Source organism: Brachyspira suanatina (assembly GCF_001049755.1).
GTDB classification, from domain to species: domain Bacteria; phylum Spirochaetota; class Brachyspiria; order Brachyspirales; family Brachyspiraceae; genus Brachyspira; species Brachyspira suanatina.
In genome coordinates this window covers 1-57,671 of the sequence record NZ_CVLB01000002.1, presented here as the reverse complement: position 1 = coordinate 57,671, position 57,671 = coordinate 1, and the positions used below count along the sequence as shown (strand labels likewise).

Sequence of the window (57,671 nt, the reverse complement as noted above, 5' to 3'; positions counted from 1 at the left end):
ACCATATAGGATTTAATATTTCATTATTGTTTATATACTGATTATTTTCTTCTTCACTGTTATCTTTATTATCAGCGTTTTCTTCCTCATCTTTTTCATTGGGATCTCTTTTATTATTGAACATAGCTAAATCGCCCCATTCAACCCATTTACCATTATCCCAAGCTCCGGGAGATTGTAAAGCTCCATCTTTGGTTTTATACCATTCAAGATGTTCATTAGTCAAATTACAGTCCTTTGATGAATGATTAATAACCAAATCTATCATTACTTTTATATTTTTATTATTACAATATGCAATGAAATCCTTAATCTCTTTTTCAGCAATTTCTTGTTCACAGCTAGTGAAAAAAGCAGGGTTATATTGATAATAATATTTTGTAGCGTACAGACTTCCGCTGAATCCGGGATATGTTATAGGATTAATATACACCCATTCAAAACCCATATTTTTAATCCTATCAATATGGCTATACCAATTTTTTATATGCCCTAGAAGCGGCGGAAATAAATTATATACAGATGTTTTCATCTCTTTATTATATATAATAAATAAAAAAAAACAACTTTTTACTATATTTTTGTTAATGAAATATAATAATATATTTTTATTAAATGTATAATATACCAAATGTAATATATTAATAACTACATTATAAAAATTATTTACTTATTAGAGTTTATGATTAAGTTTATATATATTATTGATTTTAATTTTTTCTATTATATAATGTAAAAACAATATAATTAATTTTCAGGTATATATTATGAGAGTATTAGTTTATGATTCATCTTTACAAATAAGGGATAGTTTTATCAGTATTCTTATTACGGCAGGATATGAAGTTGTGGCTGTAAAAGATAAAAATAATATTTTAAGTATGTTCGGTAAACTTCCTTTTTCTATTGCGATTATAGAGGTTGAGGAAAATGATACAGAAATGGAGAGTATACTTGAAAAAATTTATTTAGATGATAGGTATCATGGAGTTCATGTTATAGTTCATGTTGCTGATCCTACAAGAGAGTTTTTCACTAAGATGATGAGAATTGGGGTTTCAGGATTTTTGTTAAAGCCATTCAATGAAAAAGATTTTTTGAATAGATTTAATGTTTTAATAGATAAGGCTGGAGTTAAGCCTAGAAAACTAAAACATATAGTAATAAACAATTTAGATAATTTTAAATTGGTATTTAGACATGATGGTGTAAGACAGATTCTTCATGGTATGATAATAGAAATGTCGCCTGTAGGCTTAAAATTTATTATGCCTCCTGAAGAAGCTAGTCTAGAAGTAGGGCATGTTATAAAAAATGCTTCTATGTCAATTAGTTCTTATAAAATAAGTTTTTCTATTAATATACTTGAAAAAATAGGAAATGAGTATATAGGAGAGTTTGTCGATTTATCAGTATTTAATTCTAAATTAATATGTAAATTTATATATGATAAATATATAGAAAAATTAAAATAATCTTAATTCATAATAAATTATAGGAGTTTTTGATAATGGTAAAGGCTTTAACAATAGCCGGATTTGATGGTTCCGGAGGTGCCGGCATACAGGCAGATTTGAAAACTTTTTCTGCTTTGGGATGTTATGGAATGTGCGTACTTACTGCATTACCTGTGCAGAATACTCAAGGTGTAAGAAGCTGTTATGAAATAGAATTAAAAGCTATAAAAGAGCAATTGGAATGCATATTTGATGATATTATACCTGATGCTATAAAGATAGGAATGCTTTTTAATAGTGATATAATAAAATTAGTTGCCAATTTTTTGAGTAATAATTCTAAGAATATACCTATAATAGTTGATCCTGTAATGGTGGCAAAGAGCGGAGACAGACTTCTTCTTGAAGAGGCAGTGGACAGCTTAAAAAAATATATACTTCCTATTTCTACTATTGTAACTCCGAATATACCTGAAGCTGAGGATTTAACTTCAAAAAAAATAAAAACCGATGATGATATGATAGATGCCGCTAATGATATACTCAATATGGGGGCAAAAAATGTTATGCTTAAAGGCGGACATTTAGAAGGTGAATTGTCAAGGGATTTATTTATTAATAAAGAAAGCAAAGAGTTTTTAGATGCTTTAAGAATAGATACTAAAAATACACATGGTACAGGATGCACACTTTCAGCAGCAATATGCAGTTATATAGCACATGGCAAAACTCCTCTTGAGGCTTCAAAATTAGGAAAACAGTATTTATTCAATGCATTACAGGCTGCCAAAGTTGACAGTGTAGGTAAAGGTCATGGCCCTGTTCATCATTTTTATGAGGCATGGAAGCATTTAAATCTATAATTAATTATTATAGATATATTATTGTGCATTTTAAATAAAAATTGCGAGCATCTGTTAAATTTATTTAACAGAGGTATTTTGCGATTAATTTTTATTTATGATAATTAAAATTATTTAAATATATAATTTATTTAATTAAATACTTAGACAATTATATTTTATCAATTTTATATTTTGTAAATATATTATCAACTTTTTTGTCGCACACGCTCTGCGTACTTCGTCAAAGTTTTTATCCTTTCGGATACGCTACGCGAAAAACGCAATTGCTAGAACTTTATATTTTAAGAATATCTATCAAATATGGTGTAATACCCTAATTTTAGGTTAAAAATGCAGTTGTTCGTGAAGCGTATCCAAGTTTACCGAGGATATATGTTCTCGCCTGCCGTAGGCACACTTCGTGAGGCGGGCTTTGCCTTATACCAATACCGAAAGGTACCTACTCGGTAAAAGAAGTGGGGTATTACGAAGTACGCAGAGCGGTGGGCAAAGCCCCATATATTAAAAAGAAACTATAGTTTTATTTTTGACAAAATATATTTGTTTAGGTATATAGCAGAATACCTTTTAATAAAAATTGTTAAAAATAAAAAGCGAAGCTGCAAAAAACAGCTCCGCTTATAAATATAAAAAATAAAATTACTTATTTAATATATCTAATACCTCAGCAGGGAAATACCATTTAGACTCATTATAAACTACAACTCCCTCTAAAGTTTTTTTCTCTCCATCTACAATAATTATATTTCTGTTTTTCATCATTTGAGCAGTTTTATCTTTCATATGTATAGTAAGAATTTGACCGTCAGATGTTAGCTCAGCACCTGCTTTTTTTATTTCATCTTCACTCATAAATAATTTTTTGGAAGCTTCATCTAAATTTATTCCCATAGCTTTAGCAATATTTTTAGCTATATCAGTATTATCTATAAGACCTGTAATTCTTTTATTATTAGGTAAATAAGTATATAAAGGAACATCTTCTCCGGTATGTCCATGAGAAGTGAATCCTAAATATGCTCTTTTTGCTAATATTGGCCCTATAGCATAATGTAAATCATCGCCTGTTTTTCCTGTAAGAGAATTTACTTCTGCCGCTGTCATATCATTAATAGAATAATATTTAGACATAGTTTCTCTTATATCTTCGCCAGCTTCTATTTTTCTAGCTATATATTCAGAAGAACGTGAAGCTTTTTTTATAGGATCTATAAGGCTTTCTAATCGTATTTGTTGATAATTTAAAGATGTGTCATAATTTCCCATAGAAAAACCACTGTTTCCATGGTCTGTTACAGCTATAACCATAGTATTATTATCTTTTTTAGCAAAATCCAATGCAACTTTTACAGCAGCATCATAAGCTAAAGTATCGGATACTAATCCTACTGGATCATTGGCATGAGCAGCCCAATCTACTTTTGAAGCTTCTACCATTAAAAAGAAACCATTTTTATTTTTAGAAAGTATCTCTATAGCCTTTGAAGTCATTTGAGCCAATGAAGGCTGAGATGTTTCATTTCTGTCTATATCATATGCCAAATCTGCATCTGCAAAAAGTCCTATAACCCTATCGCCTGTGAAAGAATTTAATTCATCAGAAGTTCTGATTATAGAATAACCTAAATTAGTAATTTCAGATATCAAATCCTTTCCATCTTTTCTGCCTTCTTTAGTAAAAAACTTATATCCGCCTCCAAGTATAACATCTATGTCCTGAAATATTTGCTGTTCGCTTAAATCATCATAGTCTTTTCTAGTGATATCATGAGCCGAAAACGCTGCCGGAGTTGCATGCATAATTTCTGCGGTAGCAACAATTCCTGTAGCTTTATCAAGAAGCTGTGCTGCCTCTAATACATTTGCTATAGGACTTCTGGCTTCTGTAGGTATTGAAGAATTAGGAAGTATAGCCTCATCTGGAAGAATACCTATAAACTGCTTATAAGATGATTTATACCCAGTAGCTATAGCTGTACCGGCAGGTGCAGAATCAGCTATAGGAGAATCAGCATTATGGGTTCTCACTGCTCCGCTTAACATTTCATCTATGGCTAATGATTCTCCTCCATTAATCCATCTTGAATATGTAATTACATCAGTGCTTTGTCCATCAGCAATTAGAATTATAACATTTTTTGCTTTTATAGAATTTTCTGAATTAGCGTAATCTAGCTGACCGCATCCTATAAAAAATACGGCTAAAAGAAGGACAGGTAATAATCGAACCATAGATTTTTCTCCAATCTTTATAATTTGGTAAAAATCTGATATCAAATTTTTCCAAACTACATAGTATAATAAAATAAAAATCAACGATAAAAAAATTTTTATTAAAAATTAAAAAAATTATATATTATCATTTTAGACTATATAATTTTTTAATTCAATACCGCAATAATTTTAAATTATATTTTTTAGATATAAAGATTATAATGAATTTATAAAATAAAAAAGCTCATTTATAACATATATCTATAAATTATATATTACTAGTTAAATAATAAATATAACTTTATTAAAAATTAATTTTTTATAAAAAAAGAGGCTTATAATAAAGCCTCTTATAAAATATATTTAATTTTTTATTTAACTTCTTTTAAAGTACCTTTCAAAGTTAAAGTATCATTTTCAAAAGTACCCTGCAAATCACCCTGCCAATAAGGTATGCCGTCTTTAGCTTTATCAGTAACCATTTGAATATCAGCAAAATTCATATCATTAGAAATTTGAGAAGTACTTACTTTGTTATTATCTGAACCGTAACCTATTTTAAATATTCCATTAGTATCAGATTTTAATTCATAAACCCAAGGATAAACAGTAGGTCCCCCTGCATGAGCATATCTTATAGTTATTACTCCTGTTTCATCTTTAGTAACTCCTGTTCCTGTAATTATAGGGCCGTTAGTTCCATTCAATACTTTTTGAGATTTTCCTGTTCCAGTCATACCATCAAAATTATAAGTTTTAGCAGGTGATACTCCGTAAAGTACAAAGAATCCGAATCCTCTTTCTATTTTATTATTTGCATATTGCTTATTCTCGTATCTATATGAATCCCAAGATTTAGTAGCTCCTGCAGGTGTTGAAGCTCCTGTAGCAGCATCCACTTTAGCATCAATATTGCCGTAAGTTCCTGAAACTTTTAAATATGAGTTTTGCATTAAATTATTATCATCATTAGCTTTTTCTCCAAATACGGCCTGAAAGTCTATATCCATAGTGCCTGCCTCAGCTTTTCCAGTTTGATTTGATGTTGTATCTGTCTTTGAACATGAAAATATTAAAACAGATATAAATAATACTATAGGTATAATTTTTCTCATTTTTTCTCCTTTTTTGTATTGATTATATAATATAAAGTTATAAGAAATTTTACAATTATATAATTAGAAGTTTTGTAAAATTATTATATAAATAGCATAGTATATAATATAGTCGTATTTTATTTGTAAGACATTTTTTACATATTATGTTGTTTTTTGAAAAAGTTGATAATAAAAAAGCACTCTCATATTAAAATGAAAGTGCTTATTAAATATTATTAATTTATTATTTTACCAAACTAGAGAAATCAAGCATATTTTTGAAAATTTTATCAACTGAAGAAAGTAAAGCTATACGGTTATTTTTAATTTTCTCATCATCTACATTTACCATAATATCTTTGAAAAATTTATCTAATGGTTCATAAAGACTAGCTAATAAAGCAAATGTTTTTTCATATTCTCTATTTTCCATAAGCTTATTAACTTCATTTAATTTTTCTTTATATGTATTGTATAGAGATTTTTCTGCCTCTTCTTTTAATAATGATTCATCTAAATTTACATCTTTAGCAGATTTAATCATATTTTTAATTCTTTTGAATACTAATAAAAGATTAGAGAATAACTCTTCATTTTTCTTTCTGAATGCATCAATAGCTTCTATTTTTAAGTAAGCATCATACATATCATCTATACCAGTAGAAAGCACGCCCGCAACAGAGTCTTTAGCAAAGTCAATATCATTTTCAAAACGAGATTTAAAGAACTCAAATATATCTTTTACTAAATCTTCGCTTTTATTATTTTTAGCATCTTTAGGCATAGAGTTGATAGCATCTTCTATTAATTTTTTAAGATTAACATGCTTTTTAGACCTTGTAAGTATATTAATAATACCTAAAGCCTGTCTTCTTAAAGCATTAGGATCTTGAGAACCTGTTGGTATATCTCCTACATAGAAACCTGCTGCTATATTATCCATTTTATCAAGTATAGCTATAGCCTTACCTGTATCATTAGAAGGTATTTCATCAGCAGCGAATAAAGGTCTGTACTGCTCATTAATAGCTAAAGCAACATCATCATTAAGATTCATAGATTTAGCAAAATATCCTCCCATTATACCTTGAAGCTCTGGGAAATTATAAACCATATTACTTACTAAATCTGATTTCATATATTTAATAGCTTTAAGTATATTTTCTTTATCTTTTTCATAGCCTAAAAGTTTTATTAAAAGTTCTGAGTTTTTCTCAAGTCTTTTTACTTTATCAGCAACGCTTCCAAGCTCTTTTCTAAACATAAGCATTTCGAGTCTTTCATTCATCTCGTCCATGCCTTTTTTGATATCTTCTTGGTATAAGAATCTTCCGTCTGAAAGTCTTGCTGTTAATACTCTTATATTTCCTGCTATTATTTGAGGAGTTTTAGGCTGATTTGCTGTTATTACAAATAAATTAGTTAAAGTACCGTCTTTTTTACATAATGGGAAGTACTTTTGATGTTCAATCATTTCACTAGTTAAAACTTCTTTAGGAACTTCTAAGAATTTAGAATCAAATTCAGCAGTAAGTAAGTAAGGCTCTTCTACCAAATCCACAACTATTTCAGATACTTTTTTCTTTGAAACAGCCTCATATCCATGTTCTTTTTCAATATTTTCTAATTGATTTATAATGTTTTCTAATCTTTTTTCTCTTGAAACTATAACATTTTTTTCTAATAAGATTTTTTCATAGTCTTTAGGATTATTAATTTCTTTAAATTCAGGTGAAAGAAGTCTATGTCCTGTTACTTTATTATTAGTTTCTATTCCAGCAACTGAAGTTTTTATGATTTCATTTCCGAATAATGCTAGTACATTTCTTATAGGGCGTACAAAAGCAAAATCTTTATTTCCCCATCTCATTTTCTTTTTGAAATCTATACTTGAAACAATACTTTCTAATTTTTCTTCAAATAGTTTTTTTGTTTCTATACCTTTTTTCTCTTTTTTTACAAATATGTATTTTTTTCCATTTACTTCTTTTATATATGGCTTATCAAATGATTCATTTTCATCTATATTTTTTATTGAATTAGCATCAATATTATGAGATTTCAAGAATCCTTCTCCAGCTTTTGTAGGAGCTCCATCTTTAAAAGCGCTTTCAAATAAAGGGCCTCTAAACTCTATGACTTCATCTTTTGATTTTTCTTCTATATTTTCTGCTAAAATAGCTAATCTTCTAGGGGTAGTGTATGAATTAACAGAACTGAAATTAATACCATTGTTTTTTAATGTGTTTTCTATTATTTTTTTAAAACTTACACTGGCAGGATATGCAAAATCTGCAGGTATTTCTTCTACTAATATTTCAATAAGCAAATCTTTCACTTTAATATTCCTTAAAATAATAATTATTAATGTCCTATATTGTACATTTATAGTATAAAAAAAACAATATTTTTTGTATATTAATTTGCAATTTTGTTAACTATTTGTTTATTTGTAAGGTTATATTAATAAAGAATCAGAATATTTAAAGAAAATAATCATTATTTTACGATAATATATAACAAGATATTGATTTTATATCATTAATATACTATATTTATAAATTGGAAGACTTTAATATGCAAACAGTAACAACTAAACAAAATATATTAATAATAGATGACGAAGAAGATATACTGACTACCTGTCAGAATATTTTAGAAGATGAAGGCTACGGAGTAGATATAGCAAAAAATTATAAAGAGGCTGAAGATATACTTTGTAGTAAGAAAGTAAATTTGGTATTTTTAGATGTATGGCTTCCTGATGTAGACGGACTAGACATACTTTCTAATATAAAAGAAAAATATCCTAATACCATTGTAATAATGATGAGTGGGCATGCTGGTGTTGAAACAGCTGTAAGAGCTACTAAGATGGGAGCTTATGACTTTTTAGAAAAGCCTATAAGTATAGCAAAACTTCTTTCAAGCTGCGAAGAGGTATTCAAAGAAACTACAAATAAAACAGAATCTGTTGATAATGAAGAAAATGAATCCAATCATCATCATAATAATGTAGGATATAAGGTTAAGCAAAGAACTATAGCTAAAAGTATTGTTGTAAGCGGTTTTGCTTTAATGGAAGGAAGAAAAACAGCTTTAACATTAGTTCCTGCAGAAATTAATACAGGCATAGTTTTTATTGATATTAATACCAATACTCATATAAAATTGTCTCATAATAATATACTTTCTAAAGATAAATCAGGGGCTGTTAATTCTACAGCATTAGTATCAGGAAACAGATATATAAAAACTACAGAGCATTTTTTAGCAGCACTTCATATGATGGGTATTACTAATTTAATAGTAAAATGCGACGGAGAAGTACCTAATGTTGATGGTTCAGCTTTAGTATTCTGCGATGCTTTGAAAGAGGCTGGTTTTGTAGAGCAGGATGATTATATAGAGCCTATAGTTATAGATCAGACTTTAACTTATGGAACTGTTAATGATAATGAAACTTATATAATACTTTCACCTTATGACGGGCTTGAAGTTAGTCTTCGTATAGATTTTGCAGGCAGTATAGGTGTACAGGAATATACATATAAATTTGAGAATTTTGATCAATTTACTGAAGAAGTAGGAAGAGCCAGATCATTTAATACTATAGATAATATTGATTATGCTCAAAAAATGGGAATGGCTGGAAGCGGTATGATAGGAAGCCATATACTTCTTTGTGATGGAAAAGTAATAAATACTAAACTTCATTATGATAATGAGTTTGTAAGACATAAAATTTTGGATATAATTGGAGATTTATATATATTAGGCAGACCTATAAGAGGCAAAATTGTCGCTAATAAGTCTTCTCATTCTTTCAATCATTCCGTAGTACATGATCTTGCAAATAGATATTTATGAATTTGATTTAATGATTAAAAATGATATAATTAATAACTAATTTAAGAGTATGAGAAATATGTCAGAAAGCAGGTTAAAAACTAATACGGAAGAACAGAATAATATATCATTATATTTTGCAGATGCTAAAAAGGAAAAGCTTTTAACTAGGGAAGAAGAGATAGAACTCACTAAAAGATTAAAGGAAGGAGATGCAGAAGCCAGATCCAAACTAATTAGAAGCAATTTAAGATTTGTTATCACAATAGCAAAACAATATAAAAACAGCGGACTTTTATTAGAAGATTTAATAAGTGAGGGAAATTTAGGGCTTATAATAGCAGCTGACAGATTTGATCCGGATAAAGGCTATCACTTTATATCTTATGCTGTATATTGGATAAGACAAAGTATTTTAAGGGCCATAAATGAAAAATCAAGACTAATAAGGCTTCCTTTAAATAAAGCTATGGATTTAGTAGATTTGGAAAGAGCTGTGCATCAATATTATTATAAAAGCGGATATACTCCGGATGTTAATGAATTAGCTACCATATTAAATAAAGATCCTAATGATATACTTCATATTATGTCTATGAGTACAGAACATATTTCTCTTGAAGGTGAATATAATTATGATGGCATGAAAGATAGGCTTATAGATACAATAGAGGATAAAACTTCCAAAAATGTTGAAGAAACTGCTATAAATAAAGAGCTTATGGAAGAATTAAAAACAGCTATTGAAAGTTTATCAGATATAGAAAAACAGATTATCAATGCAAGATATGGAATAGATCAGGAGAGAAAAACTCTTAAAGAAGTAGGGGAGATGTTTTCTTTTACTAAAGAGCGTATAAGACAGATAGAGAAAAAAGCATTAAGAAAAATGCATTCTCAGAAATACAGTTCATTAAAAGATTTCTTGAAATAGAAGTTTTTTATAAAGATCCGATAAATTAATCTATTATAATTTTCTTTAAAAATTAAAAATCTCTTTTTAATGATTGCTGCGGAGGTTATCTTGGAAAATATAGAAATGTTAAATATACTTAATGTATTTTTAAAAGAAAAAAATAATATAATTAATCATTTAAAAGAAGAAAGAAAAAAAAGAATACCTAAATTTAATATTATAGAAGTATGTTCTGGCAATGAAGTTGATAACAGTAAATTGTTGGCTGAGATGCTTAAAATTGATTTTATTATTGATAATAAAGAAATTAATTTAGCAAAAGATTTTTCTAATTATATTATTAAAGAGAAATTAAAACATAATGATATTAGTATAAATAATGATATTAATGTTGATACTGAAGTAATGACAAAATACGGAAGAAGAATTGACTTACTAATATATAATGATGATTTTGAAATTATCATAGAAAATAAAATTAATGCAAATGAATTAGAAAATCAATTAGAAGATTATTATAATGACAGACTTGAAAACAATTATGTAAATGAAAATAAATTATTTATTGTATTTTTAAGTAAATATGGTCAAAAGTCACATTCATTGAGTGATGAATTAAAATCTAAATTAGAAGAAAACAATAGGATTTGTTATTTATCTCATAATGATATATCTGATTTTATAGATAACATTTTTGTTGAATATCCATTTTTGAAAGATGATAAATATATATCAGTTTATTCTGCTTTAATTCAAATGAGAGATAATGAAAGAAATATAAGCAATAATAAAATACAGGAGAATAATATGGAAAAAAATACTGTAATAGAAAAATTTTTTAGTGAAAATGGAATTTATGAATCATTAAATAAAATAGATGATATTGAAGAGTGCTCAAAATTATTTTCAGATTCTGCTTATTTAATTAAATCAAGAAAAATACAATTAAGCCCTATAAAAGAGCAGATAGAAATTATCAATAATACTATTAAATATTTAAAAGATAATGGCTTGCAAAATGAAAACTGCAGATATTTAGATGAGGAAATATTTAAAGGAAATATTATAAATAACAAAGATGCAAATTCAACTCCTATTATTATCAATATAAATAATAATCTTACAATTAAATTATTTATAAGTAAAAAAACATGCTATCTTACTATATTTTCAAATAGCAGCAATATTATAAATAAATTGAATGAAATAACAATGAAAGAGGAAATAATAAAAATATTTGGTAAATATGAACTTAGAGAAGGAAAAAATGATCCTGAACCAGATGATTATTTATATGTTTATTATTTTCTAATAGGACAAAATGATGATTATAAAGAAATAGGCAGTATTATAATAAATCTTTATAATTATTTGAAAGATCAAAGTTTTTAATATTATTTTTTATGTCAGGGCTTTATATACATATCCCTTTTTGCACATATAAATGCAGTTACTGCAATTTTTATTCTATTGTTAATATGAATAATAGAGAAATATATAAAAAATATGCAGAAAGCTTAATATCAGAATTAAAATTAAGAATACAAAATTATGAATCATATATAGAAACAATATATTTTGGAGGCGGGACTCCTTCTGTATTGGGTGCTGATTTATTAAAATATTTATTGGATAATATATTAAATATTGTTCATAATAAAGATTTAAATACAAATTTAATAAAAGAAATAACCATTGAATCAAATATAAATGATATAAATAATGAATATATTAAATTCTTAGAGAATATACCAAATATAAGACTTTCTTTAGGCATACAGACATTCAATGAAAAAAGTTTATCAGTTATAAATAGGCATACCGATAAAAAAGATATTATAAATACTCTTAAACTAATAAATAAATCCTCTTTAGAAAATATATCTCTTGATTTTATATGCGGACTTCATTTAAATAGTGAAAATCAAATAAGAGATGATATATTGTTTTCTTATGATTTGCTTCCTAAACTTAAGCATTTTTCTCTTTATTATTTGGAATTGACTGAATCACTTCAAAGAAAATGGAAAGATCTGCTTCCTAATGAAGAAGAATCTGTAATATATTATAAAAAAGCCTCTGATACATTGGAAGGGATTGGATTTAAAAGGTATGAAGTTTCAAATTATTCTCTTTACAATTACAATTCCATACATAACAGTAATTATTGGCTTTTGAAAGATTATATTGGAATAGGAGTATCTGCTGTAGGATGCTATAATGATAATAGATACAGTAATGTTAAAATCATTAAAGATTATTTTAATTTTATTGATAATAATAATCTTCCTATAAAAGAAAATGAATACTTAGATATAGATACTAGAAAAAAAGAATTTATATTCCTTTCACTAAGAACAGTAAAAGGAATAAATATTGATAGATACAATAACTACTTTAATGAAAATTTTTATGACGAGTATTATCATATTATAAATAATAATAGTAAATATTTTAATATATCTAATAATTATTTATCTATAAAAAAGTCCTATTTTGATTATGTTGATGAGATTAGTATATTATTACTTTGATTTATTTAATGATTCTTGAAAGTTTTTATCGTTTATAAGATATTTATCGACTATTATTGCTAAAGCACTGTCTTCTTTTTTTAATTCCTTTGCTCCTCTTGTTATTGAACAAAGACTTGCATTTAAATGTTTGGCTATTTCATATTGAGGCATTTTCTTTCTTAATAAGGTGACTATCCTTAATCTTTGCTGTATCATGTCTTGTTCATCTTTTGTGAAGAGTTCTGTGAGAAGCTTCTTAATGAATTCTTCATTGTTTTCAGTTGCTAGAATATGTGCTAATAGTTCCATTTTATATCTCCTTAAAATTATTACTATTTAGAATACTACTATATTAAGTATAGGATAAATATTAATTTTTTCAAGTAAATTTATTATTATTATATATAATAATGCATTTTATTTATTACAAGTATATATAAATTACTGTTTATTAATTAACAATTAAGGCAGATTTATGAAAAAGTCTAATAAGAATAATAAAAAAAATAATAACAAAAATACTAAAAATACTAAAAAGATTTCTACTAGAGAAAATACTAAAAATAATTTGTTTATTATTTTATTTGCCATATTTGTTTTATTTGCTGTATTTATATATAATTATTATAATAAAAGAATTAATTCAGTATCAAATATAAATGAAGTTGATTCTCAAGGGCTTACAATAGTGATGAAGGCATTACTTAATGAGAATAATCAATTAAATATTAATGATATAAAAAGGCTTATAAGAGATAATAGAAAAAATATAGATTATAGAATTAGAGATGCTGAAAGTAAAACTCTTTTAATGTATGCTGTATTTAATGGAGATACTGAAATAATAAAAGATATAGCTAAATACGGCAATCAATTAGATGAAATAGATAATAATGGAAGAACGGCATTGCATTGGGCAGTTTATTATAATAAATATGATGCTGTTGTTACTTTAATAGAACTTGGGGCAAAAGATTATATAAAAGATGATTATTCCCTTACTCCTATAGATATAGCACAATATGAGGGCTATGAGGATATATATCAATATTTATCAAATTTATAATAATTAAAATATATTGTAAAAAATATTTTTTAATGTTAGAATTAGTTATCAATATTATGGTTTTTAGAAATTAGTAAAATAAAAATAAATAAAAAATAAAGAGGAAGCAATGAGATTTAGATGTTTAAAAAAAGATATAGTAAAATCTATTGGTGTTACTGAAAATGTTGTTGAAGGTAAAGTAATTTATAATATAGAAAGCAATGTGCTTTTTCATCTAGCAGGCAATATGCTTACATTAACTGCTACTGACGGTTCTGTTTGGGCTAGAAGCAGAATAATACTTGATGACTGCGAAGGGGAAGGAGCGGTTGCTGTATATGCCAAAAAAATAAGCTCTATATTAAAAGAGATGCCGGACGGACTTATTACTATAAATGTTGAAGAAAATGAAAAAATAAACATAGAATCTGAAAATGGAAAAACTAAACACTTAATCATAGGTATGAAAACAGATGATTTCCCTGCTTATCCTGAAAGCGACGGAGATATTAGTTATATAATGCTTCCTACAAAAGAATTAGTTACTATGATTAATAAGACTATATCATCAATAGCTAAAGAACCTTTTAAACCTGCTTTAAGAGGTATATGCTTTGAGAAAACTGATTCTAAATTTCTTGCTGTTGCTACTGACGGAAGAAGAATGGCTGTAATTGAAAGAGAATTTGAAGGTGTAGAAAATGGTTCTTTCTCAATAATCATAGAGCCTAAGGTTTTAAATGAGATACTTGTAACTGCAAATTATGATGAAGTAGAACAAGTTAAAATGGGAGTAGACGGACAGCAAGTTTATTTCCAAGTTGGTAAATATGATTTCGTATCAAGCCTTATAGAAGGAAAATATCCTAATTTCAGGCAGGTTATACCAAAAGAGTTTGCTTATAGTTTCAGAGTAAATAAGAATGATCTTCTTGATGCTATAAGACGTATTGTTCCTATGATTAATGATGTTCGTTCAAAGAGAATGATATTAACAGTTTCAGAAGAATCTCTTAAAGTAAAAGGTATAAACCAAGAGATGGGAGAATCTTTAGAAGAGATTGACATAAAATATTCAGGCGAAGAACATTCAGTTGCTTATAATTATACTTATATTCAAGATGTTATAAAACAAATTGATTCTGAAATAGTTACTTTTATGGTTAATAAAGACTCTAGCCCTACTATGGTAAAAGAGATAGAAAGAGAAGATTATTATTATATCATCATGCCTATGAGTATAGGTGAGGAGTAATTCATTTTAAGAGGAAATTCTTATGGAAATTTTGGATTTATCTGTATTGGATAAAGAATCTAAAAAACAGATAATAGATTTTTATGATTTATTACTTAATAAACAAAAAAACTCTTCAAAAAATGATTTAAATAAATTTAGCGGAAGTTTAAAAATTTTAGAGAAAGATCCATTAGAATTTCAAAAAGAAATAAGAAATGAATGGAAATAATATATTACTAGATACAAATGCGATCATATATTTTTAACAAGTAGGTACTGGTATAAAATAACTTATATATTCAATAGACTTGTATATGATTTTCTAAGAATTGTGTTTTATGAAGTCTTCTTGCGAAGCATCCATTTAGCAAGATGTAGCCGAAATATTAGTGCTATTATATTTAATACATACTGTAAAAAATATTAAGCTATAGTATTTGCGTTTTCGCGAAGCGTGCCTGTGGCAGCTACTTTGACGAAGTCCGCAGAGCGTGTGCATCAAAAAAGTAGATAATATTTTATAAACTACACATATTGAGAAAATTAAATAATTTCAGTATATCCAAAAAATAATATTAAAATAAGAAAATATAATAAAAGATTTTCTTAACAGTATTAATATTATAAATTTAGATAACTATATTAAAAATGAAACTATTTTAATAAAAAAAGAAATTTCTATAAAACTTCCAGATACAATTATATTAGCTACTGCAAAAATAAATAATTTAATTTTATTAACACAAGATGAAGGAATATTAAAATATAATGGGTATAAAAATATAGATATAAGAAAATGTTTCTAGCTATATTTAGTTTTATAAAATTATATATTTGTAAAAAAATAGTAAAACAATTGTAAAAAATACTTGCTTAAAATTCTTATATAATATATCATCATTTTTCTAATAATTGGTGATTTTTTAAGTTTGTTATAAGAGGTTTATTAAAAATTATGAAAATTTTAGGCAATTATATTTACACTATAATAAAAGGTTTTATCATAGGAGCTTCAATGCTTGTACCGGGCTTCAGCGGCGGAACTATGGCTATGATACTTGGTATATATGATAAATTAATTGCTTCTTTAAGCGGTATTTTAACATTCTCAAAAAATGAAAACTATTTTATAAAAAACAAACTTAACTTTTTATTTTTGATATTTTTTTGTGTAGGCTCTGTTTTTGGTATGGTAATAATTTCAAAGCCATTATCAAATTTGATAGAAAAATATTATACAGTTTCTTCTTTCTTTTTTATGGGAGCGGCACTTGGCGGATTTAATACAGTTTATAATAAAACTAAATCTTATAAATTCGATTTTTTAAGTATTATATATATTCTTTTGGGAGCAGCAATAGTATATTTAATATCCATAATACCTGAAGGATTTTTCAGCAGTACAGGAGACAGAAGCGAAATGTTTATGTATTTTATACTTATAGTGGCAGGATTGATTGTCGCAATTGCTATGATACTTCCTGGTATAAGTGTGTCATACATGTTTTTACTTTTAGGTATTTATCAGGAAACCATTGATGCCGTACATGATTTATATATTCCATATTTAGCACCTTTAGCTATAGGATCTATTTTAGGAGTTGTTCTTACTACAAAAATTTTGGAATATTGGATGGAGCATTATGTGAAATCATCTTATTTGATAATATCAGGTTTTGTATTAGGATCTATTATACAGGTTTTTCCGGGACTTCCAAAAGGCATAGAATGGGCTTTATGTCCTATAATGTTTTTAGCAGCTTATTTCCTTATAAGGCTTTTACAGAGATTCGATCCTGACAATAGATAATATAGATGAGTATATACCTAAACAATTACATTTTGTCAAATATTAGCCATATGGGCTTTCCGCACGGTACTGCAAATTATTATGGTTAGTCAACTATACGTGCGGCTGATTACTTATTAATATACAAAAGTTAATAATTTATATTACATATAAAACAAAGTTAGTATTATTTAGTACTAATTTTACACTTGCACTTTCGCGAAGCGTGCCGACGAAGTCCACCTGCGGTGTTGGCAGCAACTTTGACGAAGTCCACCTCGCTGTGCGTGCCTTCGGCAGGTGTGCGGCGGGAAAAAGTTGAATAAAAAAATGATAAACTTAAAAATTTTCAGTATATACTAAAACAAATATATTTTGTCAATTTTTATATTTTGTAAATGTAAATTATAATTTTTGATAATATCAAATATTATCTAATATTAGTTAAATATTTTTATCTGTAAGATAAATTATTGATTTTTGTGCAATAATAAGTAATTAGCCGCACATATAGTAGGCGTTTAATAATATGAAATAGTACCGTGTGGGAAGGTGCCGCAGCTCGCGGTTGACAAAGTTAAAAATTTTCAGTATATATTAGCATATAATATTAATCATAAATTACTTTGATATTATAAACATTAAAATAGTATGGATATCTGCTGAAAAGTTCTATATCAAAAGTTTTTGTATTGTTATTTATTTCTTTAAAATTTTTTATTTTTTTACTGCCATTTAAATAAAAATCCATTTTTAAAAATGAATTTATATTTCTTTCATTTATATTATCAATAATTTGTTTTGGTATTTTTATTATGAATGTTTTATTTTCTTTTATAGATTTATAATTATTGTATCCGTCTGTAATTTCTAAATTAAATAGGGTAGGGTATATATTTATATTATATGTGTTTAATATTTTTCCTAACTTAATTATATTTATTTCTAAAATTTTTATATTATATTTTTGATTTTGTTTTAAATCACTAATTTTTAATTCTATATTTGCATCTCTGTCGAATGTTTGAACGAATAATTTATTAGTATCGAAATTATCATCTTCTAAAAATAAATTATAATTGTATTCATCTTTATGAAATCCTATTATATGAGATTTTTCTCTTTGTATATCATAACCATTATATTTTAAATAGCTTAGTTTATAAATATCGTCTTGCGTAATGGAATAGGCATTTAAACAAAAAATGAATATTATAAAAATGAAATGTTTAATCATTCTTTATTTATTATTGATCTACTGTGAATATAACAGCTCTGTTGGCATCAGCAGCAGTTTTCCAAAAATCTATGCTTCTATAAAAATAATCCCAAGTATATTCAAAGTCCTCATCGCTTAAAGGATATTCATAATCTTTTTCATCAATTTTAAAATATTTTTCTTTGAACTTTTCTTTTGTTATAGATTCTATTTTGGAAGCTATATCTTTAACTAAATCTGATTTTTTCAAAGTGATAATATAATCTTCCTCATCATCGCCATTTCCGTATAAAATGTCTCCTCCCATTATTATAGAGCCAAAAGGATAATTATCATCACCGAATACTAAAAGCCCATCATTAGAAAGACATCTATGCATAGCGTCCCAAGATTTATCAAGCTCATAAATATATTTTATATGCTTTTCAAAATAAATTTCTTCTAAATCTTCAGAAATAAAATCAGGTCTTTCAAACCTTGAAGTTTTTAATAATTTATTTAAATCTCTATCACTTAAAGCAAAGAATACACCCAAACAACCCATACAACACCTCCATAGTAAGCAATTATATTAAATAATACATATTATTTTTATGAATAATATAGATTCACAAGTTTTTTACTTCCTCTAAACTTAAACCTGTAATTTTACTTATATCTTCATTACTCATATTCATATTTTTTAAATTTAATGCTATGTCTTTTGCTTTGTTTATTTCGCCTTGTTCTATACCTTCTTCTTTTCCTAATCTTCTTTCTTCATCAAGCATTATTTGATTACCATATAAATAAGCCTCTTTCTTCTCATATTCTATCATCATCAATTTACTTTTTACAAAATTATTATATTTCTTTTGTACTTCTTCCATTATAGGTTTTTCTTTTACTATTTCAGACATAATAACCTCCCTACGAGCTGTAGCACCGCCCCGCACCGTATTTCAAAATATTATAGATAGTCTTCTATAGGTGCGGCTGAATACATTTCATTACACCATAAATTTATTTTATTACTAATTATACTATAAGTATTATCCAAATTGAAATTTAATAGATTAATACTTATTACAGGAGTAAGTTCATCATATCTTTCACCATGCTTTAATAACTTACTATAATTAGCTGCCCAATAATAAAGTATTCTTTCTGGAAATCTTGAATTGCCCTGAAGCTGAATTTCTATAATAACGACTGATCCGTTTTGAGTAATACATTTCACGTCTACTATGGTTTCTTTTAAATTTCTATTATTTTTCAAATTGAGGCGACTGCCCGCCTTCGGCGAAGGCGTTAAAATTTCAACATAACGGAAAGTCTTCATATTAGCATTAAGTATTATAGAATTGATAAAATCCAAAAGTATAGATTCACTGCTTCCTTTATCTGTGAAAAGATACCTTATAAAATAATCGTTCAAAGGATTAAAATTTTTTATAGTATTGAATTTTTTACTCATATACATATTATACTAATAAAGAATGTATTTGTCAAAATTTATAGTTATATGCAATTGTTTTATTTGAGTATAAAATATTTATAAAAAGTAATTAGCTGAAAATATTATTATAGCTAGAACAATACTATATATTAAAGACATTTTTATTTTTATAGACTTAAGAAAATATATCACTAAAAATAAAGCGAAAACTAATGTAGCAATGAAATAATATCTTTTTATACCTTCATTAATTACAATTAAGCTTATAGAAGCTACAAGATTGCTAATCATAATTATTCTTGCTAATATAAGCTGCATTGTTATAGCAAGTATGTCATCATTATCCGGTTCTTGATTCATATTCATCTGCCTCGTATAATGATTTCATTATTACATATAAAGGTATAAAAATCAATATTGTATTATTTAAAAAACTCAGAGAAAGGATTTTTGAAGTTGAATTTAAATCTTCCTTTTTCAGATGTTTTTTTATGAGGTATATTAACTTGAGTAGCCTCATCTAAACTCATCATAAGTATTCCAATAACAGCAGAATATGCAGGGTTATTTGCTATATCTTTTATGCCTTCAATTTTATCAGGCACTCCTATTCTAGCACTAATAGGAGCAGCACCTTTTACAGCTGTTTGATAAGCTTTAGCAAGTTCTACTAAACCAGGAAGCAATGCCCCCCCTCCTGTAAATACCATTCCTGCAGATAATGAATCAATATATTTCATTCTATTTAATTCTTTTCCACATAAGCTGAAAATTTCTTCTACTCTAGGCTGTATTATTTCAGTTAATACTCTTTTAGGTATAGTACGCATTTGTCCGCTTGCAGTAGGTACTTCAATGATTTCTTTTTCTCCTACCATATCTATAAATGCAAAACCATGATCTCTTTTTAATTTTTCAGCAGAAGGTATTGTTATTCTTAAACCTTCGGCTATATCATTAGTTATATGCTGACTTCCTACAGGTATAACAGCAGTATGCCAAACTGATCCTTCTAAATATACCATAAGAGAAGTAGTGGAATGTCCTATATCAAATACTACTACACCAAGTTCTTTTTCATCATCCGTAAGACAAGCTTCAGAACTTCCTCTTATATTAACTATAAAGTCTTTGCCAGAGAAACGCATTTTATTTAAAGTTTTTCTCAAATGCTCGCTTACATGTTTAAGACCTGTTATGATATGCACTTTAGTTTCAAGTCTAGTTCCTGACATACCCACAGGATTTTTTATTTCATCTTGTCCGTCCAAAGAATATTCTTGTTCTATAGCTTCAATAATTTCTCTGTCGGCAGGTATTAATATATTTTTTGCACTTTCTAAAACTCTTTCTATTTCAGCAGGAGTAACTTCTTTGTCTTTTGTATTAACGCCTATTACACCTTTACTGTTTAATCCTTTTATATGATCCCCGCCTATTGTTGCAATTATATCAGGAGCTTGTAATCCGGCCATATGTTCTGCTTCATTGATAGATTTTTCTATAGCATTAGCAGCGGCATCTATATTTATGATAACTCCTTTTTTGATGCCTTCACTTTCACTTTCGCCTATACCTATAACATCTAATTTGTCATTATTAACACGGGCAATGACAGTTTTTATTGATGCACTTCCTACATCTAATCCTGCTAAGATTGGCTCTTTCAAGTTAAACTCCTAAATAATAATATTATGTTAATATTTTCGGTAAAAATAAAAGTATGATTAATGATTATTTTTTATGATAATTATTATAGGTTAATCAATACAATTAAATTATAAAATAACCCATTTATTATTTTCATAAGACATTACAAATGTTTGTCTAGCTTTTGAAGTAGTATCTTCTACTCTGTCATACACAGAAGAATCGGCATCTATATAAGCCTTTTGTCCTTCCAATTTTATATCATAAACTTTTTCTATTGTAGTTTCGAATTCAAAATCTAATGAAGGATCGCTTTGTACATACTCATCAGCATTTCTTATATTTCTGCTTTTTCTTAATACTTCTTTATAATTTGTAGAATAGAATTTCTCATAAGCTATTCTTACGCTGTCCTGATTATAAGGAAGCGAATAAAATTCTTTTAAAGATGATAATGCTAGATTTTTTAATTTATCTTCATCATATTCTTTGACTTCAACATTTTCTTTAAAATCTTCATCGCTAAGAATTATTTCCACTCTTTTAATAGTTTCTTTATCATTATTATTACTGCATGATACTAACAGAGCAAATGATATTAATAATATATATTTAAACATTTATTAAAGTCCTTCCAATATAGATTTTCTTGTATTTTGTGGAGGAGCAGCTTCTTTCTCTTTTATTCTAGTCTCTGAAGTTGTTGTAACATTATTCATATCTATATATTTTACAACGCTAGGTCTTTCTAATATTATTCTTATATCTCCATTCTGCCAAGCTACAGTATTTGCATTCAAAAATGCTCCTTTAGTATATTTAGCATTTAAAGCAGATAATAGCTCAAGAAAATCAACTTGATTAGGCTGAAAATTTATAGTGATAGAATATAATGCATCATTTTTAAATATAAAATATCCACTTTTATAAAATTTATTTTCTTCTAATGCCAAGAATGTAGCACTTTCTTCAGCATTTAAATCAACAGTACCAGTCATATACTGTTTAGGCAAAGTCATAGTATTATCGCTTAATATTGCATTTATTGTATCTTGTCTTGTGGCACCTAAAGTAATATTTTTAAATCCTGTTATAGGCGTATCTATTACCGCAGGCTGTCTTCCCATTATAGCATCATTAGTTATATATTCATTATTATTTTGATTATTTTCTTCTGTTTGTGTATTGTTATTATTATTTGGCGGAATATAAAGATCATTTGTGGCATATTGAGAAAACAAATTGCATCCAAATAAAAATATCAAAATAAATATATATCTTTTCATTTTTTATCCCAAATTTTTTATTTTATTTTTAAAACCTTATAAATACAATCTTGTTATATAGTATCGGTTATATTTTATTTCAAAATAGCAAATTTATTTTATAGCTTTTTATTGCAATATGCTTGCAAATTATGTAATTTAGCTATATTTATTTAATTAAAAAAATTTGAAAAAATTATGAAATATATTATATTTTAGATATAGAAGGGTTTTAGGAAATACTTATGAACAAATATAATAGAGTTACAATAGTGTGCGGTCATTATGGAGTCGGGAAAACTACTTTTTCTATTAACTATAGTATGTACATCAGAAATTATACATCCGAAAATATTTATATTGCGGATTTAGATGTAGTAAACCCTTATTTCAGATCCAGAGAGCATTCCTCATATTTAGAAGAAAAAAACATAAAAGTTATAGGCAGTTATCTTCCTCAGTCAGGTGCCGATATACCAGCAGTATCCGCTGAAGTTTATTCTATTTTTGATAGAAAAGATATTATAGGCATAATTGATATGGGTGGAAATTCTGTTGGAAGTTTATCATTTGCTTCTTTTCGTAATAATGTTGATATTAATGAAACAGATGTTTTTTTTGTTTTTAATGCCAATAGATAAGAAAATTCTACTTTTGAGTTGGCTTTAGGCTATTTACTTGATATAGAGGCAGTTCTTGGGTTAAAAGTTACTGGTATAATAAATAATACTCATTTAATGTACGATACTTCTCTTGATGATATAGAAAAAGGTGAAAATATTGCAGAGAAATTATCTAAAGAGAAAAATATTCCGATAAAATTTACTTGTATTAATAGCAAATTTTATCATAATAATTCTAAGATATTTACTAAATATGATTTATTTATCATTGATTATGATATAAAAAATATAGGAAATAATATTATATAGTTTATTTATGGATTATAGTAATGTCAGATTATATGAGATAGCTTCTATGTTATCGCCTAGTGTATATGAAACTATATTTTATAGTCAGTATCAAGGACGCTCAGATAAAGATGCTATAATTTTAGATGATGAGACATTTGAAAGATGTTATGTATCTGATAATGTTTATAAAAATTTCTTATTTTCTAATACTATGAGACTTGGTAAGAGTGCTGATTATATAGGTCTTAATCAAATGCATAGTTCTATAATAGAAGATATTAAAATAACTGAAAATGATATTTCTATAAAATTAAATGATATAGTTTTAACTAATTTAGCCAAGACTTTAATAGAGATAAAATCTATGGATATAAAATTAGAACCTTTCTATATTAGTTTAATATTTAAAGGTATAAATTATTATTCTAATAATTATATAGATGAAAATGAAAAATTAATACCTACAGATGAAAGCCCTATAAATTCAGTATATTGTCAGGATCAATTATCTTTTGTTAATGATAAACATATAGATATTGTAATTTCAACGCAGTATCCTAATAGTAATAAGTTGAAATATATGATAATCAATTCTAATAGTATTGAGGTTATTGAATCTGCTAAAGATGTATGGAAGAATACTTTCAAAAATGACTTTTCTATGCTTTATGAATATTTTCAAAATATTAGAAAGTCTAGTAATTTAATTATAGAAGGAACTATTTATAGAAGTATAATATCAGGCTATGAGAAATTTATGGATGATTTCATTGATCTAGATGATTTTTGATTATATTTTTATAAAGTATTATTTTTATGAGAAATATTAAAAACTTACTTGTACATTCTCCTAATTGGCTTGGAGATATAATTATGTCTATGCCTGCAATTCATTTAATAAAAGAAAAATATCAAGATATAAAAATTACTGTAATGGCAAAAAGATCTATGTTGGGTATTTTTACTGTTAGTGATTTGGTTGATGATTACTTAGAATTGAAAAATTTTCCAAGTTTAAGAAAATATAATTTTGATACTGTAATACTTTTTCCTAATTCATTTGAAAGTGCTTTTAGGGTTTTTGGTCATGGTATAAAAACGCGTATAGGATATAAAGCTGATTATAGAAATTTTATGCTTACAGAAGCTGTTGATAGAAAAGAAGTAAGATGGATACATACTGCTGATTATTATGTTAATTTACTTAAAGCTATTGGAATAAATGAAAAAAGGCCTAGTATCAAGTTAAAGATAAGAGAAGATATATTAAATAAAGCAAAAGATTATTTAAAAACTGTTAACCCAGAAAATAAAAAAATATTTGCTTATGGAATAGGGGCGACTAATAGTGTTGGAAAAATTTGGAAGGAAGAATATTTTGCTGAAGTTGCTAATTATTTATCAAACAAATATGATGCTTTAACTTTATTTATTACTACACCTAATGAAAAGGAAATATCTGATAAAATATCAGCAATGCTTTTGAAAGAACCTATAATACCTTATATGCCTCTTGATATGATAGCAGCAATACTTAGCCTATGCAATGGATTTATAGGTAATGATTCAGGTGCTATGCATGTAGCTTCTATAGTTGGTATACCTACTTTAGCGTTATATTTTGCAACACCTGCTTATCAGAATTACCCTATTGGTATTAATAGCCATCTAATAGAAAAAAAACCTAATAATACTGCTTGTATATGTGGTGGTAAGAAATGTAAATTAGATACATTTGAGTGCAGAGAAGTTATAAAACCACAGGAAGTTATAAATAAATTTGAAGGAATAATTAATGGATTATGATGTTACACTTTCTATAACTACATATAACGAAGAAAAATATTTGCCTATATTGCTTGATTCTATTAAAGCACAGAAAACAGATTTGAAAATGGATATACTTATAATAGATGATTCGTCTACAGATAAAACATTGGATATAGCTAAATCTTATAAAAATGTACGAGTTATTCATAATGATAGAAAATCTGATGTTCAGTATATGAGAAATATAGGTTTGAAAGAAGCTTGGGGTAGAACTATAATATTTTTTGATGCTGATACAGCAATATCTGATAATTTTGTTGAAATAATGGTAAGACCTATAATAGATGAAAAAACAGATACTACATTATGTAAAACTTATGCAGTATTAGAAGCTTTTTATGATGTTCTTCCGGAAAAATATTCTAAAAGTTATGTTAATTTTATAAGACATTGTCCTAGATTTATGATGAAGCGTTTTCCTGTACAATTTGTTCCTTGGATTTGTAAATGGGTTGATATGATGAAAAATAAAAAAGGTTTTGTTAGCATATGGAATGTACCAAATAGAACTCATACAACAGGCATAGCAACAAAAACAGAAATAGCTAGGAAAATAGGAGGATGGACTGTTAGAATAGGAGACGGAGATGATGCTAAATATTCAAATGATGTATGCGATGCCAGTAGTAGAGTTTTATGGGTAGGAAAATGTATATTGTTTATTTCTAGAAGAAGAGTATTTCCAACTGATAATGGTTGGGTAACAGATATATTATTTAAACCAATAAAGAAATGGTATAAAAATAAAATCAAAAAGAAAAATGATAATGATTATACTCAAAGCATAAGATAGTATTATCTAATATGAAATTTACTTCTGTTTTGCTTTCCATTTATTAAAGTATTTTTTATCCAAGAACTGTTGTCATTCATAGGAATCCATCTTCTTTCTTCAACTCTGTAATGCCAATCTTTATCCTCCTGATAATATATTTGTATGCCGCTTCCTTCATGGATATTTAATATTTCATTATCATGATAATTTATTTCATCATAATCAGTACATGATTTCTGACCCATTTCTGAATAATATTCATTTAATGACATCAATGATTCATTTAATTTATCATCCATCTCTTTTACATTAAGACCTAATTTTTTAGCCTCTCTTATGGTGATAGGGTAGTTATGTGAAGGATAAGCTGAATTAAGAGAATTTGATATTTCATCTATTAATTTTTGATCTTTCATATGATATGACAATATATCTTTGCATAATTTTATTGATAGACTTGAAGCTCTGTCAACAGCACCTAAAACTAAAGGGTGTATATATTTGTATATATGCTCATAAGGATTATTATCATTGTTATTTGATTGTTCTTTCCATAACTTTATAACCCTTGCCAATTCATCTTGACTTACATATACAAGGCTATTATCCTTATTTACAGGTGATAATTCATGCTGAAGAGAGGTGTCTACAGCTGTTATAAATGCTAAAGGCCCCATTTGTATTTCATCAGCACCTAAACAAAGCATAGTAGCTGCACTTGCCGCTTCTAAAGGCAGTAATGCTATGAGTTTTTTGCATGACTGTCTAAGTAAATGTACTATTCTTAAAGAGGCCTGTCCGCTTCCGCCGGAACTTTTTATGAAAAAGTATATTTTATCACATTTTCCTATATGTTTAAGAATATCAGAAAGTACAATTACATCATTTTGGCATACACTTCCACCATTTGAATTCCAATAAGCAAGTAAAGGAGCATCTAATTGTTTTTTTATTTTATTAATAATTTCCTGAGTTTTAGAAAATAATATAGGTGGTTTTATAGTTTTAGTTTGTGATTTTTTGTCAGCCATAGTATAAACCTCTTTTTTAATTTACATAATTACATTTTTTCATTAGATTCTACATTAATAACAGATAATGTCAAATAATGATTTATTTTTTGATTAAATTTGCTTGACAAATTAAGAAATTTAGTGTATAAAAGTTGTATTATTATGCTTATTAATTAGTACAAGGAGTGCAATAAATTATGAAAAAGTTATTCGTAGTATTAACTTCCATTTTTATCGCTGCATCTGCTTACGGTTTAACAAACTCAACTTTGATTGATTTTGCTTTAACAGGTAATGCTGATAACTTACAAGCTGGAGAAGGTGATACAAATGAAGTAGTTCCAGTTGCAGAAAATCTTTATAATGATAACTGGGTAGTATGGTTGAATGAATCTGCTAGATTAACAGAGAATCGCAGAAATTCTTATGTTACTAACGTAGACAGTAAAGGTAACAATGGTGCCTGGGAAGCTGGTAAAGTTCTTGGAGTAAGAGTACATTTCCCATTAGCAGCTTGGAACAGTTATGCTTTAGTAAAACCAGTATATGAACTTGAAATGTATGGCGGTGCTGATGGCACTAAATATACAGAAGGTAAAGGTGTTATACATAACGTTGGCGAAATCAAATCTATTAGTTCTTGGGTTTATGGACGTAACTATTTAATTAGTTATTTTGTAAACTTACAAAATGAATTTGGTGAATTAAAATCTTATCCAATGGGTACTGTTTATTTCAATGGATGGAGACAAGTAAGATGGGAAAACAGAGAGTACTTACCTAATGTTCGTGACAGAGTCTTAGTAAGAGAACCTCTTTATCCTAGAATGATTCCTTCTGTTAAATTAGATTCTTTAGGTTTCTATAGAACTAAAGATACTAAAGGTGGAGATTTCATTACTTACGTTAAAGATGTAACAGTTGAATATGACGTAGTAGTTGTTGATTTCGAAGAAGATATCGATGATGAAGCTACTTGGCAGTTATTAAAAACAGAAAACGATAGAAAACAAGCTATCGAATCTGCTAGAATACGTGAGCAAGCTGAATTAAGAGATCTTGAACAAAGACGTATAGGTGACGGTGCTGCTGCTGATCAAGGTGCTGCTAACACAGGTGCTGCTGCTGATACAGGTGCTGCTCAAGAACAAGCTCAATAATTAGTTTGGAAATAAAAGGCTAATTAATAGATTAAGGGGAAACTTTAAGAGTTTCCCCTTTTTTTATTGTATTTTTTTTTATTTTACAATATAATTTATATTAAAATTATATTTAAGGAGTTATTTATGAGATTAATGAAACAACCTCTAATTAATAAAGATGATACTTTGTATATATGTGTAGATGAGCAGGGTAAATTGACAACTGCTGTTTATGATGCTGATTCTGTTATTAAGAATAGTAATATGCTTTTTAGAGTTGCTGATATGCATAATATACCTGTTTTAGCTACAGAGCAGTATCCTAAAGGTCTTGGACATACAGATGAAAGAATAGTATTTCCTAAAAATTGTAAGGTATTTTCTAAAGAATATTTTAGTATATTTGGAAGCGAAGATTTTGTAGAGGAATTTAATAAAATCAATAAAAAAAATATTGTTATTTTTGGAATAGAAACTCATGTATGTGTATATTATAGTGTTGTTCATTTGCTTGAAAATGGATATAACGTATATGTAGTTGCTGATGCATGTACTTCTAGAACAAAAGAAAATAAAGAAATAGCTTTGGAACAAATGAGAAAACTTGGTGCAAATATTGTAAATACTGAAATGGTAATATTCGGTCATATAGAAAGCTGTAAAGTTCCTTGTTTTAAAGATGTTAGTAAATTATTAAAAGATAATTAATTATATAATTAGGAGAAATAAAATGGCTAGAAAAAAACTTATTGCTGGTAATTGGAAAATGAATAATTCCAATAAAGAAGCTTTAGAATTAGTTAATAGTTTGAAAGGCTTAGTCAAAGATGTAAAAGACAGAGATATTATGATTGCGCCTACATTTACTTGTTTAAGTGATGTTCATAATGCAATTAAAGGAACTAATATTAAATTAGGTGCTCAGAATTTATATTTTGAAGAGAAAGGTGCTTTCACAGGTCAAATTTCTGCTGATATGCTTTTAGCTGTAGGATGTGAGTATGTTATTATAGGACACTCTGAATGCCGTGATATATTTGGTGAGAAAGATGAACTTATAAATAAAAAGGTAAAAAGAGCTTTAGATAAAAATCTTATACCTGTTTTATGCGTTGGAGAACATTTAGAAGAAAGAGAAAAAGGAATTACTTCTGATATAGTAAGTACTCAAACTAAAGAGGCATTCAAAGGTTTAAGTGAAGCTGAAGCTAAAAAAGTTGTTATAGCTTATGAGCCTGTTTGGGCTATTGGTACAGGAAAAACTGCTACTCCTCAAGACGCTGATGATGTACATAAAACTATTAGAGAAACTTTGAAATCTCTTTATAATGACAGTGTTGCTGAAGGTATGATTATACTTTATGGCGGAAGTGTTAATGAGAAAAATGCTGATGATTTACTTAATATGCCTAATATAGACGGAGCATTAGTAGGCGGTGCATCTTTAGTTGCTGATAAATTTGCTAGAATAGTTAATTATGTAGCTAAATAATTTATTGTTATTATTATATTAATATTATTTTTTAAGGGCAATGCTTATTAGTATTGCCCTTGTTTTATTTTTTTTAGAATATATAATATAAAGGTTTATTATTAAATAATTTAAAAGAGCATAATAATTTGAAGATATTGAATTTTTTTTGTATATTTTTATTTGTTTTTTATTCAAATATTTTATTTTCTCAGCAGCCTAAAATTTCTTTTGTGAATTTTTATATATGTAATGGAAATATTGGAAGTTCTGAAATATCTATGTATTTATATAGAGAAGGTACTAATATTGCTGGAAAATATTATTATAAAAATATCAATCAGTTTATAGATATAGAAGGATATATTAATCAAAATAAGTTATATATAGAGGAAAAAGTTAATAATCGTATAACAGGATATTTTAATGGAATAGTTTCTAATGATTCATTTTTTTCAGGAGAATGGACATCTCAGGATGGAGAAAATAAATATGATTTTTATTTTTATAGAAATGAATCATATCCTATTAATAATTTAAATATTATAAATTCAACATTGGAAATAAATTTTGATAACAATAGAAAATTTATATCTAGTAAAGATTCTATTATATTAAATAATGAAAAAAATCTTAATAATTTAGATAGAATTTCTCTAGATGTTGATGGAATAAAATCTTTAAATACAAATAGAATAGCATATATTCTTAATAATTCAATTATTGACGAGTATAATGTTTGGAAAAGGTCATCATACAATAAAGACGATTTTCATCTTATAAAAGAAATAGATGTTTCTTATTTAGATGAAAATATTATATCATTTTCCATATATAATTATTCTTATACTGGCGGAATGCATGGGATATATAATGTTGCCCCTGCTATATATTTGATTTCAACAGGAGAGAAGATAGGAACAAATTTATCTGAGCTTGTAGAAAATCAAAATGATAGAGAATTGATTAATTTGATGAGATCTAAATTACTTAGAAATTTTACAGAAAAAGATTTTTTTGATTTTTATTCTATTAGACTTAGTGATATTTATGATATTACTCCTTCTGGAATAAAATTTATATGGCCTTTATACAAGATAGCTGATTATGCTCAAGGTGTTATAGAGATAGATTTTACTTATTTAGAGCTTAGACCTTTTGTCAGAAAAGATTCTAAATTTTGGTATTTGTTTAATAAATAATTTATTACTGTTATATTGAGGATATATTTTATGAATGATAATGATATTCATCCAATAATGAAAGAGCTTACAAAGGTTACTAAAGAAATGCCTATGCCTGTTGTAACTGAAATAAAAATAATAACAAATAGAGATGCTTATAAAATTTTAATATCAACAATGCTTTCTCTTAGAACAAAAGATCCTACAACTAGAGATGCTTCTATGAGATTGTTTGAAAAAGCAGGAAATCCTAAGGATATGCTTAAACTTTCAGAAGAAGAAATTGCAAAATTAATATATCCTGTTGGATTTTATAAAGTAAAGGCTAAAAATATATTGGAAGTATCTCAAATGATAATAGATGATTTTAAAGGACAAGTACCTGATGAGATAGATGAACTTTTAAAACTTAAAGGTGTTGGAAGAAAGGTTGCCAATCTTGTAGTAACTGAAGCCTTTGATAAAGACGGTATATGTGTAGATACTCATGTTCATAGAATATCAAATAGATTTGGATATGTTCATACAAAAACTCCTGAAGAAACAGAGTTTGCATTAAGAGATAAACTTCCTAAAGAGTATTGGAGAGTTTATAATGATACTCTTGTTGTTTACGGACAGAATTTATGCAAACCTATTTCTCCGTTATGCTCAAAATGCACTGTATCTCAGTACTGTGATTATTTTAAAAATGAATATAAAGAGCATAAAGAAAAAAGTAATGAAAAAAAATCTGCTAAGAAAAAATAAATATTATTAATTATTCATTATCTTTCTTGTATTTATTTTATTCATCTTTTTAAATGAAATATTTGCCTGAGATATTATTACACCTAGTAATATGAATATTATTCCTGTAATAGCAAATATAGTTATATTTTCATCTAAAACTATTTTTGAAGTTATTAATGTTATTATTGGTATGAAGTATATATATGTATTTGTTTTAACAGCACCTAATATTTTTGTAGCATAGGCCCAAGTTATAAAGCATAAAGTACATGCTATAAAAGATAAAAATAAAAAATTAATTAAGTTTACAGGCTTTAAATAATCATTTATATTTATATCAAATCCCATAAAAAACATTACAGGCAGCATAAATATTATTCCATACATAAAAGTCTTTTTAGTTATTAAAATTGAATTATGCCCTAAATCAGCAATTTTTTTTACTAATACAGAATATATACCCCACATAACTGCAGCAAGTATAGCAAACATATCTCCTATAGGATTTATTTTTAATATAAACTTTCCATTAAATGTTATTATAACTATACCAATTATTGCAAATATAAATCCTATAAAAAAGTTAATCTTTAATTTTTCTTTTAAAAATATTGAAGCGAATATACCTGTAAATAATGGACCTATAGCAACCAAAATTCCAACATTTGATGCTAAAGAATAATTTAATGCCATATTTTCAAATAAATAATAAAGTGTTATTCCGCTTAATCCTGTTATAGCAAATAATATCTCTTCTTTTTTTGTATATATTTTATTGTTTTTAGGATATATTATAAACAATAAAGCAAATCCTAATAAAAATCTGCTGAAAAGTATTTCTATGGGAGAGAAATCTCTTAATAATATTTTCGTTGAAATAAAAGTGATACCCCACATTAATATACTGAAAAATGTGCATAAGTATGCTTTAATATTTTGATTGATAAACATGGTGTTTTTCCAACTATTTAGAAGAATCCTTTATAACGTTTTTTATATATTCATCATCTTCTATTACTTTTATAGAATTTTTATTATCTGTTTCTTTTTTATCAGAACAAGATAATAATAACATAATTAAAACTAATAAACAATAGATTTTTTTTATCATTATATTATCCGCAAACAAATTATACTACATTATATAAACATATAATATCTAAAAATATAAAAAATAATTACTTTATTATTAAAATTGTTTGACAAAATGCCTAAATATCATATTATTGTTATTAACATAATATTTGCATAATTTTAAAGGAACAATGAATATGAAAAAAAAATTATTATATTTTATTATTTCAGTATCATTATTATTTGTATTTTCCTGCTCCAAAAAACCTTATGATAATATCAATTTGAAAAAAGCATTGGATTTAATGAGTAAATCAACTAATTTAGTTTTATTAGATGTTAGGACGCCAGAAGAATATATGGGCGGAAGTGCTCCTAATTCTATTAATATTGATGTTCTTAATACAGATTTCAAAAGTAAAATAGATCTTTTAGATAAAAATAAAGAATATATAGTATATTGCAGAAGCGGAAATAGATCCTCTATAGCTTCAAGTATAATGGCTACTAATGGTTTTTTACATGTTTATAATTTACAGAATATAAGCTATGTTGATTTTGTGAATGCTATATTAACAAATCAAAATTAATTTTTTATATAAGTAAGCAAGGATATTAAAAATCCCTGCTTATTTTTTATTTTATTATGATGTTATGATGCTTTTATTTCTTTTATAGCATTTTGTATATCATCATATATTTTTAATTTTTTATGTGCCTCCAATGATTTTAAAGACCATTTTGAATATTCATTTAAACCTGTTAATATTAAATTTCCTCCTCTAAATTCCAATACTTTTTGAACTTCAAGCATTAAATATATGGCATTTGATATTATGTATTTTGTATTGTTTCTAAAATGTATAATGATATTTTTGGTATAATTCTCTAAAAGCCTATTTAATATATTATAAAGCTCATTATATGTACTTTTATTAATATCTTTTTCTATTATAAGTATGATATTTTTATCATTATTTATATAGTATTCTTTTATACTGTTTTTTATAATATTTTTTTCCATAAATTTACTCCTTTATTAATTTATTTTATATTAGGTTTCCTCCTTCTCTAAATTTATCAACTTTTTCTTTCAAAGTATCATACAGTCTTAAAAAACTAGGCAGAGATAAATATACAGCAGTATCAACATCTACAGTATTTTCTTTTCTTATCTCATTACCAAGTAGTAGCACTATTTCTTCATCATTTTGTATTATAGCGCTTCTATTACTGTATATATTTCTAGATCTTTTCATATTGTATTTTGTATTGTTTATTTTCATATTATCTCCATTTATAGTTTTATATATAATATTATAATATGAATATTATATATGTATTTAAAATATACTTTTTATTTTAAATAAGTCATTAATGTGAAGTAATATATAGTTCCTATAAATATTAAAAAGTACATATATTATAAAAAAATCAAATTTTATACGCGTTTTTTATAGAAAATGAGTGTCAATTTATTTGTTTTAAATAAAAAAATAAAATACTTGTTTTTTATGGATTTTTATTATATCATATAATATTAGTAAAAAAGTAAGTTTAATATTTTAAGGAAATCAAATTAATTTATGAAAAAAGTTGTATTATTTATTATATTATTGAGTGTACAAGCCTATTCCCAAATAATGACTCCTGAAAAAGTTGTAAGTATGATATCTAATAGATTTTCAACTATTAAAGGATTCTCAGCTAATTTTGTAGAGAGAAATGGGGAAAAAGTTTCTTATGGTAATGTTATAACTAAAAATCCTAATCTATTTAGGATGCAGTATTCAAGCGGAGGAAATGGACAATCTATATACTGTAATGGAGAAACTTTGTGGATAATATTTCCTAAAAATAATGTTGTAGCAGAGCAGAAATTAAATTATGGTGATTCAGGAGCTATATATACTCCTGAAGGAATTATGAGATTAACTACTAAATTTAATATAGATTTTTATGATGAAAGAGAATTGGTATCTTTGAATAGCTTTAATGACTCTGAACTAGGCATAGCTAAATATAATAGTTCCTATGCGGCAAATGATAATAGAAAGGCTTATCATATGCTTTTAACTTCAAAGCAGGCTAGTGTAGACAGAACAGGCTTTACAAAGATACATTTATGGGTTGATAATACAGGTATGATTATAAGAATACTAGGTATAACTACTACTAATGTTCCGGTTGAGTATTTATTTACATCTATCAGATACAATCCTAAATATGAAGATAATAATAAGGATTTTGAACCGGAAATATCAGAAAATATGCAGGTGCTTAAAGATGGTTTAGTGCCTAACAATTAATTTTAAGGATTTATATGGAAACTATAGGTCAAATATTAAAAAATGCTAGAGAAAAGAAAGGGCTTACTATAGAAGAACTAGAGGCTACAACTCATATAGTTGCTAGATTTATTAAGGCTTTGGAAAATGAAGAATTTGATGTTCTTCCTGGTGAAATATATGTAAAGGGTTTTATAAAGAATTTAAGCGATAAATTATCATTAGATGCTGATATGGTTCTTGAAAGATATAATTTGCAAAAAAACGGCATCAAATCTGAACAGGATTTATTGAAAAACGGTAAAGCTATTAAAAATATTAAGAAAAATAAAGAGCCTGTAAAAGAAATTAAAGAGAATAAAGATATTAAAGAAAGTAAAGAGCAAGAACCTGTTAAAGAAACAGTAAAAGAAACTAATACTAAAGAATCTCTTAAAGATGCTATAAATACAGAAAAGCATGAAGAAAAAACTATAAAAGAAACAAATAAAAAAAATAAAAATACCAATACAAATAATCGTGCTGAAGCAGATTTGCTTTTTATGGCTAGAAGAGATTTATATAAATTAAGAAATAAAAATAGATCTATAATGCCTACAGTTATTATAATACTCGCTATTGTAGTTGTTATAGCAGTTATAGTATTTAATTGGAAAAATATAACAGGATTTATATTTCCTTCAAATAATAAAAGACAAAACAGAAATGAGGTTGAAATATCAAAAAATATAGTTGATAGTAAGGCTAAGCAAAGCGTTAAATCAGGAGATGTTATATATTTTAAGCCTCTTGGAATATCAGCTACAATAAAATTTAATAGTATAGGAAATGTACTTCATATTAATATAAATGGACAGGATTTATCTTTTTCTAAAAGTAGCCCTATAATATTAGATTTGAATGGAAATGGAATAAATGATTTCAAGATAAGTGTTATAGAAGTTTATGATAATTCAGCTACTGTTGAAATGGAAAAGCTTGAAGAAAATCAAATGGTTAATACAGGCTATACTAATGATATTGAAACAACAGCTGCTTTAAATACTACTAATTATAATGACACTGTATCTACTAATTTAGTTGTGATAAATGGAGAAACTTATATAGAACAGGATACTGAAAAAGTAGATATAAGAATAGAAATAACTGCTAAGCATTTTGTATATATAAGATATTTTATAGATTCTAATAGACCAGCAACTACTAACCTTTTAAGCGGTAAAACATTGTATTTAGAAGCTAATGATGTTGTTATGCTTACTATAGGTAATGCGGGCGAGGTTGTAGTAAAAGTTAATGGCAAAATTATTAATGTAGGTGCTGCAGGAGAGACAGTTAATAAAACTATAAAATGGGTTAAGAATTTGAATGACTCTACAAGATATAATCTTATTATGTCAGATACTAAATAATTATTTATTTAATATTTGAATATTTTGGCAGCAGAATATCATATTTAATATTAAAAAGGAAATTTAATTTGCAAAATATATATTTACATAGTTTAGGATGCGAGAAAAACACAGTTGATGGAGAGCATATATTAGCCATATTACAGAAAAAAGGTTTTAATATTACCAATAATCCGGAAGATGCAGATATAATAGTTATAAATACTTGTGCTTTTATAGAGGATTCAAAGAAAGAATCTATTGATGCTATATTCGATCATTCTATGTATAAAAAATACGGAAAATGTAAGAGATTAATAGTATCAGGCTGTATGAGTGAGAGATATAAAGAAAATTTTCTTGAGATGTTCAAGGAAGTTGATTCTGCTATAGGAATATATGATTTAGAAAATATATTAAAAGCCGTAGAAGAAGATGGTTTTCATGATGCAAAAGAAAATACTGAATATAAAGAGTATGGCGATAGGATAAATACAGGTACTAAGTATAGTGTTTATATAAGAATAAGTGACGGATGTCATGCAAACTGTAGTTTTTGTGCTATACCAGGAATAAGAGGCGAACATAGAAGCAGAAAGATTGAAGATATTGTAAAAGAGGCTGAAAATTATGCTAAAAACGGAGCTAAAGAGATTAATTTAATAGCTCAGGAAACAACTTTTTACGGATATGATATATACAATAAATTGGCCTTACCAGATTTGCTTAAAGCTCTTTCAAAGGTTGAAGGCATTCAATGGATAAGAGTATTATATCAGAATCCTGTTGTTTTGAATGATGAGATAATAGAATCATTCTTTAATACTGATAAAGTTGTTCCTTATTTTGATATACCTTTACAGCATGTTGATAAAGATATATTAAAAGATATGAACAGAGGCATAAGAAGCTATAAATTTTATAGAGAGATGATAGATAAAATAAGAAGCTATGATAATGATGCTGTCATAAGAACTTCTTTGATAGTGGGATTTCCAGGAGAAACGCCTGAATCATTTAAAAAGTTAATAAAGTTTGTAAGAAATGCTAAGCTAGATAGGGTAGGAGTATTCACTTATTCTGAAGAGGAGAATACTAAGGCTTTACTTATAAATAAACCTAAAATGAGCAGAAACAGAAAATTAATGCTTAGAGAAAAACTTATGAGGGTAGCTATAGAAGTATCCGAAAAAAGATTAGAAAGATTTATAGGAAGAACTATAGATGTATTGATAGAGAAAAAAGAAGATAATAATAAATTTATAGGCAGAAGCATATATGATGCTCCAGAAGTTGATGGATATGTTGAAGTTTATAATGAAAATACTAATAACAATATAAATATTGGCGATATAGTGAAGGTTGCTGTTACTCATAATACGGAATATGATTTAATAGGCAATGTTATTTAATTAGGAGATCTTTTGTTATGAAGAAAAAAAAGCAGGAAAATGAACCTAACAGCGTTGAAAAAGAAGAGAAAAAATCATCTTATGCTAATAGAGAAGATGCTTTCAGAGCATATTTTGAAATAGTTACTAAGATAGTTTATACATTGAATCTAATATCCGATAGAAATGATATGACTAGAAGACTATCAAGCAATATTGATAGGGCTTTAGGATATGATGATGAGATGATGTCTAATAATGAGAAAATAGTCAATAATGCTAATGAAGTTGAATTACTTATAAATTCTCTTAAAGCAGATGTAAGAAAGATATCTGCCTTCAAAAAATATAATTTCAATATAGAAAAATTTATATCAGATAAAAATTTAGATTTAGATGAAAGATTTATTTTATATTCTGTATTGGTTTATACTATTTACGGCGATTCTATGTCAGCAATATCTGTTAGAAGAATATTAGAGCTTATTACATTAAATAATGATATATATATAAATAAGTATCATTATTTTGATAATAATAGTAAATTGATATCAAGCGGTATATTTAATTTATCGCATGAACCTTATCCAAGCAGCGGTATACTTGAAATAACTAATACATTGATAACATTCATAAATTCTAAAGTGATATTCGCATTTTTAGAAAAAGATAATTATAATGTGATAGAAAGTATAATGAGCAGCGGAGAAGCTATAAAGAAAATTTCATTAGAAAATAAACTATACGGTAAACGTAGATCTTCCGAATCAAATATTTTAACTCCTAAGGAAATAGTAGCTCAATTAGATAAAACAGTTATAGGTCAGGACGAGGCAAAAAAAGCATTAGCCGTGCATGCTTATTTGCATTGTTTGAGAATAAATGGCAATAAAGATATACCATTCAGATCAAATATTCTTATGATAGGTCCTACAGGAGTTGGAAAAACTTATTTAGTAAAAACATTGGCAGATATATTGGGACTTCCTTTTGCTCGTGCGGATGTTACCACGCTTACAGAAACAGGTTATGTAGGTGATGATGTAGAAGTAGTTCTTTATAATCTTTATAGAAAAGCTAATGGCGATCTGGAAAAAGCCCAGCATGGTATAGTATTTTTAGATGAGGTTGATAAGATAGCAAAGGCTGATGCTCATCAATCTACTACAGGTAATCCTTCAGATAAAGCTGTACAGGAAGCACTTCTTTCTATGATGAATGGTGAGGACATAAGAGTGCCTGAATTCGGCGATAGAAGAATGATGCATTCAAGCGACGGAATACTTATGAATACTAAAAACATATTATTTATATTTGGAGGTGCTTTTGTAGGTCTTGATGATATAATCAAGATGCGTTTGAAAGGAGAAAGCAGTTTAGGATTCGGCTCTAATGCTGTTATAAATAAACTGCAGAAAAATAGGATACTAAGTCAGGTTGATGTTAAAGATATAGAAAAATATGGTATGATACCTGAATTTATAGGCAGAATACCTATAATAGTAACATTGAATGATCTTACTAAAGAAAATTTGAAAGATATCTTGACAAAAACTTCAGAATCTCCTATTATAAAATATACTGAATTTTTCAAAAGTATAGGTAAGAAGTTAGTAGTAACGGCAGAAGCAATTAACTTTATAGTTGATAAGGCTTCTAGTATGAACATGGGTGCAAGATCTTTAAAAAGTATAGTTGAAACTGCAATGGTTAATATACTTTTCAATTTAGACGGAGTAAAAGGCAATACTTTAACTCTTACTAAATATGATATAGAAAATGCATTCAGCGAGAAAGAGTTTGTAACTTCAGGCAATGAAGATAAAAAAACAGATAATTCTAATAAGAATTTTTCTAAAGAATCTTTTATGGCTTGATTTTACTTTATGTTTGTTTATTTGTTATAAATAATGTATATATAATTATTTAAGAACAGGTAATATTGGAGTTTGTAGAGATGATAGTAACTAAAGAAAAAGAATTATTAAAAGATTATGAATTAATAGAAGCACATAAAAAAGGCGATAGCGAAGCATTAGATATATTATTAACAAGATACAAAAACTATATATTTAACTTATCATATCGTTTTATGCATAATTATGAAGATGCTATGGATTTAACACAAGATGTGTTAATTCGTGTGTATAAAGCAATAGACAGGTATGAAGAACGTAATTATTTCAAAGGTTGGTTATACCGTATAATAAGCAATACAGCTATAAATATGTATTCTAAAGCCTATAGGAGAGAGTCTCCTTATTTAGAAAAACTAGAGATAGTTGATGATAAAAGGTATAATACAGAAAAAGAATATGAAAGAATATATCTTCAGGAAAAAATTTACAATGCTTCTACTAAATTAAAGGGAAAACAGAGAGATGTCTTTATATTGAGATATTATGAGAATTACTCATATAAAGAAATATCAGATATTTTAAATATATCAAGCGATTCAGCTAAGAGTAATTATTCTTATGCTCTTAAAAAAATGAAATCGCTCCTAGAAAAAGAAAGGACTCTTTTATGAAACTACATGACATGATGCAATTTAAAAGCAAAATCGAAAAGAAGCGACATCATTTTGATTTGCCAAGTTTGCCTGATAGAGAATGGCAGTACATGTTGCAAAGAGCTAAAATGGAAAGTATTAAAAAAAATGATATAAGTCCATTGTATGCTTTTATGAGTTCTGTCAGACTTTCTATAGCTCTATCTACAGCAATATTTTTGGTATTAGCTTTATCCTTGTTTTATGGAAATCCTAATAAAGATGATTCTCCTAAGACTAACACTGCATCATCTAGTAAGACTAATATAAATGTTGTTAATGTAGCTAATAGTAGTTTTATTTAAAATTTAAAACCTATAATAGAAATTCTAAATTATACATTAGCATATCTTTATGTTAATGTATAATTTTGTTTTATTTATAATAGTATTTCTATTATATCCGATAATGACTATTAAAATATTTTATAGATGTAAAATATAATACAGGATTATAATATGTTCCAATTTCATTTAACAAGCAAAGCAAAAAAGGTAATAGAATTATATGCTCAGGAAGAAGCAAAAAGATTAAATCATGATATGGTTACTCCAGAACATATACTTTTGGGGCTTCTGCATGAATCAGAGGCTTTGGCAACTCGTGTTTTAATGAGATTGAAAATTGATTTGGACAGACTTAAATTAGAATTAGAATCAGCTATGGTAAAATCTTCAACTACAAAAGTATTTGGAACTTTACCTACTGCTCCTAGAGTACAGAAACTTATAAGCAGATCTGCTGAAGAGGCAAGGGCTTTAAGTCATAATTATATAGGTACTGAACATTTACTTCTTGGACTTTTAAGAGAGGAAAGCGGTACAGCTTATAATGTACTTACAAGTATGGGACTTGAGCTTACTATATTAAGACAAGAAATATTAAAAATGCTTGGTGTTGCTGGAAGTAATATGTCTTCTATGGAGCAGACTAGTCAGGAAGATAATGTAAAAAAGGTTAAAACACCTACTTTAGATCAATTTGCTAGAGATTTGACTAAAATGGCTAGAGATAAAACTTTAGACAGAGTTATAGGCAGAGAAAATGAAGTTATGAGAGTTGTTCAGATTCTATCAAGAAGAAAAAAGAATAATCCTATACTTCTTGGAGAACCTGGAGTAGGTAAAACAGCTATAGTTGAAGGACTTGCTGAAAAGATAGTAGCTGCTGATGTACCTGATATACTCCTTAAAAAACGTGTATTAACTTTAGATTTATCTTCTGTTGTTGCTGGTACAAAATACAGAGGTGAATTTGAAGAGAGAATAAAGAATATAGTTTTAGAAATAAAAAAAGCTAGTAATATTATCATATTTATAGATGAGCTTCATACATTAATAGGAGCAGGTGGTGCTGAAGGTGCTTTGGATGCTGCTAATATGTTAAAGCCTGCACTTTCAAGAGGAGAGATTCAGTGTATAGGTGCTACTACTATAAATGAATATAAAAAATATATAGAAAAAGACGGTGCTTTGGTTAGAAGATTTCAACCTATCAACGTGGAAGAACCTAGTATAGAAGATACTATAGAAATATTGAATGGTATCAAAGGTAAATATGAAGAACATCATAAAGTGAAATATACTGATGAGGCAATAAATGCTGCTGCTGTATTAAGTAAGAGATATATTTTTGAAAGACATTTGCCTGATAAAGCTATAGATTTGATAGATGAGGCAGGTTCAAGAGCAAGACTTCTTAATATGACAAGACCACAGGAGTTTAAAGATTTAGAGAAAAAGATAGAAGAGCTTAATCAGCAGAAGAAAAATGCTGTTGATAATCAGAATTTTGAAGATGCTGCTAAAATAAGAGATGAAATTAGTTCTATACAGGAAGAGCTTGCTAAGAAAGAAGAAAAATGGCGTGAAGAAAGAGAAAAGATAGAAACATTCATTGAAGAAGATGATATAAGACATGTTATATCTGAAATAACTAATATACCTATAAAAAGATTATTAAATTCAGAAAGCAAAAGACTAATAGGTATGGAAGAAGAACTACATCAGAAAGTTGTAGGACAGAAAGAAGCTATAGCTTCTATATCTAAAGCAATTAGAAGAAGCAGAGCAGGACTTAAAACATCAAAAAGACCTCTTGGAAGTTTTATTTTCTTGGGACCTACAGGTGTTGGTAAAACTGCTTTAGCTAAAGTACTTTCAGAGTTTATGTTTGGAGATAGTGATGCTCTTATCAGGATAGATATGAGTGAGTTTATGGAAAAATTTGCTGTAAGCAGGCTTATAGGAGCCCCTCCTGGATATGTTGGTTATGAAGAGGGAGGCGGACTTACTGAAAAGGTGAGAAGAAAACCTTATTCTCTTATACTTTTCGATGAAATAGAAAAAGCTCATCCTGATGTTACTAATATACTTTTACAGGTGCTTGAGGAAGGTCAGCTTACTGATAATTTTGGAAGAAAAGTTGATTTTTCAAATACAATTATAATAATAACAAGTAATTTAGGTGCAAGAGATATTGTGAAAGGAAGTTCTTTAGGATTTAATGCTGTTGGAAGTGAAAAAGATGCTAATGACATTAAAAATTTTGCTTTAGAAGAATTAAAGCAGAATTTTAATCCTGAGTTTTTAAATAGAATTGATGATATTATAGTATTCCATACTCTTAGTAAAGAGGATTTGAAAGATATTATTAATATAATGCTTAAAGAGCTTAATGAGGCTATTAAAGAAAGAAATATAGTTATTAATTTAAGCGAAGAAGCTAAGAATTATATTATAGATAAAGGATTTGATAAGAAGTATGGTGCTAGAAGTTTAAGAAGGGCTATACAGAAAGAGATAGAGGATTATGTGAGTACCGAAATATTGTTCGGTAATATAGAAGATGGTGATACTATTAACGTTGATGCTAATGATGGCTCTTTGATATTTTCTTATGATAAGTCAGTTAAGACAGAAAATAAGGAATTATCTAAAAGTTAGTTAACATACTCCTATAAATATTTGTGATGCTTCCAAAATTATTCTTGATGATTTTGGGGCGTCTTTTTATTTTTTACTTATATATATTAAAATTACTCATTTGTAAATATTTTTTGTATTCTATAATTTGTATAACCTTTTTCTATATTATAATTGATGATAATTATATATGGTCTAGTATTAGTGTATATGTAATTTATATCTATAATAATATCATTTATTTCATAACCTTTTATAATGCTTTCTCTCCATTCCATTTCTGTTTTTTTCATTTCTCCAATATTTAATTTTTTATTTATTGATATAAGATTATCAATATTAGGAGATCCTCCAAATTGCCTTCCTATTATATGTCCGCCTTGATCATGATCTTTTATGCCATAAAGTTCTACAATTTTTCTTTGGGCATAATTATTTCTTTTAGCATTTGAGAGTATGAGATTATCTTTTCTTATTACTTTATATATTCTTGATTGTTTGTCTGTGCTGTATAGTGTCCCATTTATATTGTATTTTATATTAGGTTTTAGATATTCTATTCTATATATTTTAAGAAAATGAGATTTATCATCTTCATTTTTTATATTATATACCTGATTAGTTTGGCATGATATTATAAAAATTATTATAAAGCAAATATATATTCTCATATTATAATGGATTATAATTTTTATTTCTTTAGTTACAACCTTTTAAAAGAGGTATTTTAAAATTTTTACTATACAAATACATTTTATATGCGGTATTTATATAATAATAGAATTGTTTCAAAATCAGTTGTATGATTATTATATAATTTTAGTAAAAATGAATGCTTTATATATAGTGTAAAATTAAAATCTTTATTTATATTTATATGTTGCACTGTATTAGAATTAATATAGCTAGAGTACATAAAGAATTATAAAATAAAAAACATGGTAAATATTTGTTCATTTAATTTTGAAATAATTATAATTTTTGATTTATAAATAGTAATAAAAAAGCTATGTATGAATATTATATCCATACATAGCTATTTATTTTAATAACTGATATTTTTAGTTATTTGTTTGAGCATTATTTTGCTGTTGGTTTCTTAATATCATAGCTTCATCATAAGTTATGTATTCCATATTAGGATCATAAGTACCAGCTCTTTCTTCACCATTCATACTAGGTATAGTTAATACCTGACCTGGTAATATTAAGTCTGGGTTATTAGGATCTCTTAATACGTTTCTATTAGCCTGATATAATCTATACCATTGTATAGGATCATTATATATGAATGAATAACCAGCTATTCTCCATAAAGCATCAGTTAAAGGAGTTCTTTGTACTACAGTGTAATACATAGGAAGAACAGTTACTTTACCTTCAGTATTAACAGTTTGACCAGTAGTAGCATCTATTATTTGACCAGTTTCATTGTTATTATCTACATCAACTAAATCACCGTCTCCAGGTCTCTTAGGTCCCATTTCATATATAGCATTCATAGTTCTGTTAGCTTCTTCTAGTTTTTCTCTAGCTAAAGCATTATCATTATTATTTAAAGCATCTTCAGCATCTTTTATTATTTGAGAAAGGTTTTGATCCTCTTCACTATCTGGGATTATATAACCTTCATCAACTAATTGCTGATATCTAGCTTTAAGATCATCTAATTGTCTTTGATTTTCTTCTCTTGCTATAGTATTATCACGATTATTAACTAAGTCGTCCATTGCTTGAGAAGCTTCTAATGCTTTTTGGCTAGCAGCTGCAGGATCTGTTTCTACAACATTATTAGCATCAGCTAAAAGAGTAGATATATTTTGATCTGCTTCATCACCTCTTGTTATAGTGTTGTCATTAACAAGATTATCATATTTTTGCTGAGCATTAGCTATATCTTGTTTAGCTTTAGCGATAGCATCAGCTTTTTCTTTAGCAAGAGCTTCCTGTTGTGCTTTCAATTTAGCTTCTTCTTCAGCTTTTCTTTTAGCTTCAGCTTCTGCCTTAGCTTTTGCCTCTGCCTCAGCTTTAGCTTTTGCCTCTGCAGCAGCCTTAGCTTTTGCTTCAGCAGCAGCTTTAGCTTTTGCCTCTGCCTCAGCTTTTGCTTTAGCAGCAGCGGCAGCTCTTTCAGCAGCAGCTTTTGCATCTGCCTCAGCTTTAGTTATACCAGCAAGAGCAGCAGCAACATTTTGTTGAACGCTTGCAAAATTATCAGCTTTTAAAGCTTCATCAGCTTTAGTTAAAGCACCTGAAACTGTTTTATCATTATTGTCGCCTGCTTTTATACTTTTACCTAAAGCAGCATTGTATTTGCCTCTAGCATCAGCTATTGCTTTAGAAGCAGTATCTCTTTCTCTTCCTAAATAACCTTCTTTAACTGAATTAGCAGAAGATAATGCATTATTATAATATTCTAAAACAGTATTGAAAGTATTAGAAGCAGTGTTAAATTCTTCATCAGTTTGTGCCACTGTATCAGGTCCAGGTATGCTTCCTATATTAGCATTACCTTCTTCAAAATATTTTACAGCTTCTTCATACTGAGTTTTGAATTGATTATCAGTAGCAGCACCCATTTGATTTATTTCAGTGATTGCATTATTAGCGTCATTTTTAGTTTTATTGATTCTAGCATTCATAAGTCTGTAGAACAATGCCATTTGAGCTTTGTCTATACTTAAAGATGCCTCTTGAGATTTATCATAAGACTGCTGATATTGACCTTGATTTTGAAGATCATCAGCTTCTTGAGTTATTCTTGCAGCATCTTCATAAGTTTGTGCCGGTAAAATAGACCAGGTAAAAGATAATAAAGCTATAGTAGCCATTATTTTTTTTATTTTCATCATTTACTCCTTAAAAATATTAGTTCTGTTCCTGTTCAAAGGCTTCTATTTCCTGCATCATCTTTTCTAATTGAGCTAAGCGTTCTTTAACTAATTTTAAAGCCTCATCACTTTTATCAAATTGTTCTTTAGTTTTATTATATAAATCTGTATAAGCTACTTTGGCTTGATAAAGTTTATCTACCATTATTCTATAGTCTTTAGTTTCAGCTGTATACATTGCATTAGCTTCTTGATATACAGTATCAGCTTTAGCAAATTCATCAGCATACATTACACCAGCTTTAATATCAATAGCATTAGTTGCACTTTCATCAGTCTGTTTTTTAAGTATTTCAGAATATGGTGGCAAACCTTTGTCTAAAACCAAATTATAATTAGTTTCAGCGGCTAATAATAATTCTTTAGCTTTTTCAGCTTCGTCTTTGTTTTCCTCTTTCATTATGATATCAGCTTCAGCATAGCCTTTTTCTGCTATATCAAAATCTTCCTGAGCAAATGTTTGTATCTCTGGATATTTGTTTACTACAGTATCTCTTAGAGCAGTTACCCTTTCGTATTCCTTTGTAGGCAAGCCGCCGCATGAAATAAGCATAAAAGCTATTAAGGTGATAAAACCTATTTGCAACTTCAATTTCATAATCAGATTAATCCTCCAGTATTTATAAATATATTTTATGGCTTTCAATTAAGTAAAACCATAATTATTAAAATAAGAAAAAAATATAATTACATTTTATATAAAAAAAATGAAATTATGTTAACTATGTTATTATTAACGGTATAAAAGTCAAGGGCTTTTATAGTTTTTTACTTTATTTATGTATAAGATTATTTGTTTTTTATAAAAAAAAGAGACTTTTTTAAAAATAAAGTCTCTTTTTTGTAAAATATTTGTTATATTTATTACCCAAATTATTATTTATTAGATAAGTATTTATCTATTCCTGCAGCTGCTCTTTTGCCGTCTCCAATAGCTAAAATAACAGTAGCAGCACCTCTAGCAGCATCTCCGCCAGCAAAAACTCCTTCCATAGAAGTAGCTCCTGTTTCCTCATTTATAACATAAGTACCTTTTTTAGTAGTTTGTAATTCAGGAACTTTTCTAGCTATAAGCGGGTTAGGAGTAGTACCTATTGCTACTATAACAGCATCAACTTCTATATCTTCTGTTTGTCCTTCAACAGCAACAGGTTTTCTTCTTCCGTCAGCATCAGCCTCTCCAAGTTCCATAACTTGAGTTCTAACGCCTATAACATTATCATTTTCATCACCTAATATTTCTAAAGGAGCTCTTAAGAATCTAAAATCAACACCTTCTTCCATAGCATGGTGAATTTCTTCTAATCTTGCTGGAAGTTCTTTTTCAGTTCTTCTGTATATGATGTATACTTTTTCAGCACCTAATCTAACAGCAGTTCTGCAAGCATCCATAGCAACGTTACCGCCGCCTAATACAGCTACTCTTTTATGTTTTATAATAGGAGTATCTACTTCAGGGAATTTATAAGCTCCCATTAAATTAACTCTTGTTAAATATTCATTAGCAGAGTAAACACCGCATAAATGTTCACCAGGCACATTCAAAAATGCAGGAAGTCCGGCACCTGTTCCTAAAAATATAGCATCATATTCCTTTCTTAATTCATTGAAATCTAATGATATACCAGCAACTTCATTAATTCTAAAGTTTACACCATCTTTTTTAAGGTTTTCTACCTCATGTGCTACCAATTCTTTAGGAAGACGGAACTCTGGAATACCGTACATTAATACACCACCTATTGTGTGTAAAGCTTCTAATACAGTAACATCATATCCTAATTTTATTAAGTCTCCAGCACAAGCTAAACCTGCAGGTCCGGCACCAATTATACATACTTTTTTACCATTTTTTTCTACTTTTAGATCCTCATGCTGAGCATGTTTTCTTTCATAGTCAGCAACAAACATTTCTAATTTACCAATAGCAACAGGTTCAAATTTTTTACCAACAACACATCTTTGTTCACATTGTTCTTCCTGAGGGCATACTCTTCCGCATGCAGCAGGTAAAGCATTAGTTTCTTTAATTTTTTTAGCTGCTTCTAAGAATTTTTTTTCTGCTATAAGTCCTATAAATTCAGGAATTTTTACTTTAGCAGGGCAGCCTTCCATACAATGAGGAACTTTACAATCTAAACATCTTAAAGATTCCTGATATGCTTGCTCTTCAGTATATCCTAAAGGAACTTCTTTAAAGTCTTTCCTTCTTTCTTCTGGGCTTCTAGTAGGCATTTCTTGTCTAGGTATTTCGCCTAATTTTGATCTTGGTGGCATATATATCTCTCCTATTTTATATTTTAGGTATTTTGGCTTTTATTTTATTTAGCAAAGATTATACTATAATTTTAAATATAATCAATGCTAATATTATTTTTTATTTTTGAGTTTTTTATTATTGGATTATATACCTGATTTAAAGAAATATTATTATTTTTATTTTATGATTTTAATTTTATTTTATGCAATAAAATAACCAATCATTTACTTTAATATGAATAAATGACTGGTTATATATTATAATAATTTTTATAATATAGATATTATTTTATACTGTTTATAGCATCATCTATCATTTTTGCACATTTTTCTATTTTTGCTTTATCAGCATCTATTATATTGCTTAGTGGTTTTCTTACTCCGCCTAATTCTAAACCTTTTAATTTAAGTATTGCTTTCATTACAGCATACAAATTACCATGGCATTCGCACATAGCATATATGATTCTGTCTATTTTATATTGTATATCTCTTGCTTTATCAAACTGACATTTATTAACAGCGTCATTAGCAGCTAAGAATAATTCAGGCATTACAGCATAAGTACCTCCTATTCCAGCATCAGCACCTATCAATCTTCCAGCTACAAATTGTTCATCTGGTCCGTTAAATATAATGCTATCATCACCGCCAACATCTTTAAACATTTGAATATCTTGTACAGGCATAGATGAGTTTTTTACACCTATAACTTTTGGATTTTCTCTCATCTTTTTATAAAGATTAACGTTTAAAGCAACACCGGCAAGCTGAGGTATATTATAGATAATAAAGTCTGTATTAGGAGCAGCAGCACTTATATCATTCCAATAATCTGCTATAGAATAGTCAGGAAGGTGGAAATATATTGGAGGTATAGAAGCTATAGCATCTACTCCCAATTTTTCAGCATGAGCGGCTAATTCAGCACTGTCTGCAGTATTATTACAGCCTACATGTGCTATGATAGTAATTTTACCTTTTGCTACTTCCATAACATTTTCTAATACTAATTTTCTTTCTTCTTTACTATGGTAAATACATTCGCCTGAAGATCCGCCTACATATAATCCGTTTACACCTTTGTCTATCAAATGCTGTGTAAACTTTTTTACTCTTTCAGGGCTAATTGCTCCTTTTTCATCATAACAAGCATAAAAGGCAGGAATAATTCCTTTGTACTTATCTAAGTTTCTCATGTTTTTCTCTCCTATATTTATTTTTTATTAAAATTTTATCTTATCTCTAATTATAAAAAACGCTTAAATAATTTTTATTAAACCTCATATTAACTTTTGCATCCGTGTGCATTACTTATATTATACATCATTAATAGTTTTTTTGTAAACTAATTTCATAAAAAAAATAGTAATATGCTATAAAATTAGTATATTTTTTATGAAAAGTATGAATTGTTTCATAAATTTGGTTTTTATATTATTTTTTTAATACTTTTTAATATAATTTTCTATGATCTGTAACAATATAGGTATGAATAATTTTATAATTACTTATTGACTAAAATGATTTTTTAATATATAATTAATCAATCATAATTCTAAACTAAATAATATTATTTTTCTTGGAGGAAAAAATGGCAAGAGTATGTGAAATATGCGGTAAAGGTAAACAAAATGGCCATAGTGTAAGTCATTCTAATATAAAGACTAAACGTTCTTTTAATGCTAACTTACAAAATGTAAAAATAGAAGTAAACGGATCTGTAAGAAAAGCATTGGTTTGCACTAAATGTATTAAAGGTAATAAAGTATCTAAAGCTAAATAATATTATTACTCCTTTTAAATTCTAAATACAATGAATGTAGATATAGGTAAATTTGCTGGTTTTTGTGATGGCGTTAAGTATGCTGTGGAAAATACTTTTTCTCAGGCTTCTAAAAAAGACAGTGAAATATATATAGATGGACATTTAATACATAATCCTCAAACTCTTGATATGTTGGAAAATATAGGAGTTAAAACTTATGAAGATGATGAGGATATGTCTGTCTTGGATGGAAAAACCGTTATTGTAAGAGCTCATGGAATATCTCCTGAAAGAAGAGAAGCTCTTTCAAGTTATGCCAAAAAAATAGTAAATCTTACCTGTAAATATGTCGCTAAAATTCAAGGTCTTGTAAAAAAGTATAGTTCTTTAGGTTATAGAGTTATTGTAATAGGGAATCCTGTTCACCCTGAAATTGTAGGCGTATGCGGATATGCTGAAGATGTTTATGTAGTTTATAAAGATGAGGATTTAAATAAACTTCCTAATGATTCTAAAAAAACTTTAATAGTAGCTCAAACCACTTTGCAGAAATCTACTTTTTATAAATATGTAACTCAAATACAAGATAAATATAAAGATACAGAAATAATCATTAAAAATACTATATGTGCCGCCACTGAACAGAGACAAAATGAGGTATTAGAAATAGCAAAAAGAAATGATGTTGTTCTTGTGATAGGCGGTTCTGAAAGTTCAAATACAAGAAATTTATATAATATAGCAGCCTCTATCAAGCCGGCATTTTATGTTGAATATAAAGAAGATTTGGATAATATGGATTTATCAAAATATAAAAATATAGGTATAATGGCAGGGGCATCCACTCCGGATTGGCTTATAGAAGATATAGCACAAACTATAAAAGATAAATATGCTACTAATTTCTATAGATTTATATCTAGAATATTTGATTTTTTAAATTATGGTTATATATTCTTTTCAGTAGGTGCCTTTTTAATGTCATATGCCGTATATGATATATTATCACAGCCTTTTAAATATCAAATAGGTATTATAATAGCTCTATACTATCTATATATGAGTTTAGAAAATGGATACAGTAATTATACCATAAAAATAAGTGATAAAAGAAGATATTTATTTTATCAAGAGTATAAAACATTTTTCAGATTTTTAATATTAATGAGTGCTGTACTTATGTTTTATTTTGCCTATAAGATTAATGTAGGTATATTAATGCTTTCAATACTTTCGAGTTTGCTTGGAATGGGGTATAATATCAGTTTTGAAAATAAATCTAGATTTGAAAGTTCTTTTTTCTTTAGATTATTTAAAAAACTTATACCTTTTAAAGCTATAGTAATATCTGTTGCGGTTACTGTATTATTAAATGGCTCTATATTCATTTTGCATAGAGATATATTAAAAGAAAAATTATTTTTATATTTATTCTCTACATTTTTAGTATTTTTATTTATGTTTATAAGACAGGCTTTAATAGAAATAAAATTCTCTCAAAGCGATAAAATTGCAGGAGCTGTAACTTTAACTACATATATAGATTCCAATAAATTAGCATTTATAACAGGTATAATACCAATTATTTTAGCTTTATTTATGTTGGTAGGTATTATTATAGGTAAGTATCCATTAGAAATTAATAAATTGAAATACTGTATTCCTATTGTATATAGCAGTATAATTTCGTTTGTTGTGATGAAAAAGAAGATAATAACAAGCAGACATTTATTTTCTATATTGATAGATTCTCCGCTATATATATTATTTTTAGCGGCATTAATTAATATTTAATTTATAGAGTCCAATAATTACAAAAACAGAAAAATTAATATTATGTATTTATCAATTAATACCGCTTAATATTCTTAATTTTTTTTCATAAAAAGTGAAGATGATGAACCTGCTAAATGATTTCTTCTTAAATCTATAAGTTCAAATATTGTAGCAGATGATAAGCTTTCTCTTAAAGCTTTAGGAGATTTTAAAAGTTTTATAATCTCTTCATTAACCATCCATTCTTCATCATAAACATTACTCATAGAATCTCTAGGAGCATAAATCATGTTGCTTCTAGCTAATACTATAAATCTGTTATTTTCATCATAGTATCCTAATTCACCTATAAAATAAGCATGAGGCATAGCTAAATTAACATATCTATCACCATAGATGTAATTAACTTCTATTTCTTTATGGATTTCTCCATTAGTAATATCATATCCAAATACATGGAATATTCTTACAGATATTCTTTTTCCTTTCAAAGAATGATAATTTATATCTTCATCAGATATATCCCAATAGAAAAAGCACCATTCAGGGTCTCGCATCATAAGTACTAATTTTGTTTCTTTATATCTGTCAGGTAATTCTCTTACTATATCAACTTCATCTGGAATGTATTCATCTTTTTTTGCTTCTTCTTTTATTTCTTCTATCTCTTCTTCTATTTCTTTTTCAGATTTTTTCTTTTGTTGTGCTTTTTTAGCAGTAGTTTTCTTTGCAGCAGCTGTAGTAGTTTTTTTAGTTGTAGCTGATTTTACAGCGGCTTTTTTTGGGGCTGTTTCTGCTTTTTCTTCAGCAGCTTTTTTGGTGGTTGCTGATTTTTTAGCGGCTGTTTTTTTAATTGTATCTTCAGCTGCTTTTTCTGTTTTTTTAGTAGCCATAAAATATCTCCATAAATTTATATTTGTCAGAAATATTATAGAGCAAATACTTTTATTGTCAACAATTAAATTTAGTTTTTTACTTTTTTAGTTTTACAAGATTTTAATTATTACGATAATAAGTAAATACCTATATTTTATAAAAAATGGAGAAAATTAATGAACAAAATAATTATATGTTTATTATTTATATGTAATATTATAGCTTTTTCTCAGGATGATTTTACTGTACCTATAACGCCTAGTAAAGATCAAGAGTTAGATAGGGTAGCAGGATATTCAGGAACATTATCTGAATTTGACGGAAGTATGAATTCATATACAAAATTAAAAGCATATATAAACATATTAGATTCTAAGGGAATGGCCGCATTAAAAAAGCATCCTTCATATCCTAAATTAGGTGATGTATATATGTATGGTGCTATGTATTTAGTGAGAGAATATAAAGAAGATAAAATCATTGAATTATATAAAAAAGCATTGGAATTGAGGGCAGATCCAAATTCTAATTATCAATTGGCAACTATGTACAAGAAAAAATTTGATGATGCTGTAAAGAAAAATGATACTCAAAAAGAACAAGAATATGGTAAGAATGTATATGAATATTTAAATAAATATATTGTTTTATCAGGAAATAAATCAGCAAAATATAAAGAAATATTAGAATATTTTAGTGCTTATAAATAAAAAAATATGTTTTATGTATTGACATTTTTTTACTTTATGCTATAATACTTAAACATTAAAAAACAATCCGAGATAGCTCAGTCGGTAGAGCAGGTGACTGTTAATCACCGGGTCGCAGGTTCGAGCCCTGTTCTCGGAGCATTTTTAAGCCCCTATTAAAGGGGCTTTTTTATTTGTTTTATCTTAATTTAATTTCAGTCATTCTTTTTAACATACTTCTTTATAAATCTGCTTATTATCATAATAAATCCCATTATAGCTGACAAAGCAAAGCCTATCATTCCTATAACAGATGTACCATGAAAGAGGGGAGGCATTTTGCTTGTTATTATTAACGCGCTAGCCAATATTAAAGAAGCCAAAACTATAGAATAGCTTAATCTATCTGCTAAACCATCTAAAGTAGAAGCCAATGATTCAAGCTTTTTATGTTCAAGCTGAATTTTTACACTTCCTTGCTTTATAACTGATACTAAATGTTCTAAGTCAGATGGAAATTCTTTTATGATATAGCTATAATCATAGAATAACTTTTTAAATTGCTTGAATAAATTATCAGGTTTCATCTGCTCTTTTACATATCTGAATGCAAAAGGCTTAATATGTTCTATTAGTTTTACATCTTTATCTAAATTTCTAGCAACTCCCTCAAGAACTATTAAAGATTTTATTAAAAGCATAATATTGCTCGGTAAAGTTAAACGAAATTCTCTTATTATACCTATAAGTTCATTGAATACATCTTCTATATTGATATTGTCTAAAGGCATATCTACATATTTGCTTACTAATATAAATATAGCCATATTAAATTCATCTATATTGCTTATTTCTCCATGATAGCATAAGTCAAGTATTGATTTAGATAATTCCAAATAATCAGCTGAGCTTATACTCATAATTAAAGAAGAAAAAGCATCTTTCGAGTTCGGAGGAATAAATCCTATCATACCGAAATCTAAAAAGCATAGTACATTATTTTCTAAAGCCATTAAATTACCAGGATGTGGATCTGCATGGAAGAAACCAAGCATAAATATCTGTTCCAATACAGCATCTATACCTATAGAAACAAGCTTTTTTCTATCATATCTAGTATCATCATCTGAAATATCAGAAATTTTTATTCCTTCTATATATTCCATAGTTAGTATATTTTTGGTGCTGTACTCATCATATACTTTTGCTATTTTTATGTTTTTATTATTTTTAAAGAATTTAGCAAATTTTAAAGTATTATTTTTTTCAAAATTAAAATCTAATTCCTGTATAAGCTGAGCTTTAAATGCTGCTATCAATTTCTGAGGCTGCATTAATGCAAATTCTTCATTATATTTTTCTATTATGTTTGAAAGCCATACTATAATTTCTATATCTGTAAGTATATTTTCTTCTATATTGGGCCTTTTTACTTTTATCGCTACTTTTTCTCCATTTTTTAATACGGCAGTATGTACTTGAGAAATGGAAGCGCTTGCTTTAGGAGTCAATTCAAAAGATTCAAAAATATCTTCTATTTTACCTCCTAATTCTGTTTCAATAATGCTTTTCGCTGTATTTTCATCGAATGGCTTTACATGATTTTGAAGTTTACTCAATTCTGTTGTAATATCTTTTGGAAGTATATCATTTCTATTTGAAAGTATTTGTCCTAATTTAATAAATGTTGTACCCAATTCTTCGCAAGCCATCTTGATTCTTTCTGCTTTGCTGTATTTTCTTAAATCAACTCCGTTATATTTTATATTAATTTTATCTATTGGATTTTTTATTATTTTTAATATTGGAGTTATAGCTATAATATCTCTGAATCCGTAAGCTATTATTATAGATATAATTTCTCTCGCCCTGTTTATAGATTTCATGTTATTCATATTACTAATCACCCGCACTTTAAATATAACTCATTACTATTTATAAAATAAGGAGTTTAATTATTTTAAATAAATAAAAAAACTCCTTTCCATTATTTAAAAAATATGATTATTGCTGATCTTTTTTTATAGATTGTTTTAATTCATCTAATTCTTTTCTCATAGCATCATATTCTTCTTTTTTTACATATCCCATTTTATCAACAACTTTTTTAACTCTTTCATCTATAAATTGTGAAACATCTTCTTTGGTTTCATTGGCTTTATTAACCATTTCTTTTACAAATTTTTCTCCTTCTTCAGCACTGACATTCTTATCTTTTATGAATTCGCGTGCTGCTTCCTCTAATTTTTCTTTTCCTTTTAGCATCATACCAATGCTTGAATAGAATCCTGATTTGATATCATCTGATAATGACATAATATCCTCCTATATTATTTATTAATTAATTTTTATCATTGCAAAATAAAAAGTCAATATAAAAAAATATACTTTTATAAAATAAAAACCATTTATAATGTGTTTTATAAAAATTTTTTTATTGTTTATTATATTACTAATACAAATTATATATAAATTAATGTTATTAAATTCTTTAGTTATAAACTAGCAGTCAATAATTTTAATTATAGGCTATTTACAAATAAAAAAAATCGAGTATATATCAACTTTTCTATGTTGAAAAGCACATATGTAAAATACTTATATATAATAATATAAAATATTAATTTTTAATATAATAAAGTCAAATATAAAAATAAGCCTAAGCCGTCTAGTAAGTGTACTCAATAGCTTATTATAGGCAAAGGCGAGTATAACAATAATAAAAAATTATTATTTTAACGAATTTCAAAAGAATATGGAAAGCGGTACGAGTTTCAAAATTTCCACTAATCGACATAATAAAAAATCTAGTATGCGTAAAAAACATACTAGATTTAAAACAAAATCAATTTTTAAAAATATCGAAAATAAAAGCAAATAAAAAGTTTTTTTACAACTTTTTTAATATAAATCTGAGCATATCTTTTAACTATCCATCAGTTAAAAAAATAACAAATCAATACATCAGAAATTTATTTAAATCATTTGAAAACAAATCAAAAAAATATTTATGCGGAGCAGTATGATGACAGAAACACCAGAAGTAAAAAGCGAATACTTAATATCAACGTATGGCGATACTATGCTTGATAGAGGTTTTACCTCTATACCGAATACATTAATTTATTACAGAAAAAGATTAGGACTTACTGCAAGCGAGTTTGAGTTTATAATCGCTGTAATGAGTTTGAGCTGGAAAAGAGATAAAGAAATCAGAGATAAAGAAATCAACCCTGCATCTACCATTTATACAAGACAACGACAAAGTCTGTTTTCAAAAGGCTATTTAACTTTCTCAAGCAGGAATGTTTACATAGGTGATAGATTTGCAGGAACAGGAACGGTATATAATTTCTCAGGATTAAAAAAAGCTATAGAGATGCTTGTTGAAGAAGACAGAGCAATACGCAATATGGATGCTCCTGTTGAACAGAAATACGATGAGCCTAGCTTGTTTAATGAAGATATAAACACCGAACCTTTACAGCCTCCGAAATTAATCAAAGAGGAAAAAGAAAAAAGCGAAGAAGAAAAAACTCCAGAAGAAAAAGAAGAGGATAAAAAGCAAGCGGAGTTTTTAGAAAAATATAATGAGCTTCATAAAGAATTAATAGGCGTTAAAATAAATCATAAATATCATAAAGTATATACTAGCTTTTTAATTGATATATTCAAAAAACGTGTGCATGACAATTTTGATGAAGCCTTGTCTATAGTAAAGTTTAATTTCTTAAAATTACCTTTTAATAAAAGATACTCTCTTAAAATGCAGGATTTATTAAGAATGGCTTTATGTCAAAAAAATGAAAATCAAAAAAATAATACATACAAAGAAAATAAAACTGACAGCAATAAAAAATATGCAATCCCTAGAGGGCTTGATAAATTAAATGCTTTATTAAATGAATTAGAAAAAGGAGGAAATATAAATGAAGCGTATGCTAAAATTGCAAATTGCGGATAGCAGTTATTGCCTTCTTAGCTATAAAAAACATTTGGAAGAATTGAAAAAAACGGCAAGAGAAGGCAAAGACCCTCACTGCACAAAATGCGATGAGTTTGGATTTGTTATAGGCAGCAATCCTGATACATCTTCTAAAAAAAATCTACTTCCTATTATATGTCATTGCGTGAGCGATGAAAAGAGTAAGCTGGAAAGGAAAATAGAAGAGCT

At 27.1% G+C, this 57,671-nt stretch carries 57 protein-coding genes, 1 tRNA gene and 2 pseudogenes (1 of these 60 running past the window's edge); 35 read left to right on the top strand and 25 right to left on the bottom strand.

The genetic code is table 11. From position 1 onward, the window contains the following. A protein-coding gene (locus BRSU_RS09940; protein WP_048595655.1) for an alpha-amylase family glycosyl hydrolase crosses the window boundary here: on the bottom strand, positions 1–532 show its beginning. The gene continues 893 nt to the left of window position 1, outside the view; only the first 532 of its 1,425 coding nucleotides appear in the window; its start codon is at positions 530–532; the stop codon falls past the left edge of the window. A gap of 235 nt (positions 533–767) precedes the next feature. On the opposite strand from BRSU_RS09940, the gene BRSU_RS09935 reads away from it, so the two are divergent. Together BRSU_RS09935 and thiD are read left to right on the top strand one after the other, a co-directional pair. Then, complete coding sequence (locus tag BRSU_RS09935; RefSeq protein ID WP_048595220.1) at positions 768–1,475, top strand: PleD family two-component system response regulator; 708 nt, start codon at positions 768–770, stop codon at positions 1,473–1,475. 35 nt (positions 1,476–1,510) lie between these two features. Next, on the top strand, positions 1,511–2,320 hold the full coding sequence (gene thiD, locus BRSU_RS09930; RefSeq protein ID WP_048595219.1) for a bifunctional hydroxymethylpyrimidine kinase/phosphomethylpyrimidine kinase: 810 nt from the start codon (positions 1,511–1,513) through the stop codon (positions 2,318–2,320). A gap of 642 nt (positions 2,321–2,962) precedes the next feature. On the opposite strand, the gene BRSU_RS09925 is transcribed toward thiD, so the two are convergent. The 3 genes from BRSU_RS09925 to glyS all read right to left on the bottom strand — a co-directional run bounded on the left by BRSU_RS09925 (position 2,963) and on the right by glyS (position 7,972). Next, positions 2,963–4,555: an alkaline phosphatase gene (locus BRSU_RS09925; RefSeq protein WP_048595218.1), complete on the bottom strand. Its 1,593-nt coding sequence runs from the start codon at positions 4,553–4,555 to the stop codon at positions 2,963–2,965. A 353-nt stretch (positions 4,556–4,908) separates the two neighbouring features. Then, positions 4,909–5,652, bottom strand: coding sequence for a hypothetical protein (locus BRSU_RS09920; RefSeq protein WP_048595217.1), 744 nt, complete (start codon positions 5,650–5,652; stop codon positions 4,909–4,911). A gap of 226 nt (positions 5,653–5,878) precedes the next feature. Further along, entirely contained in the window at positions 5,879–7,972 is a 2,094-nt protein-coding gene (glyS, locus tag BRSU_RS09915; protein ID WP_048595216.1) for a glycine--tRNA ligase subunit beta, read from the bottom strand. A gap of 239 nt (positions 7,973–8,211) precedes the next feature. Here glyS and lpxC point away from each other — a divergent pair, with 239 nt between their 5' ends. The 4 genes from lpxC (at position 8,212) to hemW (ending at position 12,933) form a co-directional block, all read left to right on the top strand. Continuing rightward, the gene (gene lpxC / locus BRSU_RS09910) at positions 8,212–9,504 is read left to right on the top strand and encodes a UDP-3-O-acyl-N-acetylglucosamine deacetylase (protein WP_048595215.1); all 1,293 of its coding nucleotides are present in this window, start codon (positions 8,212–8,214) and stop codon (positions 9,502–9,504) included. 58 nt (positions 9,505–9,562) lie between these two features. After that, positions 9,563–10,417: a sigma-70 family RNA polymerase sigma factor gene (locus BRSU_RS09905; RefSeq protein ID WP_048595214.1), complete on the top strand. Its 855-nt coding sequence runs from the start codon at positions 9,563–9,565 to the stop codon at positions 10,415–10,417. 90 nt (positions 10,418–10,507) lie between these two features. Beyond that, positions 10,508–11,791, top strand: a complete 1,284-nt coding sequence (locus BRSU_RS09900; RefSeq protein ID WP_048595213.1) for a PD-(D/E)XK nuclease family protein — start codon at positions 10,508–10,510, stop codon at positions 11,789–11,791. 11 nt (positions 11,792–11,802) lie between these two features. Next, positions 11,803–12,933 (top strand): radical SAM family heme chaperone HemW, encoded by a 1,131-nt coding sequence (gene hemW, locus BRSU_RS09895; protein ID WP_048595212.1) that lies wholly within the window; start codon positions 11,803–11,805, stop codon positions 12,931–12,933. On the opposite strand, the gene BRSU_RS09890 is transcribed toward hemW, so the two are convergent. Continuing rightward, positions 12,925–13,224 (bottom strand): Trp family transcriptional regulator, encoded by a 300-nt coding sequence (locus BRSU_RS09890; protein ID WP_039954385.1) that lies wholly within the window; start codon positions 13,222–13,224, stop codon positions 12,925–12,927. The two genes, hemW and BRSU_RS09890, sit on opposite strands and share 9 nt — an antisense overlap. 166 nt (positions 13,225–13,390) lie before the next feature. On the opposite strand from BRSU_RS09890, the gene BRSU_RS09885 reads away from it, so the two are divergent. The 5 genes from BRSU_RS09885 to BRSU_RS09870 all read left to right on the top strand — a co-directional run bounded on the left by BRSU_RS09885 (position 13,391) and on the right by BRSU_RS09870 (position 17,010). Further along, a complete protein-coding gene (locus tag BRSU_RS09885) occupies positions 13,391–13,981 on the top strand; it encodes an ankyrin repeat domain-containing protein (protein ID WP_048595211.1) in 591 nt (196 codons plus the stop codon). Between the two features lie 109 nt (positions 13,982–14,090). Next, positions 14,091–15,218, top strand: coding sequence for a DNA polymerase III subunit beta (gene dnaN, locus BRSU_RS09880; protein WP_048595210.1), 1,128 nt, complete (start codon positions 14,091–14,093; stop codon positions 15,216–15,218). A 22-nt stretch (positions 15,219–15,240) separates the two neighbouring features. Beyond that, positions 15,241–15,429, top strand: a complete 189-nt coding sequence (locus tag BRSU_RS09875) for a hypothetical protein (RefSeq protein ID WP_014487070.1) — start codon at positions 15,241–15,243, stop codon at positions 15,427–15,429. Between the two features lie 361 nt (positions 15,430–15,790). Next, entirely contained in the window at positions 15,791–16,006 is a 216-nt protein-coding gene (locus tag BRSU_RS14350; protein WP_342446851.1) for a PIN domain-containing protein, read from the top strand. A 149-nt stretch (positions 16,007–16,155) separates the two neighbouring features. Next, positions 16,156–17,010 carry a DUF368 domain-containing protein gene (locus BRSU_RS09870; RefSeq protein WP_048595209.1) on the top strand — a complete coding sequence of 285 codons (855 nt, stop codon included), beginning with the start codon at positions 16,156–16,158 and terminating at the stop codon, positions 17,008–17,010. A gap of 589 nt (positions 17,011–17,599) precedes the next feature. Here the strand turns inward: BRSU_RS09870 and BRSU_RS09865 are convergent. From BRSU_RS09865 to BRSU_RS09830, 7 genes and pseudogenes are all read right to left on the bottom strand, one after another. Continuing rightward, entirely contained in the window at positions 17,600–18,226 is a 627-nt protein-coding gene (locus BRSU_RS09865) for a hypothetical protein (RefSeq protein WP_048595208.1), read from the bottom strand. Positions 18,227–18,236: 10 nt separating this feature from the next. Further along, positions 18,237–18,752 (bottom strand): YfbM family protein, encoded by a 516-nt coding sequence (locus BRSU_RS09860; protein ID WP_048595207.1) that lies wholly within the window; start codon positions 18,750–18,752, stop codon positions 18,237–18,239. Positions 18,753–18,816: 64 nt separating this feature from the next. Next, a pseudogene (locus BRSU_RS15090) lies at positions 18,817–19,664 on the bottom strand (Rpn family recombination-promoting nuclease/putative transposase). Between the two features lie 78 nt (positions 19,665–19,742). Next, positions 19,743–20,006, bottom strand: a complete 264-nt coding sequence (locus BRSU_RS09845) for a hypothetical protein (RefSeq protein WP_048595206.1) — start codon at positions 20,004–20,006, stop codon at positions 19,743–19,745. 62 nt (positions 20,007–20,068) lie between these two features. Further along, positions 20,069–21,316: a cell division protein FtsA gene (gene ftsA, locus BRSU_RS09840; protein ID WP_048595205.1), complete on the bottom strand. Its 1,248-nt coding sequence runs from the start codon at positions 21,314–21,316 to the stop codon at positions 20,069–20,071. Positions 21,317–21,424: 108 nt separating this feature from the next. Then, entirely contained in the window at positions 21,425–21,916 is a 492-nt protein-coding gene (locus BRSU_RS09835) for a hypothetical protein (protein WP_048595204.1), read from the bottom strand. 3 nt (positions 21,917–21,919) lie between these two features. Then, complete coding sequence (locus BRSU_RS09830) at positions 21,920–22,582, bottom strand: hypothetical protein (protein WP_048595203.1); 663 nt, start codon at positions 22,580–22,582, stop codon at positions 21,920–21,922. A 224-nt stretch (positions 22,583–22,806) separates the two neighbouring features. Between BRSU_RS09830 and BRSU_RS14845 the strand changes: the two genes are divergently transcribed. The 5 genes from BRSU_RS14845 to BRSU_RS09810 are packed head-to-tail and all read left to right on the top strand — an operon-like array spanning position 22,807 to position 26,098. Further along, positions 22,807–23,202, top strand: a complete 396-nt coding sequence (locus BRSU_RS14845; protein WP_245158083.1) for a hypothetical protein — start codon at positions 22,807–22,809, stop codon at positions 23,200–23,202. A gap of 18 nt (positions 23,203–23,220) precedes the next feature. After that, positions 23,221–23,493 (top strand): hypothetical protein, encoded by a 273-nt coding sequence (locus BRSU_RS14840; RefSeq protein ID WP_245158082.1) that lies wholly within the window; start codon positions 23,221–23,223, stop codon positions 23,491–23,493. A gap of 7 nt (positions 23,494–23,500) precedes the next feature. After that, entirely contained in the window at positions 23,501–24,265 is a 765-nt protein-coding gene (locus BRSU_RS09820) for a hypothetical protein (RefSeq protein ID WP_048595202.1), read from the top strand. A gap of 26 nt (positions 24,266–24,291) precedes the next feature. Then, entirely contained in the window at positions 24,292–25,281 is a 990-nt protein-coding gene (locus BRSU_RS09815; RefSeq protein ID WP_048595201.1) for a glycosyltransferase family 9 protein, read from the top strand. After that, positions 25,271–26,098 carry a glycosyltransferase family 2 protein gene (locus tag BRSU_RS09810; protein ID WP_048595200.1) on the top strand — a complete coding sequence of 276 codons (828 nt, stop codon included), beginning with the start codon at positions 25,271–25,273 and terminating at the stop codon, positions 26,096–26,098. The genes BRSU_RS09815 and BRSU_RS09810 overlap by 11 nt, the downstream gene beginning before the upstream one ends. 2 nt (positions 26,099–26,100) lie before the next feature. On the opposite strand, the gene BRSU_RS09805 is transcribed toward BRSU_RS09810, so the two are convergent. After that, a complete protein-coding gene (locus BRSU_RS09805) occupies positions 26,101–27,111 on the bottom strand; it encodes an SDH family Clp fold serine proteinase (RefSeq protein WP_048595199.1) in 1,011 nt (336 codons plus the stop codon). A 179-nt stretch (positions 27,112–27,290) separates the two neighbouring features. Between BRSU_RS09805 and BRSU_RS09800 the strand changes: the two genes are divergently transcribed. The 5 genes from BRSU_RS09800 to BRSU_RS09780 all read left to right on the top strand — a co-directional run bounded on the left by BRSU_RS09800 (position 27,291) and on the right by BRSU_RS09780 (position 31,640). Further along, positions 27,291–28,253, top strand: coding sequence for a flagellar filament outer layer protein FlaA (locus tag BRSU_RS09800; protein WP_048595198.1), 963 nt, complete (start codon positions 27,291–27,293; stop codon positions 28,251–28,253). 126 nt (positions 28,254–28,379) lie between these two features. Beyond that, positions 28,380–28,943 carry an isochorismatase family protein gene (locus tag BRSU_RS09795; protein ID WP_048595197.1) on the top strand — a complete coding sequence of 188 codons (564 nt, stop codon included), beginning with the start codon at positions 28,380–28,382 and terminating at the stop codon, positions 28,941–28,943. A gap of 22 nt (positions 28,944–28,965) precedes the next feature. Beyond that, entirely contained in the window at positions 28,966–29,727 is a 762-nt protein-coding gene (tpiA, locus tag BRSU_RS09790; RefSeq protein ID WP_048595196.1) for a triose-phosphate isomerase, read from the top strand. A gap of 137 nt (positions 29,728–29,864) precedes the next feature. Continuing rightward, positions 29,865–30,908 carry a polysaccharide deacetylase family protein gene (locus BRSU_RS09785; protein ID WP_425339091.1) on the top strand — a complete coding sequence of 348 codons (1,044 nt, stop codon included), beginning with the start codon at positions 29,865–29,867 and terminating at the stop codon, positions 30,906–30,908. A 30-nt stretch (positions 30,909–30,938) separates the two neighbouring features. Continuing rightward, positions 30,939–31,640: an endonuclease III domain-containing protein gene (locus BRSU_RS09780; protein ID WP_048595194.1), complete on the top strand. Its 702-nt coding sequence runs from the start codon at positions 30,939–30,941 to the stop codon at positions 31,638–31,640. 6 nt (positions 31,641–31,646) lie between these two features. Here the strand turns inward: BRSU_RS09780 and BRSU_RS09775 are convergent, their stop codons facing one another. After that, entirely contained in the window at positions 31,647–32,573 is a 927-nt protein-coding gene (locus BRSU_RS09775) for a DMT family transporter (RefSeq protein WP_048595193.1), read from the bottom strand. 13 nt (positions 32,574–32,586) lie between these two features. Next, entirely contained in the window at positions 32,587–32,733 is a 147-nt protein-coding gene (locus BRSU_RS14590) for a hypothetical protein (RefSeq protein WP_167336128.1), read from the bottom strand. A 160-nt stretch (positions 32,734–32,893) separates the two neighbouring features. On the opposite strand from BRSU_RS14590, the gene BRSU_RS09770 reads away from it, so the two are divergent. After that, positions 32,894–33,286: a rhodanese-like domain-containing protein gene (locus tag BRSU_RS09770; protein ID WP_048595192.1), complete on the top strand. Its 393-nt coding sequence runs from the start codon at positions 32,894–32,896 to the stop codon at positions 33,284–33,286. A gap of 62 nt (positions 33,287–33,348) precedes the next feature. Here the strand turns inward: BRSU_RS09770 and BRSU_RS09765 are convergent, their stop codons facing one another. Together BRSU_RS09765 and BRSU_RS09760 are read right to left on the bottom strand one after the other, a co-directional pair. Next, complete coding sequence (locus BRSU_RS09765; protein ID WP_048595191.1) at positions 33,349–33,720, bottom strand: STAS domain-containing protein; 372 nt, start codon at positions 33,718–33,720, stop codon at positions 33,349–33,351. Positions 33,721–33,745: 25 nt separating this feature from the next. Then, the gene (locus BRSU_RS09760) at positions 33,746–33,982 is read right to left on the bottom strand and encodes a hypothetical protein (protein ID WP_048595190.1); all 237 of its coding nucleotides are present in this window, start codon (positions 33,980–33,982) and stop codon (positions 33,746–33,748) included. A gap of 300 nt (positions 33,983–34,282) precedes the next feature. Here BRSU_RS09760 and BRSU_RS09755 point away from each other — a divergent pair, with 300 nt between their 5' ends. From BRSU_RS09755 to BRSU_RS09725, 7 genes are all read left to right on the top strand, one after another. After that, on the top strand, positions 34,283–35,005 hold the full coding sequence (locus tag BRSU_RS09755; protein WP_048595189.1) for a LolA family protein: 723 nt from the start codon (positions 34,283–34,285) through the stop codon (positions 35,003–35,005). A gap of 14 nt (positions 35,006–35,019) precedes the next feature. Then, on the top strand, positions 35,020–36,396 hold the full coding sequence (locus BRSU_RS09750) for a helix-turn-helix domain-containing protein (RefSeq protein ID WP_048595188.1): 1,377 nt from the start codon (positions 35,020–35,022) through the stop codon (positions 36,394–36,396). A 68-nt stretch (positions 36,397–36,464) separates the two neighbouring features. Then, entirely contained in the window at positions 36,465–37,787 is a 1,323-nt protein-coding gene (gene rimO, locus BRSU_RS09745) for a 30S ribosomal protein S12 methylthiotransferase RimO (RefSeq protein WP_048595187.1), read from the top strand. Positions 37,788–37,804: 17 nt separating this feature from the next. Continuing rightward, positions 37,805–39,643, top strand: coding sequence for an ATP-dependent Clp protease ATP-binding subunit ClpX (clpX, locus tag BRSU_RS09740; RefSeq protein ID WP_048595186.1), 1,839 nt, complete (start codon positions 37,805–37,807; stop codon positions 39,641–39,643). Positions 39,644–39,723: 80 nt separating this feature from the next. Continuing rightward, positions 39,724–40,296 (top strand): RNA polymerase sigma factor, encoded by a 573-nt coding sequence (locus BRSU_RS09735; protein WP_008722679.1) that lies wholly within the window; start codon positions 39,724–39,726, stop codon positions 40,294–40,296. Then, complete coding sequence (locus BRSU_RS09730; protein WP_048595185.1) at positions 40,293–40,622, top strand: hypothetical protein; 330 nt, start codon at positions 40,293–40,295, stop codon at positions 40,620–40,622. Before BRSU_RS09735 ends, BRSU_RS09730 begins: the two co-directional genes overlap by 4 nt. Before the next feature lie 153 nt (positions 40,623–40,775). Further along, the gene (locus tag BRSU_RS09725; RefSeq protein WP_048595184.1) at positions 40,776–43,262 is read left to right on the top strand and encodes an ATP-dependent Clp protease ATP-binding subunit; all 2,487 of its coding nucleotides are present in this window, start codon (positions 40,776–40,778) and stop codon (positions 43,260–43,262) included. Positions 43,263–43,354: 92 nt separating this feature from the next. Here the strand turns inward: BRSU_RS09725 and BRSU_RS09720 are convergent, their stop codons facing one another. The 5 genes from BRSU_RS09720 to BRSU_RS09700 all read right to left on the bottom strand — a co-directional run bounded on the left by BRSU_RS09720 (position 43,355) and on the right by BRSU_RS09700 (position 49,587). Continuing rightward, complete coding sequence (locus BRSU_RS09720; RefSeq protein ID WP_048595183.1) at positions 43,355–43,912, bottom strand: DNA/RNA non-specific endonuclease; 558 nt, start codon at positions 43,910–43,912, stop codon at positions 43,355–43,357. Between the two features lie 390 nt (positions 43,913–44,302). Continuing rightward, positions 44,303–46,090 carry a LysM peptidoglycan-binding domain-containing protein gene (locus tag BRSU_RS09715; protein ID WP_048595182.1) on the bottom strand — a complete coding sequence of 596 codons (1,788 nt, stop codon included), beginning with the start codon at positions 46,088–46,090 and terminating at the stop codon, positions 44,303–44,305. A 16-nt stretch (positions 46,091–46,106) separates the two neighbouring features. Then, entirely contained in the window at positions 46,107–46,727 is a 621-nt protein-coding gene (locus BRSU_RS09710; protein ID WP_048595181.1) for a hypothetical protein, read from the bottom strand. A 278-nt stretch (positions 46,728–47,005) separates the two neighbouring features. Beyond that, positions 47,006–48,406 (bottom strand): NADPH-dependent glutamate synthase, encoded by a 1,401-nt coding sequence (gene gltA / locus BRSU_RS09705; RefSeq protein ID WP_048595180.1) that lies wholly within the window; start codon positions 48,404–48,406, stop codon positions 47,006–47,008. 266 nt (positions 48,407–48,672) lie between these two features. Continuing rightward, entirely contained in the window at positions 48,673–49,587 is a 915-nt protein-coding gene (locus BRSU_RS09700) for a dihydrodipicolinate synthase family protein (RefSeq protein WP_048595179.1), read from the bottom strand. A 395-nt stretch (positions 49,588–49,982) separates the two neighbouring features. On the opposite strand from BRSU_RS09700, the gene rpmB reads away from it, so the two are divergent. Continuing rightward, entirely contained in the window at positions 49,983–50,174 is a 192-nt protein-coding gene (gene rpmB / locus BRSU_RS09695; RefSeq protein WP_048595178.1) for a 50S ribosomal protein L28, read from the top strand. Positions 50,175–50,204: 30 nt separating this feature from the next. After that, entirely contained in the window at positions 50,205–51,950 is a 1,746-nt protein-coding gene (ispH, locus tag BRSU_RS09690; protein WP_048595177.1) for a 4-hydroxy-3-methylbut-2-enyl diphosphate reductase, read from the top strand. Between the two features lie 74 nt (positions 51,951–52,024). On the opposite strand, the gene BRSU_RS09685 is transcribed toward ispH, so the two are convergent. Further along, positions 52,025–52,825 carry a DUF4912 domain-containing protein gene (locus BRSU_RS09685; protein WP_048595176.1) on the bottom strand — a complete coding sequence of 267 codons (801 nt, stop codon included), beginning with the start codon at positions 52,823–52,825 and terminating at the stop codon, positions 52,025–52,027. 159 nt (positions 52,826–52,984) lie between these two features. Here BRSU_RS09685 and BRSU_RS09680 point away from each other — a divergent pair, with 159 nt between their 5' ends. Continuing rightward, positions 52,985–53,518, top strand: coding sequence for a hypothetical protein (locus BRSU_RS09680; protein WP_048595175.1), 534 nt, complete (start codon positions 52,985–52,987; stop codon positions 53,516–53,518). Between the two features lie 66 nt (positions 53,519–53,584). Beyond that, positions 53,585–53,657: transfer RNA gene (locus tag BRSU_RS09675), tRNA-Asn, on the top strand. A gap of 55 nt (positions 53,658–53,712) precedes the next feature. Here BRSU_RS09675 and BRSU_RS09670 read toward each other — a convergent pair. Continuing rightward, entirely contained in the window at positions 53,713–55,392 is a 1,680-nt protein-coding gene (locus tag BRSU_RS09670) for an ABC1 kinase family protein (RefSeq protein WP_048595174.1), read from the bottom strand. 109 nt (positions 55,393–55,501) lie between these two features. Next, on the bottom strand, positions 55,502–55,813 hold the full coding sequence (locus tag BRSU_RS09665; protein WP_048595173.1) for a phasin family protein: 312 nt from the start codon (positions 55,811–55,813) through the stop codon (positions 55,502–55,504). A 706-nt stretch (positions 55,814–56,519) separates the two neighbouring features. On the opposite strand from BRSU_RS09665, the gene BRSU_RS09660 reads away from it, so the two are divergent. Then, positions 56,520–57,461 (top strand): hypothetical protein, encoded by a 942-nt coding sequence (locus BRSU_RS09660; RefSeq protein WP_048595172.1) that lies wholly within the window; start codon positions 56,520–56,522, stop codon positions 57,459–57,461. Continuing rightward, positions 57,427–57,671, top strand: a pseudogene (locus BRSU_RS09655) (ATP-binding protein); the annotation flags it as partial. The gene BRSU_RS09660 and the pseudogene BRSU_RS09655, both read left to right, overlap by 35 nt.

Excerpts from the sequence above, each read along its gene's own strand:
- BRSU_RS09795 (WP_048595197.1), top strand. The coding sequence starts at position 28,380 with ATGAGATTAATGAAACAACCTCTAATTAATAAAGATGATACTTTGTAT.
- BRSU_RS09920 (WP_048595217.1), bottom strand. The coding sequence starts at position 5,652 with ATGAGAAAAATTATACCTATAGTATTATTTATATCTGTTTTAATATTT.
- BRSU_RS09670 (WP_048595174.1), bottom strand. The coding sequence starts at position 55,392 with ATGAATAACATGAAATCTATAAACAGGGCGAGAGAAATTATATCTATA.
- ispH (WP_048595177.1), top strand. The coding sequence starts at position 50,205 with ATGAATGTAGATATAGGTAAATTTGCTGGTTTTTGTGATGGCGTTAAG.
- BRSU_RS09725 (WP_048595184.1), top strand. The coding sequence starts at position 40,776 with ATGTTCCAATTTCATTTAACAAGCAAAGCAAAAAAGGTAATAGAATTA.
- clpX (WP_048595186.1), top strand. The coding sequence starts at position 37,805 with ATGAAGAAAAAAAAGCAGGAAAATGAACCTAACAGCGTTGAAAAAGAA.
- BRSU_RS09820 (WP_048595202.1), top strand. The coding sequence starts at position 23,501 with ATGGATTATAGTAATGTCAGATTATATGAGATAGCTTCTATGTTATCG.
- gltA (WP_048595180.1), bottom strand. The coding sequence starts at position 48,406 with ATGCCACCAAGATCAAAATTAGGCGAAATACCTAGACAAGAAATGCCT.
- BRSU_RS09865 (WP_048595208.1), bottom strand. The coding sequence starts at position 18,226 with ATGATTAAACATTTCATTTTTATAATATTCATTTTTTGTTTAAATGCC.
- BRSU_RS09860 (WP_048595207.1), bottom strand. The coding sequence starts at position 18,752 with ATGGGTTGTTTGGGTGTATTCTTTGCTTTAAGTGATAGAGATTTAAAT.
- rpmB (WP_048595178.1), top strand. The coding sequence starts at position 49,983 with ATGGCAAGAGTATGTGAAATATGCGGTAAAGGTAAACAAAATGGCCAT.
- BRSU_RS09715 (WP_048595182.1), bottom strand. The coding sequence starts at position 46,090 with ATGATGAAAATAAAAAAAATAATGGCTACTATAGCTTTATTATCTTTT.
- BRSU_RS09720 (WP_048595183.1), bottom strand. The coding sequence starts at position 43,912 with ATGAGAATATATATTTGCTTTATAATAATTTTTATAATATCATGCCAA.
- BRSU_RS09735 (WP_008722679.1), top strand. The coding sequence starts at position 39,724 with ATGATAGTAACTAAAGAAAAAGAATTATTAAAAGATTATGAATTAATA.
- BRSU_RS09710 (WP_048595181.1), bottom strand. The coding sequence starts at position 46,727 with ATGAAATTGAAGTTGCAAATAGGTTTTATCACCTTAATAGCTTTTATG.
- BRSU_RS14590 (WP_167336128.1), bottom strand. The coding sequence starts at position 32,733 with ATGATAAAAAAAATCTATTGTTTATTAGTTTTAATTATGTTATTATTA.
- BRSU_RS09845 (WP_048595206.1), bottom strand. The coding sequence starts at position 20,006 with ATGAATCAAGAACCGGATAATGATGACATACTTGCTATAACAATGCAG.
- BRSU_RS09905 (WP_048595214.1), top strand. The coding sequence starts at position 9,563 with ATGTCAGAAAGCAGGTTAAAAACTAATACGGAAGAACAGAATAATATA.
- BRSU_RS09775 (WP_048595193.1), bottom strand. The coding sequence starts at position 32,573 with ATGTTTATCAATCAAAATATTAAAGCATACTTATGCACATTTTTCAGT.
- BRSU_RS09680 (WP_048595175.1), top strand. The coding sequence starts at position 52,985 with ATGAACAAAATAATTATATGTTTATTATTTATATGTAATATTATAGCT.
- BRSU_RS09760 (WP_048595190.1), bottom strand. The coding sequence starts at position 33,982 with ATGAAAATAAACAATACAAAATACAATATGAAAAGATCTAGAAATATA.
- BRSU_RS14845 (WP_245158083.1), top strand. The coding sequence starts at position 22,807 with ATGAACAAATATAATAGAGTTACAATAGTGTGCGGTCATTATGGAGTC.
- BRSU_RS09730 (WP_048595185.1), top strand. The coding sequence starts at position 40,293 with ATGAAACTACATGACATGATGCAATTTAAAAGCAAAATCGAAAAGAAG.
- BRSU_RS09665 (WP_048595173.1), bottom strand. The coding sequence starts at position 55,813 with ATGTCATTATCAGATGATATCAAATCAGGATTCTATTCAAGCATTGGT.
- BRSU_RS09770 (WP_048595192.1), top strand. The coding sequence starts at position 32,894 with ATGAAAAAAAAATTATTATATTTTATTATTTCAGTATCATTATTATTT.
- BRSU_RS09870 (WP_048595209.1), top strand. The coding sequence starts at position 16,156 with ATGAAAATTTTAGGCAATTATATTTACACTATAATAAAAGGTTTTATC.
- lpxC (WP_048595215.1), top strand. The coding sequence starts at position 8,212 with ATGCAAACAGTAACAACTAAACAAAATATATTAATAATAGATGACGAA.
- tpiA (WP_048595196.1), top strand. The coding sequence starts at position 28,966 with ATGGCTAGAAAAAAACTTATTGCTGGTAATTGGAAAATGAATAATTCC.
- BRSU_RS09750 (WP_048595188.1), top strand. The coding sequence starts at position 35,020 with ATGGAAACTATAGGTCAAATATTAAAAAATGCTAGAGAAAAGAAAGGG.
- BRSU_RS09935 (WP_048595220.1), top strand. The coding sequence starts at position 768 with ATGAGAGTATTAGTTTATGATTCATCTTTACAAATAAGGGATAGTTTT.
- hemW (WP_048595212.1), top strand. The coding sequence starts at position 11,803 with ATGTCAGGGCTTTATATACATATCCCTTTTTGCACATATAAATGCAGT.
- BRSU_RS09755 (WP_048595189.1), top strand. The coding sequence starts at position 34,283 with ATGAAAAAAGTTGTATTATTTATTATATTATTGAGTGTACAAGCCTAT.
- BRSU_RS09885 (WP_048595211.1), top strand. The coding sequence starts at position 13,391 with ATGAAAAAGTCTAATAAGAATAATAAAAAAAATAATAACAAAAATACT.
- BRSU_RS09800 (WP_048595198.1), top strand. The coding sequence starts at position 27,291 with ATGAAAAAGTTATTCGTAGTATTAACTTCCATTTTTATCGCTGCATCT.
- BRSU_RS09805 (WP_048595199.1), bottom strand. The coding sequence starts at position 27,111 with ATGGCTGACAAAAAATCACAAACTAAAACTATAAAACCACCTATATTA.
- BRSU_RS09765 (WP_048595191.1), bottom strand. The coding sequence starts at position 33,720 with ATGGAAAAAAATATTATAAAAAACAGTATAAAAGAATACTATATAAAT.
- BRSU_RS09660 (WP_048595172.1), top strand. The coding sequence starts at position 56,520 with ATGATGACAGAAACACCAGAAGTAAAAAGCGAATACTTAATATCAACG.
- BRSU_RS09780 (WP_048595194.1), top strand. The coding sequence starts at position 30,939 with ATGAATGATAATGATATTCATCCAATAATGAAAGAGCTTACAAAGGTT.
- thiD (WP_048595219.1), top strand. The coding sequence starts at position 1,511 with ATGGTAAAGGCTTTAACAATAGCCGGATTTGATGGTTCCGGAGGTGCC.
- BRSU_RS09830 (WP_048595203.1), bottom strand. The coding sequence starts at position 22,582 with ATGAAAAGATATATATTTATTTTGATATTTTTATTTGGATGCAATTTG.
- BRSU_RS09925 (WP_048595218.1), bottom strand. The coding sequence starts at position 4,555 with ATGGTTCGATTATTACCTGTCCTTCTTTTAGCCGTATTTTTTATAGGA.
- BRSU_RS09890 (WP_039954385.1), bottom strand. The coding sequence starts at position 13,224 with ATGGAACTATTAGCACATATTCTAGCAACTGAAAACAATGAAGAATTC.
- BRSU_RS09700 (WP_048595179.1), bottom strand. The coding sequence starts at position 49,587 with ATGAGAAACTTAGATAAGTACAAAGGAATTATTCCTGCCTTTTATGCT.
- BRSU_RS09815 (WP_048595201.1), top strand. The coding sequence starts at position 24,292 with ATGAGAAATATTAAAAACTTACTTGTACATTCTCCTAATTGGCTTGGA.
- dnaN (WP_048595210.1), top strand. The coding sequence starts at position 14,091 with ATGAGATTTAGATGTTTAAAAAAAGATATAGTAAAATCTATTGGTGTT.
- BRSU_RS09810 (WP_048595200.1), top strand. The coding sequence starts at position 25,271 with ATGGATTATGATGTTACACTTTCTATAACTACATATAACGAAGAAAAA.
- BRSU_RS09685 (WP_048595176.1), bottom strand. The coding sequence starts at position 52,825 with ATGGCTACTAAAAAAACAGAAAAAGCAGCTGAAGATACAATTAAAAAA.
- BRSU_RS09835 (WP_048595204.1), bottom strand. The coding sequence starts at position 21,916 with ATGTTTAAATATATATTATTAATATCATTTGCTCTGTTAGTATCATGC.
- BRSU_RS09875 (WP_014487070.1), top strand. The coding sequence starts at position 15,241 with ATGGAAATTTTGGATTTATCTGTATTGGATAAAGAATCTAAAAAACAG.